This window comes from Acinetobacter sp. BIGb0196 (assembly GCF_011759595.1).
GTDB classification, from domain to species: domain Bacteria; phylum Pseudomonadota; class Gammaproteobacteria; order Pseudomonadales; family Moraxellaceae; genus Acinetobacter; species Acinetobacter guillouiae.
On record NZ_JAAOZA010000002.1, the window covers coordinates 1,095,755 to 1,153,425 of the forward strand.

48 protein-coding genes (2 of these 48 running past the window's edge) are annotated in these 57,671 nt (G+C 39.8%); 35 read left to right on the top strand and 13 right to left on the bottom strand.

The window, feature by feature from the left end:
• The 3 genes from bfmS to FHR28_RS17870 all read left to right on the top strand — a co-directional run.
• Window positions 1-1,228, top strand: the 3' portion of a protein-coding gene (gene bfmS, locus FHR28_RS17860; RefSeq protein ID WP_004722852.1) for a sensor histidine kinase BfmS. Its footprint begins 401 nt before the window's first position; the window shows 1,228 of its 1,629 coding nt (coding positions 402-1,629); its start codon lies off the left edge, out of view; the stop codon is at window positions 1,226-1,228.
• A gap of 234 nt (window positions 1,229-1,462) precedes the next feature.
• On the top strand, window positions 1,463-1,837 hold the full coding sequence (locus FHR28_RS17865) for a DUF7668 domain-containing protein (protein ID WP_166783204.1): 375 nt from the start codon (window positions 1,463-1,465) through the stop codon (window positions 1,835-1,837).
• 123 nt (window positions 1,838-1,960) lie between these two features.
• On the top strand, window positions 1,961-2,290 hold the full coding sequence (locus FHR28_RS17870; protein WP_166783205.1) for a hypothetical protein: 330 nt from the start codon (window positions 1,961-1,963) through the stop codon (window positions 2,288-2,290).
• Window positions 2,291-2,618: 328 nt separating this feature from the next.
• Here FHR28_RS17870 and FHR28_RS17875 read toward each other — a convergent pair whose 3' ends face one another.
• The gene (locus FHR28_RS17875; protein ID WP_004722847.1) at window positions 2,619-2,969 is read right to left on the bottom strand and encodes a hypothetical protein; all 351 of its coding nucleotides are present in this window, start codon (window positions 2,967-2,969) and stop codon (window positions 2,619-2,621) included.
• 888 nt (window positions 2,970-3,857) lie between these two features.
• Between FHR28_RS17875 and FHR28_RS17880 the strand changes: the two genes are divergently transcribed.
• From FHR28_RS17880 to FHR28_RS17955, 16 genes are all read left to right on the top strand, one after another.
• Window positions 3,858-4,406 carry an NADH-quinone oxidoreductase subunit A gene (locus FHR28_RS17880; protein ID WP_004722844.1) on the top strand — a complete coding sequence of 183 codons (549 nt, stop codon included), beginning with the start codon at window positions 3,858-3,860 and terminating at the stop codon, window positions 4,404-4,406.
• Window positions 4,407-4,413: 7 nt separating this feature from the next.
• A complete protein-coding gene (locus FHR28_RS17885) occupies window positions 4,414-5,091 on the top strand; it encodes a NuoB/complex I 20 kDa subunit family protein (RefSeq protein ID WP_004722842.1) in 678 nt (225 codons plus the stop codon).
• A gap of 86 nt (window positions 5,092-5,177) precedes the next feature.
• Complete coding sequence (gene nuoC / locus FHR28_RS17890; protein WP_166783206.1) at window positions 5,178-6,965, top strand: NADH-quinone oxidoreductase subunit C/D; 1,788 nt, start codon at window positions 5,178-5,180, stop codon at window positions 6,963-6,965.
• A 14-nt stretch (window positions 6,966-6,979) separates the two neighbouring features.
• Window positions 6,980-7,489, top strand: a complete 510-nt coding sequence (gene nuoE, locus FHR28_RS17895) for an NADH-quinone oxidoreductase subunit NuoE (protein WP_004722839.1) — start codon at window positions 6,980-6,982, stop codon at window positions 7,487-7,489.
• Window positions 7,486-8,817, top strand: coding sequence for an NADH-quinone oxidoreductase subunit NuoF (gene nuoF / locus FHR28_RS17900; RefSeq protein ID WP_034611088.1), 1,332 nt, complete (start codon window positions 7,486-7,488; stop codon window positions 8,815-8,817). Before nuoE ends, nuoF begins: the two co-directional genes overlap by 4 nt.
• Window positions 8,818-8,828: 11 nt before the next feature.
• Window positions 8,829-11,513, top strand: a complete 2,685-nt coding sequence (gene nuoG / locus FHR28_RS17905; protein ID WP_004819329.1) for an NADH-quinone oxidoreductase subunit NuoG — start codon at window positions 8,829-8,831, stop codon at window positions 11,511-11,513.
• Between the two features lie 2 nt (window positions 11,514-11,515).
• Window positions 11,516-12,529: an NADH-quinone oxidoreductase subunit NuoH gene (gene nuoH / locus FHR28_RS17910; RefSeq protein WP_004819331.1), complete on the top strand. Its 1,014-nt coding sequence runs from the start codon at window positions 11,516-11,518 to the stop codon at window positions 12,527-12,529.
• A gap of 18 nt (window positions 12,530-12,547) precedes the next feature.
• Window positions 12,548-13,090: an NADH-quinone oxidoreductase subunit NuoI gene (nuoI, locus tag FHR28_RS17915; protein WP_004722835.1), complete on the top strand. Its 543-nt coding sequence runs from the start codon at window positions 12,548-12,550 to the stop codon at window positions 13,088-13,090.
• Window positions 13,090-13,608: an NADH-quinone oxidoreductase subunit J gene (gene nuoJ / locus FHR28_RS17920; RefSeq protein ID WP_171066894.1), complete on the top strand. Its 519-nt coding sequence runs from the start codon at window positions 13,090-13,092 to the stop codon at window positions 13,606-13,608. The genes nuoI and nuoJ overlap by 1 nt, the downstream gene beginning before the upstream one ends.
• Window positions 13,608-13,916 carry an NADH-quinone oxidoreductase subunit NuoK gene (gene nuoK, locus FHR28_RS17925; RefSeq protein ID WP_004722831.1) on the top strand — a complete coding sequence of 103 codons (309 nt, stop codon included), beginning with the start codon at window positions 13,608-13,610 and terminating at the stop codon, window positions 13,914-13,916. Before nuoJ ends, nuoK begins: the two co-directional genes overlap by 1 nt.
• Window positions 13,913-15,802 carry an NADH-quinone oxidoreductase subunit L gene (gene nuoL, locus FHR28_RS17930; protein WP_004722828.1) on the top strand — a complete coding sequence of 630 codons (1,890 nt, stop codon included), beginning with the start codon at window positions 13,913-13,915 and terminating at the stop codon, window positions 15,800-15,802. The genes nuoK and nuoL overlap by 4 nt, the downstream gene beginning before the upstream one ends.
• Before the next feature lie 7 nt (window positions 15,803-15,809).
• On the top strand, window positions 15,810-17,414 hold the full coding sequence (nuoM, locus tag FHR28_RS17935) for an NADH-quinone oxidoreductase subunit M (protein WP_171066895.1): 1,605 nt from the start codon (window positions 15,810-15,812) through the stop codon (window positions 17,412-17,414).
• A 2-nt stretch (window positions 17,415-17,416) separates the two neighbouring features.
• Window positions 17,417-18,973 carry an NADH-quinone oxidoreductase subunit NuoN gene (gene nuoN, locus FHR28_RS17940; protein WP_105713242.1) on the top strand — a complete coding sequence of 519 codons (1,557 nt, stop codon included), beginning with the start codon at window positions 17,417-17,419 and terminating at the stop codon, window positions 18,971-18,973.
• A 121-nt stretch (window positions 18,974-19,094) separates the two neighbouring features.
• Window positions 19,095-19,730, top strand: a complete 636-nt coding sequence (gene upp, locus FHR28_RS17945) for a uracil phosphoribosyltransferase (RefSeq protein ID WP_004722821.1) — start codon at window positions 19,095-19,097, stop codon at window positions 19,728-19,730.
• A gap of 61 nt (window positions 19,731-19,791) precedes the next feature.
• Window positions 19,792-20,865, top strand: coding sequence for a hypothetical protein (locus FHR28_RS17950; protein WP_166783207.1), 1,074 nt, complete (start codon window positions 19,792-19,794; stop codon window positions 20,863-20,865).
• A 59-nt stretch (window positions 20,866-20,924) separates the two neighbouring features.
• Window positions 20,925-21,671 (top strand): excalibur calcium-binding domain-containing protein, encoded by a 747-nt coding sequence (locus tag FHR28_RS17955; protein WP_166783208.1) that lies wholly within the window; start codon window positions 20,925-20,927, stop codon window positions 21,669-21,671.
• Between the two features lie 364 nt (window positions 21,672-22,035).
• Here FHR28_RS17955 and gigC read toward each other — a convergent pair whose 3' ends face one another.
• Window positions 22,036-22,917 (bottom strand): LysR family transcriptional regulator GigC, encoded by an 882-nt coding sequence (gene gigC, locus FHR28_RS17960; RefSeq protein WP_004722815.1) that lies wholly within the window; start codon window positions 22,915-22,917, stop codon window positions 22,036-22,038.
• Between the two features lie 82 nt (window positions 22,918-22,999).
• Between gigC and FHR28_RS17965 the strand changes: the two genes are divergently transcribed.
• Window positions 23,000-23,761 (top strand): ferredoxin--NADP reductase, encoded by a 762-nt coding sequence (locus FHR28_RS17965; protein ID WP_004722813.1) that lies wholly within the window; start codon window positions 23,000-23,002, stop codon window positions 23,759-23,761.
• 99 nt (window positions 23,762-23,860) lie between these two features.
• Here FHR28_RS17965 and thiO read toward each other — a convergent pair whose 3' ends face one another.
• Window positions 23,861-24,997: a glycine oxidase ThiO gene (thiO, locus tag FHR28_RS17970; protein WP_166783209.1), complete on the bottom strand. Its 1,137-nt coding sequence runs from the start codon at window positions 24,995-24,997 to the stop codon at window positions 23,861-23,863.
• A 158-nt stretch (window positions 24,998-25,155) separates the two neighbouring features.
• Window positions 25,156-26,169, bottom strand: a complete 1,014-nt coding sequence (gene hemB, locus FHR28_RS17975; RefSeq protein WP_016539219.1) for a porphobilinogen synthase — start codon at window positions 26,167-26,169, stop codon at window positions 25,156-25,158.
• Window positions 26,170-26,268: 99 nt separating this feature from the next.
• Between hemB and FHR28_RS17980 the strand changes: the two genes are divergently transcribed.
• From FHR28_RS17980 to FHR28_RS17995, 4 genes are all read left to right on the top strand, one after another.
• Entirely contained in the window at window positions 26,269-26,802 is a 534-nt protein-coding gene (locus FHR28_RS17980) for a thioesterase family protein (protein ID WP_004722808.1), read from the top strand.
• A 326-nt stretch (window positions 26,803-27,128) separates the two neighbouring features.
• Window positions 27,129-28,286, top strand: a complete 1,158-nt coding sequence (locus FHR28_RS17985; protein ID WP_004819348.1) for an HlyD family efflux transporter periplasmic adaptor subunit — start codon at window positions 27,129-27,131, stop codon at window positions 28,284-28,286.
• Between the two features lie 6 nt (window positions 28,287-28,292).
• Window positions 28,293-29,819 (top strand): DHA2 family efflux MFS transporter permease subunit, encoded by a 1,527-nt coding sequence (locus tag FHR28_RS17990; protein ID WP_166783210.1) that lies wholly within the window; start codon window positions 28,293-28,295, stop codon window positions 29,817-29,819.
• Window positions 29,820-29,963: 144 nt separating this feature from the next.
• The gene (locus FHR28_RS17995; RefSeq protein WP_004819352.1) at window positions 29,964-30,257 is read left to right on the top strand and encodes a cold-shock protein; all 294 of its coding nucleotides are present in this window, start codon (window positions 29,964-29,966) and stop codon (window positions 30,255-30,257) included.
• A gap of 177 nt (window positions 30,258-30,434) precedes the next feature.
• Here FHR28_RS17995 and FHR28_RS18000 read toward each other — a convergent pair whose 3' ends face one another.
• Both FHR28_RS18000 and metH read right to left on the bottom strand, forming a co-directional pair.
• On the bottom strand, window positions 30,435-31,166 hold the full coding sequence (locus FHR28_RS18000; protein WP_004722801.1) for a Fic family protein: 732 nt from the start codon (window positions 31,164-31,166) through the stop codon (window positions 30,435-30,437).
• A 309-nt stretch (window positions 31,167-31,475) separates the two neighbouring features.
• Window positions 31,476-35,165: a methionine synthase gene (gene metH, locus FHR28_RS18005; RefSeq protein WP_166783211.1), complete on the bottom strand. Its 3,690-nt coding sequence runs from the start codon at window positions 35,163-35,165 to the stop codon at window positions 31,476-31,478.
• A 259-nt stretch (window positions 35,166-35,424) separates the two neighbouring features.
• Between metH and FHR28_RS18010 the strand changes: the two genes are divergently transcribed.
• The 3 genes from FHR28_RS18010 to FHR28_RS18020 all read left to right on the top strand — a co-directional run bounded on the left by FHR28_RS18010 (window position 35,425) and on the right by FHR28_RS18020 (window position 43,698).
• Window positions 35,425-39,747, top strand: coding sequence for a YadA-like family protein (locus FHR28_RS18010; protein ID WP_166783212.1), 4,323 nt, complete (start codon window positions 35,425-35,427; stop codon window positions 39,745-39,747).
• Window positions 39,748-40,401: 654 nt separating this feature from the next.
• Window positions 40,402-42,024 carry an inorganic phosphate transporter gene (locus FHR28_RS18015; RefSeq protein WP_166783213.1) on the top strand — a complete coding sequence of 541 codons (1,623 nt, stop codon included), beginning with the start codon at window positions 40,402-40,404 and terminating at the stop codon, window positions 42,022-42,024.
• Window positions 42,025-42,225: 201 nt separating this feature from the next.
• Window positions 42,226-43,698 (top strand): capsule assembly Wzi family protein, encoded by a 1,473-nt coding sequence (locus FHR28_RS18020; protein WP_166783214.1) that lies wholly within the window; start codon window positions 42,226-42,228, stop codon window positions 43,696-43,698.
• 187 nt (window positions 43,699-43,885) lie between these two features.
• Here FHR28_RS18020 and FHR28_RS18025 read toward each other — a convergent pair whose 3' ends face one another.
• The gene (locus tag FHR28_RS18025) at window positions 43,886-44,332 is read right to left on the bottom strand and encodes a GNAT family N-acetyltransferase (protein ID WP_151956528.1); all 447 of its coding nucleotides are present in this window, start codon (window positions 44,330-44,332) and stop codon (window positions 43,886-43,888) included.
• 147 nt (window positions 44,333-44,479) lie between these two features.
• Between FHR28_RS18025 and cysD the strand changes: the two genes are divergently transcribed.
• The 6 genes from cysD to FHR28_RS18055 all read left to right on the top strand — a co-directional run bounded on the left by cysD (window position 44,480) and on the right by FHR28_RS18055 (window position 49,291).
• The gene (gene cysD, locus FHR28_RS18030) at window positions 44,480-45,388 is read left to right on the top strand and encodes a sulfate adenylyltransferase subunit CysD (RefSeq protein ID WP_171066897.1); all 909 of its coding nucleotides are present in this window, start codon (window positions 44,480-44,482) and stop codon (window positions 45,386-45,388) included.
• Between the two features lie 128 nt (window positions 45,389-45,516).
• Window positions 45,517-47,130: a sulfate adenylyltransferase subunit CysN gene (gene cysN / locus FHR28_RS18035; RefSeq protein WP_166783215.1), complete on the top strand. Its 1,614-nt coding sequence runs from the start codon at window positions 45,517-45,519 to the stop codon at window positions 47,128-47,130.
• 125 nt (window positions 47,131-47,255) lie between these two features.
• Window positions 47,256-47,789, top strand: coding sequence for a dCTP deaminase domain-containing protein (locus tag FHR28_RS18040; RefSeq protein WP_166783216.1), 534 nt, complete (start codon window positions 47,256-47,258; stop codon window positions 47,787-47,789).
• Complete coding sequence (locus FHR28_RS18045) at window positions 47,789-48,418, top strand: dCTP deaminase domain-containing protein (RefSeq protein ID WP_166783217.1); 630 nt, start codon at window positions 47,789-47,791, stop codon at window positions 48,416-48,418. Before FHR28_RS18040 ends, FHR28_RS18045 begins: the two co-directional genes overlap by 1 nt.
• Before the next feature lie 21 nt (window positions 48,419-48,439).
• Entirely contained in the window at window positions 48,440-48,991 is a 552-nt protein-coding gene (locus FHR28_RS18050; RefSeq protein ID WP_166783218.1) for a dCTP deaminase domain-containing protein, read from the top strand.
• 117 nt (window positions 48,992-49,108) lie between these two features.
• Window positions 49,109-49,291: a hypothetical protein gene (locus tag FHR28_RS18055; RefSeq protein WP_166783219.1), complete on the top strand. Its 183-nt coding sequence runs from the start codon at window positions 49,109-49,111 to the stop codon at window positions 49,289-49,291.
• Between the two features lie 93 nt (window positions 49,292-49,384).
• Here FHR28_RS18055 and FHR28_RS18060 read toward each other — a convergent pair whose 3' ends face one another.
• Window positions 49,385-49,933 carry a DUF2239 family protein gene (locus tag FHR28_RS18060; RefSeq protein ID WP_166783220.1) on the bottom strand — a complete coding sequence of 183 codons (549 nt, stop codon included), beginning with the start codon at window positions 49,931-49,933 and terminating at the stop codon, window positions 49,385-49,387.
• A 436-nt stretch (window positions 49,934-50,369) separates the two neighbouring features.
• Here FHR28_RS18060 and FHR28_RS18065 point away from each other — a divergent pair, with 436 nt between their 5' ends.
• A complete protein-coding gene (locus FHR28_RS18065) occupies window positions 50,370-51,362 on the top strand; it encodes an NAD(P)H-quinone oxidoreductase (protein ID WP_166783221.1) in 993 nt (330 codons plus the stop codon).
• A 361-nt stretch (window positions 51,363-51,723) separates the two neighbouring features.
• Here the strand turns inward: FHR28_RS18065 and FHR28_RS18070 are convergent, their stop codons facing one another.
• A complete protein-coding gene (locus FHR28_RS18070) occupies window positions 51,724-52,734 on the bottom strand; it encodes a zinc-binding alcohol dehydrogenase family protein (RefSeq protein WP_166783222.1) in 1,011 nt (336 codons plus the stop codon).
• 107 nt (window positions 52,735-52,841) lie between these two features.
• A complete protein-coding gene (locus tag FHR28_RS18075) occupies window positions 52,842-53,117 on the bottom strand; it encodes a hypothetical protein (RefSeq protein ID WP_166783223.1) in 276 nt (91 codons plus the stop codon).
• 127 nt (window positions 53,118-53,244) lie between these two features.
• On the opposite strand from FHR28_RS18075, the gene FHR28_RS18080 reads away from it, so the two are divergent.
• Window positions 53,245-53,745 carry a hypothetical protein gene (locus FHR28_RS18080; protein ID WP_004722775.1) on the top strand — a complete coding sequence of 167 codons (501 nt, stop codon included), beginning with the start codon at window positions 53,245-53,247 and terminating at the stop codon, window positions 53,743-53,745.
• A 98-nt stretch (window positions 53,746-53,843) separates the two neighbouring features.
• On the opposite strand, the gene FHR28_RS18085 is transcribed toward FHR28_RS18080, so the two are convergent.
• The 3 genes from FHR28_RS18085 to FHR28_RS18095 form a co-directional block, all read right to left on the bottom strand.
• The gene (locus FHR28_RS18085; protein ID WP_004722773.1) at window positions 53,844-55,184 is read right to left on the bottom strand and encodes a CitMHS family transporter; all 1,341 of its coding nucleotides are present in this window, start codon (window positions 55,182-55,184) and stop codon (window positions 53,844-53,846) included.
• Between the two features lie 395 nt (window positions 55,185-55,579).
• Window positions 55,580-56,908, bottom strand: coding sequence for a hemolysin family protein (locus tag FHR28_RS18090; protein WP_056514641.1), 1,329 nt, complete (start codon window positions 56,906-56,908; stop codon window positions 55,580-55,582).
• A 128-nt stretch (window positions 56,909-57,036) separates the two neighbouring features.
• Window positions 57,037-57,671: the 3' portion of a LysR family transcriptional regulator gene (locus FHR28_RS18095; protein WP_004722769.1), read on the bottom strand. It continues 355 nt past the right edge of the window; the window shows 635 of its 990 coding nt (coding positions 356-990); the start codon falls outside the window, past its right edge; its stop codon occupies window positions 57,037-57,039.

The following is a 57,671-nucleotide window of genomic DNA, read 5'->3' on the forward strand; positions in this document are numbered from 1 at the left end:
AATTGGCGAACGCCAAATGAAGGCGCTTCCAGTATTTATTCTGGATTATTTGGTCTATTATCCCGGTCAAGAACAAGAATATCTTAAGAAAATTCAACAACATTTCTCTTATCATGTTGGTGTGGAAAAGATTTCTCAGCTCAATCTCGATTCCGAGCAAATTGGTCGTTTAAGGTCAGATCAAAGTGTGATTTTATGGCGTGACAGTGCAACTGTACGCGGTACCACCATTTCGATTGTTTCACCCTTACCAAACTCACCTACAGATGTGTTGGTGCTTGGCCCCGTTCCAATGTTTAACTGGATGCCCGTCAAATTGGCAGCCGGAATTACATTGCTGAGTATGTTCTTACTCTGTTTGGGGGTGTATGGCTTGATTGTGCCGATGCAACGCAAGTTGAAACAGGTGAATGAAGCCTTGGATGTGATGAGAACAGGGGATATGTCGCAACGTGTACCTGTTGAGGGTTATGACGAAATGGCCAGTCTAGCCACCAGTTATAACAGCATGTCTGACCATATACAGCGTTTGATTGAAGCACAGCGTGAGTTAATGCGTGCGGTATCACATGAGTTACGTACACCTGTGGCGCGAATCCGTTTTGGTATGGAAATGCTGGCAGACGAAGATGACCATGAATATCGTTTGCAACAAGTCGAGATGATTGATAAAGACATCGAAGCGTTAAATACGCTGATTGATGAAATCATGACCTATGCGAAATTAGAGCAAGGTACACCTTCATTAGATTTTGAAAAAATTGTATTGATTGATGTATTAAAGCAAGTTGCGGTAGAAACCGAAGCATTAAAAACGCAAAAGATTATCCATCTCAACCCACTTTCATCTGATGTCATTGTTGATGCAGAACGTCGTTATTTACATCGAGTTGTACAAAACTTAGTAGGGAATGCGATACGTTACTGTGATCATCAGGTCAATATCAGTGGTGGTGTCAATCACCAGACCAATATGGCTTATGTCTGTGTAGAAGATGATGGCCCCGGAATTCCAGAGGAAGACCGTAAACGTGTGTTTGAGGCATTTGCACGTTTAGATGATAGCCGTACCCGTGCTTCGGGTGGTTATGGTTTAGGACTTTCAATTGTTAGTCGTATTGCGTATTGGTTTGGCGGGACGATTGAAGTCGATCAAAGCTCAGATTTGGGTGGTGCAAGATTTACTATGTCTTGGCCTGTAGAGCGTTTTAAAAAGAAAAAAGCTTAATTGTTAAATCATGCTGTTAAATATTATCAATTAAGCGCTATTTGACTTGGTTCATCAGTCAGCTTTAAAGTCATTATTTAAGATAAAACCACCCTCATCCTAACCTTCTCCCAACAGGAGAAGGGACTTTCAATACAAAAAAATCACTCAAAAATGTTGGATGCCTTTTGATCTATATTTTTAGAAGATTGGAATTACTCCATCCACGGCAATGCGAAAAGTTGGGAACAGAAAATGACAAATGAAAATATTTTTCTAAGAGAATTTCCAATATATAAAGAATCAATGATAAAAATATTGAATCTTATGATTTCTGATGACTATGAAGAATTGGTAAAAAATAAACTGGCCTATCCATCAACGGCAAATGAATATAGAGTTGCTGTAAATGAATTTGCGCATTTAAGTGGATTTGTGAAAATGACACAAATCCCTGACGATGTACTGGAGGATACAGAGGTTTTCTCTCTCAAAGGAGATCGTGTTAATAAATATATAATCGATGTCCAATTATGGTTTGATGATTCTGAATCAGATTTATATGCTGTTTTTTGTGCGCCAATAAATGCAGGTAAACTACTACATTTGTATGATATTCGCGTTATGTAAAAATAACGATATCTATCGGAACATCAAAACGTACTCTTTGTCAGACCTTTCTAAGCATAATTATGTAGACCAAACTAAATAGCTTGAGCATTGATGTTGATAATATTTATTAAGGGAATTTGAATGGTGAACGCTAATTTTGATACTACTATTGATCATGCATTTAATGGAAATGGGCATCCTGCATTTATAATAAAAATTGCCAACCAATTTATTGAGATTAATATTTATATTTCAATTGACCAAGTGGGAGAATTGAAAAAAATAACAACTGATTCTGTTGCTTATATACAGGCAGGAGAATCTGCCAACAGCCCAGTTCATTGGAAAAAAGGTGATGATGGTGAGATTTATATTTTGATCGGCGAGGATTGTGAATCTTGGGATATCGTATTAACCATCAGTATTGATTTAATTGCAGACATTATCACAGGTATTAATGATCTTGTATAAAATTGAGTTTTTCAGAAGATTTTGAAGTCACTACGAATGATCAAGGTTTATTTTTGCGTCTTCGTTTTCAACGGTCATTGGCAGTGTTGGTCTATACTGTAGTCAGTAAACTGATCCATGCCATCAACCTAGCATGCGATACTGGGTTTGACAAAGACATCAGCTTCGAGCACGATGCCATAGGACAGCGATCCTTGGGTTTCGTGTAGTGTGGAATACTGGATGAATAAGAAGAATGCGATTGTGGACTGAAGGCTTGGTTTCAAATAAAAAAACCACCGAAAATTTCGGTGGTTTTTTTATGTCTGGATGTTGCTTAGTTTAGATCTTATTGTTGAAGCGTTGCATCAGGCGCAATGATTGGCTTGCTGTCTCGTAATGCTTGTAATGCATCATGATTAAAGTCAATCAATAAGCTATTTTGTTCAGCGTCAATTTTATAACTGCTAATGATTTTTTGGTCACCTTGAATAGTATCAATACGATATTCATCCGCGATATTTAAAATCCCTTCTAGATTTGTCGTGGTTGCGGCAAGATCTTGACGGAAAAGTTCATAAACATCTCTTAGATCAAAAATTGCATTTTGTGCATCAGCGTGTTTTTTGACGTAATTTTCAATATGACGAATCAGTAATTGTGCAAATAAAAAATAGTTTGGCTTGCTGCTGAATTCCATCTTGTTTTACCCCTAAATTATTGATTTAAAGTTGTTCATATTGAATAGCATATACATAAAAGTAGTTCAATGTGTATAGGCTCTGTAGACAATTCGTCTAAGTTTGCGACAACGAACACCTTTTATTGCAATTGGGTGTTAAATATACAATTTGCTGATTTAAGTGGCGATATGTTACTCACCTTTCAAACGGCTTTAGCTTGGGTGAGCTTAAGTAGGTGGTGTGTGCGAAAAATGACATCATTGACAGTGCTGACTATTTCGAAAATTTAAATCAGAAAATCACAGGAGGGCACAAGGTAGGTCAAAAGTAGGCATTGAACATTTGGCGCTGGATGGTTTAAAGCGGGTTATTTCACAAAAACAAGTTAGTTTTGATAATAGTAAAGTATAAAAAATTATAAATAACTTTGTAATATTTAAAAATTATCACAATAAGATAATTTTTATTATTTAATTGATCTAATGTGACTATTTTACCACATAGAATGTAACAAAATATTTTAGATGGTAAATCCTTATATTTGTAGAAATTAGCCAATTAAATCGCAGAAAAGCATGGATAAATCGAAGCTTTTACTTGGACTGAATCGGATTAAGCTACTGATTTGTCATTTTTAATTCATGATTAAAAAATAAACTTCGGAAAAACTAATAAGAATAGGGATAGAAATTTGATAAAACGATAAGTCAGCGCTGTATCGCTGTGAATCAGGAAAAATTATGGCTTTTGTCTAAAAAATCATCCGAAAGACTTAGAGCTATTAACTAGCAACAGATGACATCAATCGGGTACAATTGACCAGATTTATTTTGTGTTTGGTGTATTTGCAAGGCCAATACATACATTCTTTGTTAAATAATAGGCCTGCCAGGAGTTATCCCCGCATGAGTGCCATTACTCCATACGATTGGGCAATCATTGCCTTCGTGATCGGCGTGACATTTTTATGTGTCTTTATGCTCACCGTTCCTTTGCTCCTTGGGGGTAAATCATGGGGACGTGCGAAGCAAGAGCAATTTGAATCAGGTGTGGTTAGTGCTGGTGGTGCACGTATCCGCTTGTCTGCGAAGTTCTACCTTGTTGCAATCTTCTTTGTTGTATTCGATTTGGAAGCCCTCTATTTATATGCATGGGCGACATCTGTACGTGAAGTAGGTTGGGTTGGGTTTTCAGCTGCAGCTGTATTTATTTTAGTTTTACTCGTTGGTTTGATTTATGAATTATCTACAGGTGCATTGAACTGGTCACCTTCAGATAAACGTAAAATCGCAGGGATTAAACCTAAAATTGGTTCACCAAATATGGACCTTGCAGAAATTACTCGCTTCAATTCAATTGAAGAGTTGGTGATGGATCCTACTGGAACTATTCCAGCTCAATCTTCTGGTCGTGTGAAAGATAAAACACCGACTATGTCTCTGAACAAGGAGTAACTCGGGAATGAAATATACTTTAACCCGTGCGAATCCAGAAGCTGAACAATATCCGCTTCAAGATCGTCAAATTGTGACAGATCCACTTGAAGAAGAAGTGAATAAAAATGTGTTCATGACTCGCTTAGAGGATGTGGTACACACAGCTGTAAACTGGGGCCGTAAAAACTCAATATGGCCTTTTAACTTTGGTACATCTTGCTGCTACGTTGAATATGCAACCACGTTAACCGGTGTGCATGACTTGTCGCGCTTTGGTGCCGAGGTTATTCGTGCTTCGCCACGTCAGGCAGATTTGATGATCGTTGCAGGAACTTGCTTTGTTAAAATGGCACCTGTAATTCAACGTTTGTATGAACAAATGCTTGAGCCTAAATGGGTGATTTCAATGGGTGCTTGTGCAAACTCTGGTGGTATGTACGACATCTATTCTGTTGTACAAGGTGTGGATAAAATCATTCCTGTTGACGTGTACGTTCCAGGTTGTCCACCACGTCCAGAAGCATTGATTCAAGCCTTGATGTTATTGCAAGACCAAATTCAATTAGAACGTCGTCCGCTCTCTGCGGTAATCGGTGATGATCTTCAGCCAGTGTATAAGCCAAAGATGATGCCAGAACGCGACCGTAAGAACGCTGAACGTATTGCAGTGAAAAACTTACGCTCTATGGATGAAATTGAGTAATTTTTTCTGATGAGTATTTGACATATCTGATGGATATGGTCATCAGGGAATTTGACAGAATTTGTATTAAATAGGAAGCCAAGCCAATGGCTGAAACTGAAATTGCTATGCCAGAATCGACTCCAGTTGATTCCCGCCCAGCATTTGCAATTGTAGAAGATCTCAAAGCCAAATTTGGCGAGAACTTTTACGTGCAACCGACGTTTGAAGATTTTCCGACGGTCTGGGTTGAGCGCGCACGTGTACAAGAAGTTCTAATGTACTTGCGTACAGTACCACGTCCTTATGTGATGCTGTTTGACTTATCTGCGGTCGATGAACGTTTGCGTAACAACCGTGATGGTTTACCTGCATCTGATTTCACAGTGTTCTATCACTTACTTTCATTAGAACGTAATAGTGATATTCGTATCAAAGTGGCGTTGAGTGAGAACGATATTAACGTTCCAACAGCGACCAATATTTGGCCAAATGCCAATTGGTACGAGCGTGAAGCTTACGATATGTTTGGGATCAATTTCGAAGGGCATCCAATGCTTCGTCGTATCTTGTTGCCAACTTATTGGGAAGGTCATCCACTACGTAAAGAATATTCTGCACGTGCGACTGAATATACACCGTACATGCAAGACAAGGCTAAACAAGATTTCGAACAAGAACATCTTCGTTTTGTTCCAGAAGATTGGGGTCTAACACGCGGTAACGCCGATGAAGACTTTATGTTCTTGAACTTAGGACCTAACCATCCATCTGCGCATGGTGCATTCCGTGTGATTTTGCAGCTTGATGGCGAAGAAGTGAAAGATTGTGTGCCTGATATTGGCTATCACCACCGTGGTGTGGAAAAGATGGCTGAACGTCAAACTTGGCATTCATTTATTCCATATACAGACCGTGTTGACTACTTAGGTGGTTGTGCGCAAAACATGCCTTATGTCATGGGTGTGGAGCAACTTGCAGGGATTACCATTCCTGATCGTGCACAATGTATCCGTGTCATGATGTCTGAATTATTCCGTATCAATAACCACTTGTTGTATATCGGTACTGCGATTCAGGATGCCGGTGGTATGACACCAGTATTCTATATGTTTGCGGATCGTCAAAAAATCTATGACGCAATTGAAGCGATCACAGGTTTCCGTATGCACCCAGCATGGTTCCGTATCGGCGGGACAGCACATGACCTTCCAAACAACTGGCAAAAACTGATTCGTGAAATTCTCGAATGGATGCCAAAACGTTTGAAGGAATATCATACTGCTGCATTGAAAAACTCAGTATTTGTGGGTCGTACCCGTAATGTTGCGCAATACGATGCTAAATCGGCATTGGCTTGGGGTGTAACAGGTACAGGTTTACGCGCGACAGGTATTGATTTTGATGTTCGTAAATATCGTCCATACAGTGGTTATGAAAATTACGACTTTGAAGTGCCGTTAGAGTATGAAGGCGATGCTTACGCGCGTGTGATGGTTCACTATCGCGAAATCGAAGAGTCGTTAAAAATCGTCAAACAGTGTTTGGATAATATGCCTTCTGGTCCTTATAAAGCGGATCATCCATTGGCAGTTCCACCACCAAAAGATAAGACTTTACAAGATATTGAAACTTTGATTACGCACTTCTTGAGCGTGTCATGGGGTCCTGTAATGCCAGCTGGTGAAGCCTCTGTAATGGCAGAAGTGGTGAAAGGTGCGTCTAACTATTACTTGACTTCAGATAAGTCAACCATGAGTTACCGTACCCGTATTCGTACGCCTACTTTCACCCACTTGCAGCAAATTCCTTCCGTGATTAACGGCAGTCTTGTATCTGACTTGATCATTTATTTAGCGACAATTGACGTCGTTATGGCTGACGTGGATCGCTAAGGGGTAAACGCATTATGATGATTTTGACTGATAAAAAGCCACGTGTGAATGTTGAAGGGATTCTGACCAGCGAAGAAATCCATGAAATTGAACATCACATGGGTCACTACCCATACCCACGCGCAGCGTCTTTGGATGCTTTAAAGTGTGTACAACGCCGTAATGGTTGGGTGGATGACGCGCAGTTACATGCAATTGCTCAATTATTGACAATTACAACTGCGGATTTAGAAGGTGTTGCAACATTCTATAACCGTATATACCGTCAGCCTGTAGGTCGTCACGTAATTTTATTATGTGATTCGATTGCATGTTTCTTGATGGGTGCGGAAACTTTAGCAGAAGCTTTCCAACGTGAACTGGGTATCCAATTTGGTCAAACGACAGCTGATGGTCGTTTTACTTTATTGCCGATCTGCTGTTTAGGGAACTGTGACAAAGGTCCAACCCTAATGATTGATGAAGATACACACGGTTTGGTTGAAGTGACTTCTGTGAAACAGTTATTGGAGAAGTATGTATGAATACCGAACCAAGACCAATTTATGGCGAAGGAAACCCTGAAACTCACCCATTAACATGGCGTTTGAGTAAGCAGGAATTTGTTCGTAGTGCTGATGACTATGAAGCTTTAGAAGGCTATGCAGGCTTTAAAAAAGCGCTTTCAATGCCACCTAAAGATGTTCTTGAAGTCATCAAAGCAGCGACTGTAAAAGGTCGTGGTGGTGCAGGTTTCCCAGCAGGGATTAAATGGTCATTGATGGCACCCAATGATGGTGGTCCTCGTTACCTAATCTGTAATGCCGATGAAATGGAACCGGGAACATTCAAAGACCGTTTGTTGATGGAAAAACTTCCACATCAATTGATCGAAGGGATGTTGATTGCAGGTTATACCCTCGAAGCGACTCAGGGTTATATCTTCATTCGCGGTGAATACATTGAAGCTGCACAATACTTAAATGAAGCTTTAGAACAAGTGCGTGCTAAAGGTTATTTGGGTGACAACATCTTAGATACAGGTTGGAATTTTGACCTGCATGTGCATACCGGCGCGGGGCGTTATATCTGTGGTGAAGAAACTGCATTGATTAACTCACTCGAAGGTCGTCGTGCAAACCCACGTACTAAGCCTCCATTCCCGCAAGTTGCAGGTGCATGGGGCCGTCCGACCATCGTAAACAACGTAGAAACCTATAACAACTTGCCAGCAATTATGTTGCGTGGGCCTGAGTGGTATATCGGTTTGTCTGCGGGTAAATCTAAAGATCCAGGCACTAAAATTTATGGTGCATCAGGTAAAGTGACTTTCCCTGGTCTTTGGGAATTACCGTTTGGTACGACTGCACGTGAAGTGATTGAAGACTATGCCGGCGGTATGCGCGATGGTCTTAAACTGAAAGCATGGTTACCGGGTGGGGCATCGACTGACTTCTTGGCTGCTGAACACATTGATCTTCCAATGGATTCAGAAAGCATTATGAAAGCAGGTTCTCGTCTAGGTACATGTTTGTTAATGGTCGTTGATGAAACCCAGTGTATGGTTTCTGCAACGCGTAACTTAGAAGAATTCTTTGCACGTGAATCATGTGGATTCTGTACGCCATGCCGTGATGGTTTACCTTGGGCGGTCAAAGCACTTGTCGCAATTGAGAAAGGTGAAGGGAAGATGGAAGACATTCAACATCTTCAAGAACTGACTCGCAAATTGTGGATTGGTAAAACATTCTGTGCTCACGCACCAGGTGCGATGGAACCATTGATGGGTGCACTCAAATATTTCCGTAGCGAGTTTGAAGCTAAAGTGACAGATCGTCCTGTAGCCCAAGCCAGCCACGTAGAACAAGTTTAAGGAATTCGACTATGGCTACAATTCATGTCGATGGAAAATCGTATGAAGTCAATGGCTCGGAAAACTTGCTACAAGCATGTTTGAGTCTTGGCATCGACATCCCATATTTTTGTTGGCATCCAGCTTTAGGTTCTGTCGGTTCTTGCCGTCAATGTGCTGTTACTCAATATGCGAATCCAGAAGATACTCGTGGTCGCTTAGTAATGTCATGTATGACTCCTGCATCTGACAATACCTTTATTTCGATTGAAGACAAAGAAGCAAAAGATTTCCGTGAATCGATTGTGGAATTCTTAATGACTAACCACCCACACGACTGTCCAGTCTGTGAAGAGGGTGGTCACTGTCATTTACAAGATATGACGGTAATGACGCAACATGATCGTCGTCGTTATCGTTTTACCAAACGTACGCATCACAACCAAGAGTTGGGTTCTTTCATTGCACATGAGATGAACCGTTGTATCGCATGTTACCGTTGTGTTCGTTACTACAACGATTATGCGGGTGGTACAGACTTTGGTGTTTATGCCAATGCATCACGTGTCTACTTCGGTCGTCCAGAATCAGGCACTTTAGAGTCTGAATTCTCTGGTAACTTGACTGAAGTGTGCCCAACAGGTGTATTTACCGATAAAACCCATTCGGCACGTTATAACCGTAAGTGGGACATGCAGTATGCGCCTAGCGTATGCCAAGGCTGTTCTTCTGGTTGTAACATCTCTCCGGGTGAGCGTTATGGCGAATTACGTCGTGTAGAAAACCGTTTCAATGGTGACGTTAACCAATATTTCCTTTGCGATAAAGGTCGTTTTGGTACGGGTTATGTGAACCGTGAAGATCGTCCACGTCAGCCGCAATTCCGTGCTGCAACAGAAGTTAAAACTGTTTCTGTTGATGTGGCACTGGATTCAGTGATTGAAAATGTTCAAGGCAAAAAAGTCTTGGGTATTGGTTCTCCACGTGCATCATTAGAATCAAACTATGCGTTGCGTGAGTTGGTTGGCCAAGAAAATTATTCAACTGGTCTTTCTCAAAAAGAACAGAACTTGGTTGAACTTGCTGCATCGATTATGCAAGCTGAGGGTGTTTATAACCCAAGTATGCGCGAAATCGAAAGCTATGATGCAGTCTTGATCTTGGGTGAAGATTTAACGCAAACTGCACCACGTATGGCACTGTCTGTTCGCCAAGCTGCGAAAAACAAAGCCAAACAAATGGCTGCAGACCGCCGTACCCAAGATTGGTTAGCTGAACCTGTAAAACGTATTGGTCAGGATGCAAATTCTCCAATCTATATCTTGGCTGCAACACAAACACGTTTGGCTGATATTGCTGAGGGTGAAGTTGTTGCTTCTCCAAACGATATTGCACGTTTAGGTTTTGCGATTGCTGCGGGTGTAAACGGTGATGCGATTCTTGGTTTAGATGATGATGCTAAAGCATTTGCACAAACCATTGCGGATACGTTAAAAGCTGCGAAAAAACCATTAATCATCTCGGGTACTAGCTTACAAGATGCTGCCATCATGGAAGCTGCTGCACAAGTTGCACAAAACCTAGGTGGAAATGCAGGCTTAACATTGACAGTTCCAGAAGTGAACTCAATGGGTATGGCTTTGTTTGGTGGTTTAAGCTTAGAACAAGCATTTGCTCAAGATTATGAGTCAATCATTATTGTTGAAAATGATTTGTTCCGCCGTTTACCTGCTGTACAAGTTCAGGCTGCTCTAGACAAAGCGCAAAGCGTGATTGTGCTTGATCACTCTGAAACTGAAACCGTAAAAGCAGCTGATGTTGTCTTGTCTGCTGCAAGCTTTGCAGAAGGCGATGGAACAGTGGTCAGCCAAGAAGGTCGTGCGCAACGCTTCTATCAAGTTTATGACCCAAGCTATTACAAACCAGAATATGCCATCAAAGAATCTTGGCGCTGGTTACATGCGATTGAAACGGGTGTGAAAGGTAAAGCGATCTCGTGGACATTGCTGGATGACGTAATTGAGTCTGTGGTCAAAAATGTTCCAGTTCTTGAAGCAATTCAAGATGTTGCACCTGATGCGGGTTACCGTGTTCATGGCTTGAAAATTGCCCGTGAACCACGTCGTTACTCTGGTCGTACTGCAATGCGTGCACCATTAAACGTACATGAGCCGAAACAACCTGTCGATGTCGATTCCGCATTAACATTCTCTATGGAAGGTTATGTTGGACCGCAAAATGCATCGTCATTGGTTCCATTTGCATGGGCACCGGGTTGGAACTCACCACAAGCTTGGAATAAATACCAAGATGAAGTGGGTGGTCATCTTAAAGGTGGTGATTCAGGCGTTCGTTTATTTGATCGCTTAGTAAAACGTCCTGCACGTAGCTATGTGGCGCCAACTGCGGTTGTGGCAAATCCAGAGAGTTTCCGTCTGGTTCCAATGCATCATATTTTCGCTTCAGGTGAATTTACGATTAAAACGCCGGTGATGGAATCGCGTATTCCAGAAGCGACTTTTGCCGTGGGCGAGCAAGATGCAGCACGTTTAAATGTTCAAGATGGGCAACAACTGACAGTTAAAGCAGGCGAAACGACGATTAGTCTTCCTGTGCATGTGATTGAATATTTACCAACAGGTTATATCGGTTATCCAGTCGGCCAAGCACCAACAGTTTCACTTGCTGAACCTGTATCTGTAACGGTAGGAGTGTAATCATGAATGAATCTTTACGCGCACTACCGACATGGGCACAAGACTGGCCAATCGCTTATTCAGTGATTCAAGCCATCGTAATTTTGTTGGTTGTGGTTTTACTGGCCGCTTTGATGTCATTTATTGAACGTCGTTTGCTGGGCTTATGGCAAGACCGTTATGGACCAAACCGTGTTGGTCCTGGCGGGATGTTCCAGATCGTTGCCGACATGTTGAAAATCATGTTCAAAGAAGACTGGACACCAAAGTTTGTAGATAAGTTAACCTTCCGTTTAGCACCAGCAGTGGCAATGGCGACTGCAGTACTGTCATTCATGGTTATTCCTGTTTCACCTTACTTAGGTGTTTCAGACATGAGTATCGGGCTATTGTTCTTTATGGCAATGGCAGGTATTGCAGTATATGCGGTGTTATTTGGTGGTTGGGCATCCAACAACAAATATGCGTTACTAGGTGGTCTACGTTCAGCAGCACAAACCATTTCTTATGAAGTCTTTTTAGGGATTTCATTGATGGGTGTGGTGGCAATTGCAGGTTCATTTAACTTGCGTGACATCGTAGAAGCACAACGTGATGTATGGTTTGTGATTCCGCAATTCATTGGTTTCATGATCTTCGTGGTTGCGGGTGTTGCGGTAACGCATCGTCATCCATTTGACCAACCAGAAGCTGAACAAGAATTGGCAGAAGGTTACCATGTCGAATATGGTGGTATGAAATGGGGGATGTTCTTCGTTGCTGAATACGTCAACATCATTTTAATTTCAGCACTGATCGTGACTTTATTCTTTGGCGGTTGGTTAGCACCATTTAATTTAAATATTCCATTCATTCCAGATGCATTCTGGTTCATTGCGAAAACAGCATTCTTTGTAATGATGTTTGTCTTGGCACGTGGTTCTTTAATGCGTCCACGTTATGACCAAGTCATGAATTTTGGTTGGAAAGTGTGTTTACCACTTGCATTGGTCAACCTTTTGGTGACTGGTGCTGTGATTCTGATGAATCAGGCCTAGGACAGCAGGGAGTACAAAATGTATAAAATTCTAGCTGGCGTAGGATCAATTGTTCGTTCGTTGTGGATGGTGTTTAGCCATGTCACACGCAAACGTGATACGATTTTATATCCAGAAGTGCCAGCCGAACAAATCGTACCTCCACGCTACCGTGGTCGTATCGTGTTAACACGTGACCCAGACGGTGAAGAGCGTTGTGTTGCGTGTAACTTATGTGCGGTTGCATGTCCTGTTGGTTGTATTTCATTGCAGAAAGCTGAAAAAGATGATGGACGTTGGTATCCAGAATTTTTCCGCATTAACTTCTCACGCTGCATTTTCTGCGGTATGTGTGAAGAAGCATGTCCAACAACTGCTATTCAGTTAACACCAGATTTTGAGTTAGGCGAATATGTCCGTCAGGATCTTGTTTATGAGAAAGAAAACTTACTCATTTCAGGACCAGGTAAATACCCAGACTACAATTTCTACCGTGTAAGTGGTATGGCAATTGATGGTAAAGAAAAAGGTCAAGCGCAACGTGAAAGTGCGCCTGTAGATGTACGGAGCTTATTACCATGATGTGGCCATTTTATTTAATGGCTCTCGTGGCCATTGTTTCGACGATTCGTGTTGTGACCAACACCAATCCAGTACATGCTTTATTAAGTTTGATCGTTTCTCTACTTGCTGTTGCAGGGATCTTCTTGATCATTGGTGCACCATTTGCAGCTGCGCTTGAAGTGATTGTTTATGCGGGTGCGATCATGGTGTTGTTCGTATTCGTGGTCATGATGCTCAACCTTGGTCAACATACAGTTGATCAAGAACGTAAATGGTTGACTTCAGATGCTTGGGCTTATCCAGCACTCATGAGCTTCTTAGTTGGCTTATGTTTGGTTTGGGTATTAGGTTCAGACTATACCCAACATGGTGCAGTACTTGGAACTCAAGTGATTGGACCTAAAGCAATTGGTCAAGCACTCTTTACCCACTATTTATTATTGGTTGAAGTTGCCGCAATGTTATTGCTTGCAGCATTGGTTGCAGCATTCCACTTAGGCAAACGTGAACCGAGTGCAGCAGAGGATAAACAGTAATGGGCAACATTCCTTTAGAACATGGTTTGATCGTCGCAACTATCCTTTTTGCACTGGGTTTTTACGGTGTAATGGTGCGACGCAACCTATTATTTATGTTAATGAGCCTTGAGATCATGATGAATGCAGCAGCATTGGCATTCGTTGTGGCAGGAAGTGCATGGGCACAACCTGATGGTCAAATTATGTTTATTTTGATCCTCACACTTGCTGCGGCAGAGGCTTGTATCGGTCTAGCGATCGTCCTCCAGTTCTATCATCGCTTCCATCATCTGGATGTAGATGCTGCTAGTGAGATGCGCGGATGAGTTATTTATATTTAACGATTTTATTTCCGCTGATTGGCTTTGTGCTTTTAGCGGCAGGACGTAATAAACTTCCTGAAAATGTAGCAGCAATTATTGGTGCGGGTTCTGTTGGCCTTTCTGCTTTATTTGCATTGATTGCAGGCATGGACTTTGTTAAGCAGGGTTCAGTTGCGCAAGCACAGCATTTATGGACTTGGTTCAATGTAGGCGGTTTTGCACCGGGTGTAAGTTTGCATCTTGACGGCTTGTCATTGTTAATGATGGGCATGGTGACAGGTGTAGGTTTCCTGATTCACATCTTTGCAACTTGGTACATGCGTGGTGAAGAAGACTTCGCACGTTTCTTCTCATATTTCAACTTATTCGTTGCAAGCATGTTGGTGCTTGTATTGGGTGACAACTTAGCGTTGTTATTCTTAGGTTGGGAAGGCGTAGGTCTGTGTTCTTACCTGTTGATTGGTTATTACTACCAAAACCCTGCAAATGGTTTTGCGGCAATTAAAGCATTTACAGTAACGCGTGTTGGTGATGTATTCTTACTGATCGCATTGTTCTTGCTTTACCAACAATTTGGTACTTTACACATCGGCACGATTGTTGCCAATGCTTCACAAGTTCTCGCACTTGATCATAACTTGGCATTGATCACGTCATTGATGTTGTTCTTGGGTGCAGCAGGTAAATCTGCGCAAATCCCATTACAAACATGGTTGGCAGATGCAATGGCTGGTCCGACACCAGTATCTGCATTGATCCATGCTGCAACAATGGTTACCGCTGGTATCTACTTATGTTGCCGTATGTTCTCTGTGTTTGAAATGACACCAGAAGTGATGCAGTTCATTTCGATTACGGGTGCTGTAACATTGTTGGTTGCTGGCTTTGCGGCTTTGGTTCAAACAGATATCAAACGTATTCTGGCTTACTCTACTATGAGTCAGCTCGGTTATATGTTTATGGCTGTAGGTGCAGAAGCGTATCAAGCAGGTCTGTTCCATATGCTTGCACATGCATTCTTTAAGGCATTATTGTTCTTGTCTTCTGGTGCGGTGATCTTGGCTTACCATCATGAACAAAACATCTTTAAAATGGGTGGTTTGTTCTACAAAAACAAATTCTTATTTGCTTGCTTCGCGATTGGTGGTGGTGCACTTGCTGCAATCCCATTTATTACGATCGGCTTCTTCTCAAAAGATGCAATCTTGGGTGCTGTTTGGGCGCAAGGTCAATCTGTCGCATTGTATAACTCATTGTATTGGGTTGGTGTTGCGGGTGCATTCTTAACTTCGATTTATACATTCCGTTTAATTTGGGTTGTATTCTTCGGTGAAGAAAAAACACATTATCACGAAATCAAAGGTGCAACGTATTGGGCGCCTTTAGGTATCTTGGCTGTTCTTTCAACAGGTTTGGCTTACTTCTTAAAAGCGCCAGTGATGAACATTTTAAATGCAGCACATATCCCTGCATTTGAAGTTTCTCAAGCGATTGAAGAAGGAATGCATGGTGCAGAACACCTTGCAGTCGGTATCGCATTGGTCGGTTTAGCTGTAGGCGTGGTGTTATTTGCTTTCGCTTATAAAGCGGTGCAAGGTTTTGCAGCGACTTCATTTGGTGCTGGACTTGCAAATATCTGCCGTAATGCATTTGGTTTCGATTCTTTATACAACCTTGTATTTGTTCAACCTTATTTACTCATTGCGAAAATTTTAGGTCGTGACCCAATTGATGGTTTATGGCTGGTATTACCTGCAATCGTAAATAGTGGGAATAAATTTACAAGTACCCGTCAAACAGGTTCATTACGTGAATATGCATCAAGTATGTCACTCGGTGTAGTGGTATTGCTGATGATCTTGATCGTGATTCAGGTAGTGGGGAAATAAGATGGAAATCACAAACAATTGGATTTTACCCGCACTGATTCTTGTACCTTTTATTGCAGGTTTCGCGTGTTGGTTGGTCGATAAACTTGATAAACATTTGCCACGTTATATCGCATTAGTCGGTATGCTCGTTACATTGGGCTTAACACTGATTTTGTGGAAACAAGGTGGCTTTAGCTATGAGTTGGGGGCGAAGACTCCAACTTGGGCAGCAGAATTTTATTTACCTTGGATTAAAACACTTGGTATTAACATTCATTTGGCTGTAGATGGTCTTTCATTGCTGATGGTGGGATTGACTGCATTACTGGGTGTACTTGCAGTTGGTTGTTCATGGGGTGAAATTCAAAAGAATGTCGGCTTCTTCCACTTAAACCTGTTATGGTCTTTGGGTGGGGTAATCGGGGTTTTCCTTGCAATTGATATGTTCTTGTTCTTCTTCTTCTGGGAGATGATGTTAGTACCTATCTACTTCTTGATCGCACTTTGGGGTCATAAAGGCGCAGACGGTAAATCACGTGTTTATGCTGCAACCAAGTTCTTTATCTATACCCAAGTCGCAGGCTTGATCATGCTCATCGGGATCTTAGGCTTAGTGGTCTACGGTTCTCAGATGTCAGGTACGATTAGCTTCGACTATAACTACTTACTTGCAGTTGCAAACACTTTAGATGCTCAGGCACCACATATTGCCTATGCATTGATGATCTGTTTCTTTATTGGTTTTGCGGTCAAGCTTCCAGTATTTCCATTACACGGTTGGTTACCAGATGCCCATGCACAAGCACCTACAGCAGGTTCTGTAGACTTAGCGGGTATCTTGATTAAAACTGCTGCGTACGGTTTACTGCGCTTTGTATTGCCATTCTTCCCAGCAGCATCTGCACAATTTGCCGATATTGCGATTATTTTAGGTTTGATTGGTATTTTCTACGGCGCTTGGTGTGCTTTCCAGCAAACAGATATGAAACGCCTGCTTGCTTATACTTCTATTTCGCATATGGGTTTCGTATTACTTGCACTTTATGCCGGTAATATTCTGACGTTCCAAGGCTTAATGATCATGATGTTGGCACATGGCTTGTCATCTGCTGCATTGTTCATTATGTGTGGTCAAGTGTATGAACGCTTACATACCCGTGACTTACGTTTGATGGGTGGTATTCGTGGTCAATTCCAGTATTTACCATTCTTCTTGATGTTCTTTGTCTCTGCGCTTGTGGGTATTCCAGGTCTAGGTAACTTTATTGGTGAATTCCTGATCTTGATGGGTTCATTTGCTAAGTTCCCAACATTTACCATCATTGCGGCGATTAGCTTGGTCTTTGCTGGTCTTTATGGTCTGATCCTGATCCACAAAGCTTTATTTGGTACGCCAAATGAAGAACAGAAAAAGCATTATGAAAGTCCATTAAAAGACTTGAATGTACGTGAAACAGTAATTCTATTGATCTGTGCATTTGGCTTATTATGGTTAGGTGTGTATCCACAAAGCTTCCTTGATATTTCTCACTCAAGTATGGCGTGGTTATCAAATAGCTATATTCCAGTTCAAGAAGTTGTTGATGCGGCACAACAAGTCGTATCTCAACAAAATGTGGAGATCCAATAGTCATGAACTTCACTATGTCATTTTCGGGTCTCATGCCTTTAGCACCAGTTTTTATTGTTGCTTTAACCGCTGTAGTGGTGATGATCCTAACCTCGATCAAGCGTAATCATAATTTGATTGCGACTGCATCGGTGGTGGGTCTAAACCTTGCTGCAATTGATATTTTATTCATGATGTTTGGTGGTTCATTTGCACCATCAAATGTGATGAACATGTTTGTGGTTGATCCATTTACATTGTTTTATCAATTTATTGCAGTAGTTGCTGCACTCGCATGCTGTACGTTATCTCACGCTTATATTGAAACGTATAAAGATAATCGTGAAGAGCTTTATATCTTGATGTTGATCTCTGTAACAGGGGCAATGTTGATGGTGGCAAGTTCTCATTATGCATCGTTCTTTATTAGCTTAGAGCTTTTGTCAATTCCTGTGTATGGTTTATTGGCATATACGCATCAGCGTGGAAAATCGCTAGAAGCAGGCGTAAAGTATTTGGTACTTTCTGCAACAGCTTCAGCAATCTTGTTGATGGGTATGGCATACGTCTATGCTTATACAGGGACATTGTCATTTACTGACTTCCCAGGTTTGTATGGAAATCAGTTAGCACAAGCGCAACAAATTGCGTCTCTGGCTGACTTTATTGAACAGTTAAAAGGTTTCCTTGCTCAACCAATGATTTTGTTGGGTTCAGGATTAATCGTGATTGCGATTGCGTTTAAATTATCGTTGGCGCCATTTCATAAATGGACCCCAGATGTTTATCAAGGTGCGCCTGCGCCAATCGCGACCTATCTTGCAACTGTTGCTAAAGTTGCAACCATTGGTTTATTGGTACGCTTTATTTTAAGTTCAGGTTTCATTCTTGTACCGTCTATCGTGACTGTATTAACTGTGATTGCTGTACTTTCGATTTTAGTCGGGAACTTCCTTGCATTACGTCAAGTCAACTTAAAACGAATTTTGGGTTATTCATCGATCGCCCATTTTGGTTATTTATTGATTGCTTTGATTAGTTTAGGTTATGCAAGTTTAGGCAGTGTAAGTGTATATGTGGTGACTTATACCTTAACTACGATCGGTGCTTTTGGTGCTGTCGCGTTAATGTCGAGCCCATATAACAATGTTGATGAAGCTGAGTCGCTTGCGGATTACCGTGGTTTATTCTGGCGTCGTCCAGTACTGACTGCGACGTTAACAGTGATGATGCTTTCTCTTGCAGGCATTCCATTAACCGCTGGTTTTATCGGTAAGTTTATGGTGGTGATTGCTGCTGTAACCACAGAACATTGGTTCTTGGCTGCTATGGTAGTGGTGGGTAGTGGTATTGGTTTGTATTACTACTTACGTGTGATGATCGTGATGTATATGACTCCACCAGATAATCCTCGTATTGATGCGGTTGATCATTGGGGACAAAAAGTGGGTGGTTTGATGGTGCTCGGCGCTGCTGCTTTGGTATTGATCATTGGTGTTTATCCAGATCCAATCATCAACTTGGCGTTGAAATCAGAAATTTTATCTCCTTTACATTTCTTGATGAGCCAACAACACTAATCGCAATAAAATCCTGCTATTAACAAAAAAAGCCCTCATTCGTTGAGGGCTTTTCTTATCTCTGATATAAAAAACATTTATAATAATGGAAATTTACTTTTATCCTTTTAGGTGTCCTCCCGTGTCTATTCAAGAAATTCGTCATCCACTTATTCGTCATAAATTAGGTTTATTACGCCGTGCTGACATTAGTACTAAGAATTTCCGTGAACTCGCTCAAGAAGTAACCATGCTTTTAACTTATGAAGCAACCAAAGATTTACCTGTGTGTGATCATGAGATTGATGGCTGGAACGGTAAAGTCACAGTAGACAGAATTGCGGGTAAAAAAATCACTGTAGTGCCGATTTTACGTGCTGGTATTGGCATGTTAGAAGGTTTTTTAAATCTCATCCCAAGTGCTAAAGTTTCAGTTCTCGGTTTAGAACGTGATGAAGAAACCTTGGAAGCACGTACCTATTATAAAAAATTGGTTCCAGATGTACAAAATCGTTTAGCCATGATTATTGACCCGATGTTGGCGACAGGGTCTTCTTTAGTTGCTGCAATTGATGTATTGAAAGCAAGTGGCTGTAAAGATATCCGTGTTATGGTTTTGGTTGCAGCACCTGAAGGGATTAAACGTGTTGAAGCCGCACATCCAGATGTAACGATTTTTACCGCTTCAATTGATCAAGGTTTAAATGAACAAGGTTATATCGTGCCAGGTTTAGGTGATGCTGGAGATAAAATTTTTGGTAGTGTGCAAAAAGATTAAAATTTAGTATGATCAAAGGAGGCTATAGGGGGCCTCCTTTTTAATGATAAGAGAATAAAAAATGTTTAGGAAAGGGACTGTTACCTTTTTCGATAATGATTTAGGGCAAGGTCTAATTGAATTAAGTGATCATCATCAACAAGTTGTTTTTAAATTAGAAGATTTCTCAAATCAATTGCTTCTTCCTCAAATTGGTGAGCGGATTAAATGTGTCGTTTTAGAGCAGAGTGATGGTTTATTTGCTAAATTTATCGTGCGTTTAGATCATAAAAATTATGTGAATGATAAAAATAAGTCCTCTATTCCATATCTTTATTCAGAAAATGCCTATGAACATATTAGAAATGTTCGCAAAGCGCTGAAAAAGAGAAGGGGATTGGCTGATGAAGGCTTATTGAACCCCCAAACGAAAACTCAGGCTGAGCAAGCCGTTTTACCTGACACTATTCTAGATATTAACTTAGTTGTAGCAGATCAAAAAGTAACAGTTATTGAACCCATTCAAACAATAATCAATAATCCAGCGATTGAACAAAGGGACGGAGACTTAAATCAAGCCAAAGAGATTGAACCTGTAACGCAAACACAAGTTGACCTTTCCGTTAAAGTTATCCAGAATACTGAATTGAAAGACGAAACTCATACATTTGATAACATTAAACCCGTTGAAGAAATTCATGCAATTGCTGTTGTCGATGTGGGTGAGGCGAATCAAAACATTGAAATTGTGGAGGGGGATCAGAGCCCCACGTTGCTGAGCTCACTAGATGTGGTGGAGAATGGTCAAAATTTTAAAGGGGATAATTTATATTTTAACAGCCAGATTGATCGGCAGTTGCTTGAAAAGCATATGGATTTAACTGCATTTCAACGTTTAATTCAAAAGTTGAAAGTTAAATTTCTATATTCCAAACGCAAACAAGCTGTAAAGAAAATTCGATCTGAAAAACGCATGACATTGAATCCTTGGGTGGTGATCGTCGCTGTGGTGATATTCATTGCGGTAAGTTCTGTAATGTATGCAATGGATCGTTATAAGCAGTACAAAGTTGAGGCTGAAATGAGACTTCAACAATATCAACAAGAACAAAAGGACAAGATCAAACAGCAGAAACGAAAGGCATATTCACACTAAACATCTGAAACGAGTTGAATATATTTTACGATTCATACTTATTTTAAAAGAGAAGTTATATGTTTTATTTGGGGCAAATCATTGAATATCATCATGATAAAGGTTACGGACTTTTATTGGATCATAATTCAGCGCAATCTGTAATATTTTACATCGCTGATTTTCCAAAAGAAGGTGGTCAGCCGAAAAAAGGGGAAACCATAAAATATGTAATCATCAATGCACATGGAACATTGAAAGCACATCAAATGATTCGTTTAGATGTTGCGATGAGTAATGATTTAAAAAATAAGAAGATCAATATTGATAAGCAAAAAAATATTTTAAGACGAAGCAAAAATGAAGGGCAGAAATTCGGTTTTATGTCTGTGGTGATTTTGGTGATTGTTTTTGGTTTCGTTTATTTTAGCTTTGCCACATGGAATCAATACCAAACCTATCAGGAAGAACAACATGCTAAATTTGCGCTGTTAGAACAACAACAGAAGCAAATCGTTGAGCAACAGCGTAAAGAGATTGGTTATGTCAAACCGGTAAAGTTTAGTGAAAAATCTCAAAATGCTTTAACTTTAAATAGTCATCACCATTCAGTGCAAAAAGAGGATGAAGCAGAATCCGTACAAAGCAACACAACTGTATCGACAACAGCATCAACGGCAAAATCACCTTATCAATGCGATGGTCGTACCCATTGCAGTCAAATGACATCTTATGATGAAGCGGTATTTTTTATTAAAAATTGCCCCAATACACAAATGGATGGTAACCATGATGGTCGACCATGTGAACGGCAATTTGGTAAATAGCTTTTAAGTTAAGAATGAGGGTCTGATGATAATTCGTATACGTTTGCGACTGGGTGTGTTTTTTAGGCGATACTAGGCGCGAAGTATGAAATTTAGTCATTCTAAATGAATAGTTCGCAACAACGTAGCGGCAAAAAATACGCTAGTCCCCCGCTGCGCCTTGCGCTGCAAACAAAGCAGTGCTTTGTTCTTGCTCAGGGTTGTGGCTAAAATTATCTCAGCCTAAATTGAAACTCGAGAATAGCCTCACTATTTTCATTCATGCATTACGACGTATACATCTCCTACTTAATTTTAATCTACAACCTAAACGATTTATGAAATGTCAGCAGACCCTATAAAAGCTCCAAGAGGAGCTTTCGTTTTAACCATTTTCACAAAATTTTAGGAAGGCTCTTAGGCCCGGTCCTTGGTACTTTTGACGATGTACCAGCATATATAGCGGGCGAGCAAGTTGCCAGAATGGTGTATTTAAAATCACCAATTGTCCTTTGTCGAGCAAAGGCTGAATTGCCAATTTAGAAATACAGGACATTCCTAGACCACCAGCAACAATTTTTAAAATCGCTTCATTATGACCTAGGGTTAAGCGGATATTGGCATCTTCAAGATCTTTTAGAATGGCATTGTCAAAGACTTCACGTGTTCCAGAACCTTCTTCACGTAATATCCATTCAACATGCTGAAAGTCAGACTGTTTTAATTCACGATGTAAATTTGCCAGTGGATGATTAGGCGAACAACATACCGCGAGTTCGTCATCGCGCCAGTGAATACATTGAAGTTGTGGTAGGAAGCATGAACCTTCAATCAATGCCAAATCGAGTTGGAATTGGTTGACTGCTTCAATCATTTGGCGGGTATTGCCGACTTGGAGCTGTAAATGCGCTTGAGGTTGAACTTGTAAAAAGTTTGCCATTAAGTCGGGCATTAAATAATCACTGATGGTCAGTGTTGCACCAATCCGTAAATCAATACTTTGTAGTTCACCTTTGGCTGCTTGTTCAAAAGCCTCACAGCGACCTAAAATTTCTAAAGCTTGAGGAAGTAAGAAGCGACCAAGATCATTAAGCTGTAAGCGCTTACCAAGACGATCGAAAAGCGGAGCACCCAGTCCATCTTCTAAATCTGCCAAAGCCATACTTGCCGCACTTTGAGTCAACCGAACCGCATCACTTGCTTTGGTCACGGTACCTTCTTGAGCGACAGCAACAAAAACCGCCAACTGGCGTAAAGTCATTCGCATAAGTAGAGCCTTAACATTTTAATATTCATAGATTATATAGTCATGCTACCATGAGGACTATGTTTCATGCCACGAAGAAATCATGTCAATTGAAAAATTTAGCATAGAAAAGGTTTTGTCTGTTCAGCGTTGGACCAATACACTTTTCAGTTTCACCATGACTCGACCTGCCCATTTTAAGTTTACCGCAGGGCAATTTGCTCGCATTGGTTTAAAAGTGGGTGATGATTTGGTGGTAAGAGCATATTCCGTGGTTTCATCCCCATTTGATGAAACACTCGAATTTTTTTCAATCGTTGTTCCTGACGGTGCATTTACCTCCAATTTACAGCATCTACAAGTCGGTGATGCGCTTTATTTGGAAAAAATCCCCTATGGATTCTTAACTTTAGCACGTTATCAATTGCCACTGCCTAAAGATTTGTGGTTATTGGCAACGGGCACAGGTCTAGCGCCTTTTATTTCGATGCTACAAGATTTTGAAACTTGGTCAAAGTACGAAAAAATCAACTTGGTGTATAGCGTAAGAACTGAATCTGAATTGGCTTATGTCGATCGGATCGAAGAGATTGCCCAGCTTTTTGGTGAGGGGCATACAGGTTTTAAATTTATCCCGATTGTTACGCGTGATCCCAATGCAGCCTTGCATGATCGCTTACCAATTTTGATTGAAAATGGTGAATTGGAAAAAGCCGCTGATTTAAAATTCAATGCAGATACCACTCATGTCATGCTATGTGGAAACCCACAAATGGTAGATGACACCAAAGCCGCATTAAAAGCCCGTGGTTTAACGATGAATCGTCGTGGTGAAGGCAATATTGCTGTAGAGAATTATTGGTAAATCACTGGATAGGCATCAGCAATTGTATCAATCGTTTTAGATGAGAGAAGCGGCTAAGCGTCTTCTCTTTAATTCTTTCATGCCAAAACCAAACACTTTTTAGCTAAAAGATGATTGCTGAGTGAGTGGTGCGTATGCTGTTAATCGCTCGGTTGAATAAGCTTTTGCATCAACACGTGTATCTTGATTGAGCATCAATTGTCTTAATAGCTGTGCTGAAGCCGGTCCCATACATAAGCCATTACGATAATGTCCAAAATTTGCCCATAAATTATTCAGTTCAGGCATTTTTCCAATATATGGAATGCCTGTCGGTGAACTTGGACGTAATCCTGCCCATTGCTTGACGATGGGGAAGTTTGCCAATTCAGGGACCATTTCGATACAGGCTTTATAAATATTTTGTTGTGTTTGTACATTTGGACGCTTATCAAATCCGATATGGTCCATGCTTGAACCGCATACGATATGACCATCTAGGCGTGGGATCAAATACATGACATTGTTCATACACATGGTGGGTAACCAGTTTTCAGGGGTTTTAAATAACATCATTTGTCCCTGAACAGGCTCTACTGGGATCGAAAGCTGTAATTGATCTGCCCAGCAATTTGACCATGCACCCGTTGCAATCACAAATTGGTCTGCGACAAAATGTTGTCCATTGGCACTTTCAACAGACTGAATTTTTTGATTTTGAATATTAAATTTTTCGATCCATGTATTTTCATACACTTCAACTTGAGGGTGTTGTTTGAGATAGCTGATCAGTGATTTAAGAAGTCGCGGATTTCTAACATTGGCTAAATGTGGAAAATAAATTGCATGTTGAAACTGTGCTGAAATATGGGGATTGACGGTTTCAAGCTGCTCTCTTTGCAGGTATTCACAATGCTGCATGGGGTCTTGATGTTGGTCTTTATAATTCAGTCCAATCTCAAAATCTGCTTCGTCAAAAATTAACATTCCCGTGTCATGGATTTGAAAGTCTATCCCTGTTTTAGGTTGTAGTTTCTCATTCCATTGTTGGTAAAGTTGTTTGCCGTGTTGTGCCAGATGATTGACTTCATTGGGATATCTCCACGGATACATGGGTGACAGAATACCGCCACCCGCCCATGAAGCAGCATGTCCAGCATGTTGTTGATCGAACAGGGTGATGGTGCAGCCTTGTTCAACAAGCTCAAGCGCGCTGAGTAAGCCACTTACTCCAGCACCGATAATGGCGATATGCATTGTGTATTCTGTACCAATTTAGAATTTTAATCCCCACCTACAAAAGCAATACTACTTATCTTTTGAAAGAGGGGACTTTCCGTCCACGGCTGAATCAGTAATGGACGCTTCCTTTTTTTAAAGGTGAGGAACCATAAGTTCTGCAAGGGAGGAATGATTTACTTCATCTCTTTTAACTGACGTGCTGCATCTTCCGCATAATAGGTCCAAATACCATCTGCACCTGCACGACGGAAGCACATCAATGATTCCATAATCACGCTTTCAGATAACCAACCATTTTGAATGGCTGCTGCAAGCATGGCATATTCACCACTGACTTGATAAACAAAGGTCGGGACACCAAAGGTATCTTTAACTTCACGTACCACATCCAAATATGGCATACCTGGTTTGACAATCACCATATCCGCACCTTCTTGAATATCGAGGGCGATTTCATGCAGTGCTTCAGCACGATTACCGACATCCATTTGGTAGTTATACTTATTACCACCTTTTAGGTTGGATGATGAGCCAACTGCATCGCGGAAAGGGCCGTAGAAACTAGATGCGTATTTTGCAGAGTACGCCATGATGCTGGTATAAATAAAATCGTTACTTTCTAAAGCTTGGCGGATTGCACCAATACGGCCGTCCATCATGTCACTTGGCGCGATCACATCTGCACCTGCTTCAGCATGGCTTAAGGCTTGTTTGATCAGGCATTGAACTGTTTCATCATTTAATACATAGCCTGTATCATCAATAATGCCGTCCTGACCATGTGTGGTATAAGGATCTAATGCACCATCCGTGATGAGTACCATCTCAGGTAGTTCTTTTTTTAACAACCGTAAAGTATTTTGAACTAAACCGTCTTCATGCCACGCAGCTTCAGCTGTTAAACTTTTGTCTTGTTGTGGTGTAACGGGGAATAAGGCAAGTTTTGATACACCAAGTTCTAATAGGGTTTCTGCTTTTTTCAACAATAAGTCTGCTGACAATCGTTGAACATTTGGCATACTTGGTACATCTTGGCTTTGGTTTTGTCCCGGAAGTACAAATACTGGATAAATGAGATGATCTGCCGTGAGTTGAGTCTCTCTTACCATTGCTCGAAGCTTATCGTTTTTACGGATACGGCGCATACGAGTAGCTGGAAAAGCAGGACGATTGAACGTATAAGTCATAACAATCTCGATGTTCAGTATTAAACTAGGCATATATTGTAGCCCTTTCATATATTTTTTGGGAAAAAGCTGAAAATTTTTCTCAATATTGGTTTCGAAATGATGATGAGTGATTCTTCTAAAACTGATTCTGCGCCTAGCGAATCGCAAAAAAAGTGGACTGGTAATTTACATTTAGGTGCGAAAGCAGATTTAAATGTGGTGCTTAACCAACTCACTAAAGCGTTTAATGGTTCGCCTTATTTTTCACATAACAATATGCAAATGCGTGTTGTCAATGATGAGATTGAAGGCTATATCGAAATGAAACCGTATTTGATTGGCAATGTCGCATTTCAAATTTTACATGGTGGTGTGGCCGCGACATTGCTGGATAGTATTGGTGGAATTGTGGCAATGGGGGAGCTGTATAAACGTGCAGAACCAGACCAATTGCCAGACACATTAAAGAAAGTTTCTCGTTTAGCGACAGTCGATATGCGTGTGGATTATCTTGCACCTGGGCGCGGTGAATACTTTATTGCCAAAGCTGAAACCTTGAGAATGGGGCGTAAAGGTTGCACCATGCGTATGACCATGTTCAACAATGAAGGTAAGGCGATTGCAACAGCCATTGCTTCTTATGCCTATTGATCAAGCTGACTAAGTGTACTAATCAGTACACTTTTGTATTCATTGTGTCAATATAAGCCAGTAAAATACATATTTTGCTGGCTTATTTTTTTTCAAAAAAATATGAATATCAATAAGATTGACCTCTTTTATAAAGATAAACTATAGAGTAATATTTTTATTCTCATAATATGATTTTTACCTGTAAAATTGGGCACCACAATTTTAAGAAGTTGACTTATTCAACCATCAAGCAACGTCATATAGATATGATTAAGCAGTTTTTCAGTTTATATCTCCAAAATGCAAAGATGTTTTGACAAGTCCAAGTAAGCTAGGAACATGCGATGACTGACGCGCAAACGACGAATGCCTCTCCAAATGATGAAAATCAAGCGCAAGCGGATTTGGAAGCCAAACAAAAACGTAAAAAAATGCTGAAGATTTTTGCCATTATTGTTGTTGTAGCTGCAATTCTATATGCAATTTGGGCTTTTATTTTTGGCAATATTGTTGAAACGGACAATGCCTATGTCGGTGCTGAAACTGCTGAAATCACCTCAATGGTCAGCGGACAAGTTGCTGAGGTTTTGGTCAGTGATACTCAACAAGTGAAAAAAGGCGATGTACTTGCGATTATTGATAATCGTGATGCAAAAATCGCTGTTGCAGAAGCTGAAGCGGCGTTGACCAAAGCCAAGCGTCAATATACACAAAGCTCGGCAAATAGCAGTTCATTGTCCTCACAGATTTTAGTCAGTGCAGATGATATTAACAGTGCCAAAGCACAAGTGGCACAAGCCGATGTGGCATATCAACAAGCACAGCAAGAGTTTGCCCGCCGTCAGCAGTTAAGTGCGACAGGTGCAATCTCTAAAGAAGAATTTAGCAAAGCACAAAGTGCTTTAAACAATGCCAAAGCAAATGTCGATGTGGCAAAAGCAGCATTGGCGCAAACAGAATCTAAGCGTAAAGCTGCACAAAGTAATTTAGATGCCAATGAAGCTTTAATTCGGGGGACCTCACAAAGTTCAACCCCTGATGTATTGGTGGCTCAAGCTAAACTTGATCAAGCACTTTTAGATTTACAACGTACAGAAATTAAAGCGCCGTTAGATGGTGTGATTGCCCGTCGTAGTATTCAAGTGGGGCAACGTATTGCACCTGGGACAAGTTTGATGAAAGTGGTGCCTTTGGCTGAACTTTATGTGGATGCAAACTTTAAAGAAAGTCAGTTGCAAAATGTGAAAGTTGGTCAGAAGGCAACCCTCACTTCAGACCTCTATGGCAAGAAAGTAGAGTATCACGGTACGGTGATCGGCTTTTCTGGTGGTACAGGTTCAGCATTTGCGTTGATTCCTGCACAAAATGCGACAGGTAACTGGATTAAAGTGGTTCAACGTCTACCTGTACGTATCAAACTCGATCCTAAAGAGTTGGCTGAGCATCCATTACGTGTGGGTTTATCCATGAATGCTGAGGTTGATACCTCTTCAGCGAAGTAATCACTTATGAATACAGCAACGTTTCAAAGTGAGCTTAAAGGTGGGCGTTTACTTCTTGCCGCCTTCTTTTTAGCACTTGCCAATTTTATGGTCGTACTGGATATGACCATTGCCAATGTTTCTGTGCCCCATATTACCGGAAGTTTAGCAGTATCAAGTTCTCAAGGGACTTGGGTGATCACCTCCTATGCCGTTGCTGAAGCCATCTGTGTACCTTTAACCGGTTGGCTTGCAGGACGTTTTGGTGCTGTTCGGGTATTTACCATCAGTTTAATTGGATTTACCACATTTTCAATTCTTTGTGGCTTATCCAATAGTTTGGCGATGTTAGTGATCTGCCGTATCGGACAGGGTTTATTTGGTGGTCCAATCATGCCACTTAGTCAAACTTTGTTGATGCGTATTTTCCCACCCGAAAAGCATTCCCAAGCAATGGGGATGTGGGCAATGACGACGGTTGTTGGACCGATTCTAGGCCCTATTTTAGGTGGTACGATCAGTGATAACTGGTCATGGCATTGGATTTTCTTTATCAATATTCCAGTGGGTGTGATCTGCGCTGTTGGGGTGATGCGTCTATTAAAAGTTGCTGAAACACCGATTGCTAAACTCCCGATTGATACCATTGGCTTAACGCTGCTGATCGTTTGGATTGGCGCATTACAGTTAATGCTCGATTTGGGGCATGAGCGGGATTGGTTTAATAACAGCTTTATTTGTATTTTGGCTGTGATTTTGGTGGTTGGATTTATTGCCTTTTTCATCTGGGAATATTATGAAAAACATCCCATCGTCAATATACAAATTTTCCGATACCGTGGTTTTACCATCGCAACAATCTCATTGGCTTTTGCCTTTGCTGCATTCTTTGGCAGTATTGTGCTTATTCCACAATGGTTACAGCTTAACTTGGGCTATACCGCATCTTGGGCAGGTTATCTGACTGCGACAATGGGTTTTGGTAGCTTGATGATGTCGCCTGTGGTTGCCAAACTTGCGACTAAATACGACCCGAGAGCCTTGTCCAGTTTTGGGCTGATGATTTTGGGTGGCGTGACATTAATGCGTTCATTTTGGACCAGTGATGCTGACTTTATGGCGCTGGCATTACCACAGATTATTCAAGGTTTTGCGGTACCGTTTTTCTTTATCCCACTGTCTAATATTGCTTTAGGTGTGGTACGTCCAGATGAAGTGGCTTCTGCTGCGGGTTTGATGAACTTTATGCGAACCATGGCAGGGGCAATTGGTGCATCTATTGCGGTGACCATTTGGGATGATCATACCAAGCTGGCACGCAGTGAAATCGTGTCGACCATGCATGTTGAGGAAACTCAACGTAATTTGGTCAACAGTGGTTTTAGTCCTGAAATGGCGTTGGGTACCATTTCCAACTTGGTGGATAAAGAGGCTTTAACGCTTTCGGTTAATCATGTGTTTTTGATCTTTGCGATGATCTTTATTTTCGCAGGATTGATTATTTGGTTATGTCCAAAACCAAAAGGTAATGTTGGCGCAGGGCATGCACATTAGAATTTAAGTTGTATAGAAGCCTACTGAAAAGTGGGCTTTTTTATGGCTGCAATGACAACAGATCAAGACAAATTTTTGCTATTTTATCTATTGATCAAGATCAGGGTATAATACACCGATTGTGTACCGCGATGAGTAATATGTATGAAGCCTGAATTCCAGCAAGGAAAAATTAAACAATACGATGCCGATAGAGGGTTTGGCTTTATTGGTGGACTTGAGCAAGATATTTTCTTTCATATTTCGGATTTCCCGCTTGCAGAGGGTGAGCCAAAGCGAAATGAAAGAGTTAAATTTATCGTTGTTGAAAATAACGGCAAGTTAAAAGCAACCAAAATTGAGCGTGTTGAAGATCAATCAGCAAAGGCTAAAAAGACCAGAATTGTTGAAAACAATAAGTCGATTACCAATAATTTGTTGTCTAATTTTAGAAAGTAATAGGTATTTGGATTCAAGGGGCATTTGATTTAAATGCCTTGTATCTCTAAAAGACCAATTAAAATTAATGTCTTGCTATCTATCTATTGGCATTTGTGTCTGAACAGGATCAGGGTAAATAATTGGGTCATTCCATCCTGAATGATCCTAGCGATTATAGTGGATAAGGTTTCCCTCTTAAATTCCTAAAATCATCTGATAGGGTTTAAACCCATCCAATACGACATCAGCAATCAAATGAATAAATGGTCCAGTATTATCATTCGCCATCCATTGATCTAAAGCTTCATAGTAAGCTAATCGATTTTCTACAGTAATTACACTTGGTGGATAACCCGCTTTAAGCAATTCAAGGTTCATCAATAAGCGAGATGTGCGACCATTTCCATCAACAAAGGGATGGATCGCTACAAAGTCTGCATGAACTTTGGCTGCTCGTTCAACCGGATGTAATTTATGAGCATCACGATTATACCAATCAATAAACTGAGCCATTTTATCATTGAGCAATGTGTGGTCTGGTGGGGTAGTCGTAGCACCTGAGATTAAGACATTTTGTTGACGGTATCGCCCAGCATTTTCATCATCAATATTTTTTAAGATGAATTGATGAATATTACGAATTTGCCATTCTGAAAAGGGTTCTTGTCTTTTGATAATATCTTCAACATACAAAATTGCATCACGATGATTGATCGCTTCAAAATGCTCTCTTAATGCCTTACCACCTATCGTAATTCCTTCAAGGACAACCTTGGTTTCTAACAAGGTTAAAGTATTACCTTCAATGGCATTGGAGTGGTAAGTCCAACGTAATATGAGATCTTCGTGTAGATTTTTGACAATTGTAGATGAAAGAGGTCGATGCTGATCTAATTTAGCTTTTAAATCATCAATGATCTCAAACATGTTTTATCTCTACAGACCAAATAAAATGATCATACATGAAAAAATGATTGCAATAAAATCTAACCGCTACCTCTATCATTCGCTGTATGGCGAGCAGATCTATTGTAGGCATTAGAGTCGTTAATTAAAGTATTCTTTGGGTTCTTTAATCATTATAAAATTCAATTATTTAAAAATTTTTTAATAAATTGTTAAGGATTTAAAATCAACTTTTTCTTGAAGGGAGGAATCTATCAAGCCTCCCAATTTATGTACAAGTCCCTCTTTAATAAAAAGGGACTTGCTCTTATTTTATAAAAGGGTTTCGAATTAAGAAACTGAATCATCCAAATTCGGTGCTAACCAACGCTTCGCTTCATCCAAAGTCCAATTCTTACGCTTTGCATAATCTTCTAGCTGATCCAACGCAATTTTACCCACGTTAAAGTATTCAGATTGTGGGTTGGCATAGTAGAAACCACTGACACTTGATGGTGGCCACATTGCAAAACTGCTGGTCAATTGGGTACCAATCTTATCCGTGGTGCCTAACCAATCAAACAAAGACGCCTTTTCAGAATGCTCAGGGCAAGCTGGGTAGCCCGGTGCAGGACGAATACCGACATACTTCTCTTTGATTAATTCTTCATTAGAGAGTTGTTCATCTGCTTGATATCCCCAGAACTCTTTACGAATACGTTCATGCAAATGTTCTGCAAACGCTTCAGCAAAACGATCACCCAATGACTGAGCAAGGATGGCCGAGTAATCATCCCCTTTGGCCTTATACTCATGCGCCATTTCTTCCGCACCAAAAATTGAAACGGTGAAACCACCCAAGTAGTCTTCGGCTTGTGCTTTGGTTGCAACAAAATCAGCCAAAGACAAATTCGGTTTACCTGTGACTTTATCCGATTGCTGACGAATATGCTGGAAGGTATGGGTTACAGATTGACCATCTTCGCTAAACACTTCAACAGAGTCTGCGGCTGAACGGTTTGCAGGATAAATCCCAAAAACGGCACGCGCATCGAAACGTTTATTGTCAATAATGTCTTTTAGCATTGCCTGAGCTTGATTATATAAATCAGTTGCAGCTTCACCGACAATCTCATCGTGTAAAATTTTCGGGAATTTACCTGCCAGACTCCAAGAAATAAAGAATGGCGTCCAGTCAAAATATTCCACCAATGTATCAAGTGGATAATGGGTCAAGGTTTGCAAACCAATGAAGTTAGGTTTTACGGGTGGATTGGCGGCAAAGTCAATTTTTAGACCATTTTCAATGGAATCTGTATACGACAATTTAGCTGCTTTCGGTTGCTTATTGGCAATACGTTCACGTACTTTTTCGTATTCAGCACGATGTTCATCGACAAATTTAGGTTTCATTTCAGGAGACAGTAGGGTGGTTGCAACACCGACTGCACGAGAAGCATCGGCAACATAGATCACTGCATCATTTGAGTATTGCGGATCAATTTTTACTGCGGTATGTGCTTTCGAAGTGGTTGCGCCACCAATCAACAGTGGGATTTTAAAACCCTTGCGTTGCATTTCTTTTGCAACAAATACCATTTCATCAAGTGATGGGGTAATCAAACCTGATAAGCCGATAATATCGACTTTCTCATCAATCGCAGTCTGTAAAATTTTCTCGCAAGACACCATGACACCAAGGTCAACAATGTCATAACCATTACACCCAAGCACAACACCAACAATGTTTTTACCAATATCGTGTACATCGCCTTTTACAGTCGCCATTAACACTTTACCTTTGGATTGGCTTCCTGTTTTTTCAGCTTCAATGTACGGGTTTAACCATGCTACGGCTTGTTTCATCACGCGTGCAGATTTGACCACTTGAGGTAAGAACATTTTACCTGAGCCGAATAAGTCACCGACCACATTCATACCGTCCATCAATGGACCTTCAATCACATCAAGTGGACGTTTAGACTTTAAACGGGCTTCTTCAGTATCTTCATCGATAAAGCTAGTAATCCCTTTGACTAGCGCATATTCAAGACGCTTTTCAACAGGTTCATTACGCCATTCAAGGTTTTCAACCTGTTTTTGGGCAGCACTTTGACCACGGTACTGTTCAGCAACTTCAAGCAATTTTTCAGTTGCATCTTGACCACTTTCGCCTTGGTTTTGGTTAAGAATGACATCTTCAACAGCGGCTTTCAGCTCTTTAGGAATATCATCATAGATGGCCATTTGACCCGCATTGACAATCCCCATGGTCATGCCTTGTTTGATGGCATAGTAAAGGAATACAGAGTGAATGGCTTCACGAACAGGTTCATTGCCACGGAAAGAGAAAGACACGTTAGACACACCACCAGAAATCATGGCATGTGGTAAGTTTTGTTTAATCCAGCCTGTTGCTTCAATAAAGTCCACAGCATAGTTATTGTGTTCTTCAATCCCCGTTGCGACAGCAAAAACGTTCGGGTCAAAAATAATGTCTTCCGCAGGAAAACCGATTTCATTCACGAGCACATCATAAGAACGCTTACAGATTTCACGTTTACGTGCGGCAGTATCTGCCTGACCGGTTTCATCAAATGCCATCACAATGACAGCTGCACCATATTGACGGCATAAACGTGCTTTATGGACAAACTCGTCATAACCTTCTTTTAAGGAAATCGAGTTAACAACAGGTTTACCTTGTACACATTTTAAACCTGCTTCAATGATTTCCCATTTAGAGGAGTCAATCATGATTGGCACTTTAGAAATTTCAGGCTCAGATGCAACCAGATTTAAGAAATGTACCATCGCATTTTGCGAATCGAGCATTCCTTCATCCATATTGATGTCGATGATTTGCGCGCCTGAAACCACTTGTTGTAATGCAACATCAAGTGCTTCGGCAAAGTTTTCTTCACGGATTAAACGGAGGAATTTTTTAGAACCCGTGACATTGGTACGTTCACCGACATTGACGAACAATGAGTCGTCATAAATATTAAATGGCTCTAAACCACTGAGGCGACATGCAGGCTTGATGTCAGGAATTTTACGCGGTGGTATGTCTTTGACCGCATTATAAATGGCACGAATATGGTCAGGTGTTGTACCACAACAGCCACCAGTGATATTGATCAAACCACTTTCAGCAAATTCTTTTAAGAAGGCTGCTGTTTCTTCTGGTGTTTCATCATAGCCACCAAATGCGTTCGGTAAGCCAGCGTTTGGATGCGCTGAAACAAAAACATCGGCAACATCTGATACAGTTTTGACATGTGGACGCATGGCATCTGCACCCAAGGCGCAGTTAAATCCAATCGACAATAAATCGCCGTGACGCACAGAGTTCCAGAATGCTTCTGCAGTTTGTCCTGTTAAGGTACGACCAGAAGCATCAGTAATTGTGCCGGAAATCATCAGTGGTAATTCACGACCAAGCTGTTTAAAGACTTCTTTTACCGCAAAAATTGCTGCTTTACAGTTTAAGGTGTCAAACACCGTTTCAATGAGAAGGATGTCTGCGCCACCTTCAATTAAAGCATGCGTGGCTTCAATATAATTTTCTTTGAGTTCATCAAAGGTAATGTTACGAAATGCTGGATCATTCACATTTGGTGAGATAGAACAGGTACGTGATGTTGGCCCCAATACTCCAGCAACAAAACGTGGTTTGTCAGGGGTTGAGTATTTTTCACAAGCAGCTTTGGCAAGACGGGCAGCTTCAAAGTTAATCTCATGGACTAAATCTTCCATGTGATAGTCAGACATTGAAACCCGTGTGCCGTTAAAGCTATTGGTTTCAATAATATCAGCACCAGCATCTAGGTAAGCTTCATGGATGCCTTGAATAATTTGTGGCTGAGTTAACACCAAAAGGTCATTGTTGCCTTTTAAATCAGATGCCCAGTCAGCAAAACGCTCACCACGGTAATCAGCTTCTTCCAGTTTATGGCGTTGGATCATAGTTCCCATTGCACCATCAATAATTAGGATGCGTTTGGCAAGAAGCTCTTTTAACGTGGTAAGCGTGGACATTAAAACTCTCAATAAAATCGGATTTTAAAAATAGCCGATATGTTATCAGAATGTAGACTTTCAAGGTACCAATCTTGACACACTTCCTGATGACAGATTTTTGATCTAGACAATTTAAAAAAATTCAAATAATTCATTCTAAAAAATCATGCATTTAGGGGAATACATGATTTTTTTGCACAAGCGTAAAAAAATGTTGAAACCCTAAGCTTAAGTGTTAACTTAATCACATAATTTATTATAAATGTGAGATAAAACTATGAATAAGGTCTATAAAATTGTTTGGAATGAATCTTTGGGCACTTGGTGTGCTATTTCTGAGGTATCTAAGACACGGGGTAAACGATCTTCTGCTAAAACAACTGTTGCAGGTGCGTTATTGGCAATTTCAGCATTGACTATGTCGAGTATGGCTGCTGCGGCTGATCACTATGTCAGTATCAATGATGGTGGTACTCAAGGGGGGAATTATAATAATGATGGAGCAACAGGTCTAAATGCGATTGCTGTGGGTGTGGGTGCGAGTGCAACTGGTGAGAGTGCGATTGCTATTGGTAATGTCACCAGCGATGCTGCAAATAGTATTGCGATTGGTAACAATAATTCGCTAAGTAATAGCGCAAGTTCTAGTACTGCAATTGGGCACAATAACAATGTTACAGGTAATGAAGCTTTAGCTTTAGGTGCTAACAATACTGTAAAAGATTTCTCTGGTGTTGCAGTAGGCAGTTATAACAATGCCGAGGGATATCGTTCTATTGCAGTCGGTGCGGAAAATAAAACTAAAGGTCAATGGTCTTCTGCATTTGGTGTTTGGAATATCGCAGAAGGAGAGCGAGCTACAGTTTTAGGTGCCAATAATACAATCCAAGGTCGTCGTGCTTTAGGTATGGGTGTCGCCAACGAGATTTCAAGTGCAAGTGAATATAGTTCAGCTGTTGGTGCATTTAATAAAATTACAGACAGTATTAAGTCCTTGACTGCGGGTTTTGGTAATACAGTTATTGGCGGTGAGAAAAATAATGTTCTTGGGAACGAAAATACACTGAATAACGCCAAGAATACGACTGTATTAGGCAATAAAAACACGGTTGCTCAAGAGAATACTCAAGTCCTTGGTAACAATGTCACAACGACTCAAGCCAACAGTGTTGTGTTAGGTAACGCATCCACAGATCGTGCAGCGAGTGTTGTAGATAAAGTGACAATTAATGGTGAGGATTATGCCTTTGCAGGTGTGGGTGCTGCTGCCAATGGCGTCGTCAGTGTGGGTAAAGTGGGCGGTGAACGTCAAATTATCAACGTTGCTGCAGGTGAAATTAGTGCAACCAGTACAGATGCTATTAACGGTTCACAATTGTATGCGACAAACCAAGCAGTTGAAAAACTTTATGCTGGTGCAGGGGATACAACTCATTATGTCAGTGTCAATGATGGTGGTACTCAAGGCAATAATTACAACAATGATGGGGCAACAGGTAAAAATGCTGTAGCAGTAGGTGTAGGCGCGAGTGCAACGGGTGAGAACGCGATTGCCATTGGTCTAAGTGCAGGCACCAACAATGATGGGGGCTGGAATACCAGTGTTGGATCGAATAGTGGAAAAAATACCAAAGGTCAAAAAAATACAGCTTTAGGTGATGACGCCAGTCGTGATGTCACGGGAAACAACAACACAGGATTGGGGGTGAATGCGGGTGTAAACGTTGTTGGTGATAGTAACCTTGCTGTGGGGGACTCTGCTGGTGGTAATGTGGAGGGAAGTGGTAACACTGCTTTGGGTAGAATGTCGGGTATTAATGTGATTGGTACCTCAAATACTGCGACTGGCAAAGGAGCAGGTAATAATGTCAAAGGGCGTAACAATTCAGCTTTTGGTGTAGGGTCTGGTGTTGATATCATTGGTGAAGGAAACACAGCCATGGGTTTAGGATCAGGTCAGCGTATTTTGGGGGGCTTTAATGCTTCAGTAGGGTATTCAGCAGGCAATGGCACCAAGGGAAGTGCTAACACTGCTTTGGGCTTTATGACGGGACAGTACGTTAGCGGAGATATGAATAGTGCTGTGGGTCCTTATGCAGGTCAGGATGTTGTAGGTAATAAGAATACAGCTGAAGGTCATTCTGCGGGTATAAACGTCAAGGGTGACAGTAATATTGCTCTTGGTGATACTGCGGGTAATAACGTTACAGGTAGCCGTAATGTCGCCTTGGGGCGAGCAGCGGGTCAAGGGTTGAGCAATGTAGATGATGCCACCAGCTTAGGCAGTGGGGCAAAGGCAGCTGTTAGTAACAGTGTTGCTTTAGGTGCAAATAGTGAGGCGATTCGTGATGTAAACAGTGAAGTTGCCTATGTACCCTTAGGTACTACGATTGTCGCAGCCAAGGCGGCGGGTGGTGAAGTGTCAGTGGGGACGGTTGGAAAAGAACGCCGTATTAGCAATGTTGCAGCGGCGAGCTTAGACACCGATGCTGTAAACCTATCACAACTTAAAGCGGTTCAGGCTGCGACAACTACACATTATTTCAGTGTTAATGATGAGGGTATTCAAGGTAACAATTATAACAATGATGGGGCGACTGGTAAAAATGCTTTAGCTGCAGGTCGTGCTTTAGCGGGTGGTGAATCCTCAGTTGCTATTGGTGAAGGTGCATCTGCAAAAGCCGATTTTTCTACCGCAGTGGGCTTTTTGAATACTGTAACTGGTAAAAACTCTACAGCGATTGGTGCAAGTAATAACGTTGCTCAAGAGAATACTCAAGTCCTCGGTAATAATGTCACAACGACTCAAGCCAACAGTGTGGTCTTAGGTAACGCATCCACAGATCGTGCAGCAACTGCTGTAGATAAAGTCAGCATTAATGGCGAGGACTATAACTTTGCTGGTGTAGGATCAACAGCCAATGGCGTTGTCAGTGTCGGTAAAGTCGGTGATGAACGTCAAATCATCAATGTAGCTGCAGGTGAAATTAGTGCAAGCAGTACAGATGCCATTAACGGTTCACAATTACATGCGACAAACCAAGCGGTTGAAAAGCTATATGCAGGTGCCGGGGATACGACCCACTATGTAAGTGTCAATGATAAGGGTATAAAACAAGGTAATTATAACAATGATGGTGCAAGTGGTGCGCTTGCTGTAGCCGTAGGTGTTAGTGCGAGTGCAAAAGGAGATGGTGCTACTGCGCTTGGCCTTAATTCATCAGCCAAGAGTAAAGATGCGGTTGCGATTGGAACGGATACGCGTGCCGAGCTGGAAGGTAGTGTTGCTCTTGGTAAAGGCTCAGTTGCAGATACTGCGGCGGGTATCGCTGGCTTTGATCCATTGACAGGGTTTGGTTCTAGCAATACTGGCAGTACATGGCGAAGTAGTGCAGCGGCATTTTCCGTGGGAGATGTCTCAAGGGGTATCACTCGTCAAATTACTGGTGTAGCAGCGGGTACAGCAGATACAGATGCGGTCAATGTTGCACAATTAAAGGCTGCAATATCTAAAACCAATGAAGCTAAAGGTTCTACAGAAACTGTAAGTGCAGGTAAAAATACTGAAGTAACAAAAACCACTCAGGCTGATGGCTCAACTGATTATCAAGTTGCAACCAAAGATGATGTAAGTTTTGATTCGGTCACGGTGGGTAATATTAAAGCTGATTCACAAAGCAATACCATCAGTGGTTTGGCTGATGGTAAGGTGAGTGCTGATTCTGATCAAGCCATTAATGGTAGTCAATTGCATGACACCGCTGAAAGTGTTGCAAATGCATTGGGTGGAAATGCAAAAGTTAATCCAGATGGAACGATCAAAACCAGTAATATTGGAAATACAGGTAAAGACAATGTACATGATGCAATTGCTTCAATACATGGACAGGTTGCTGGCGCTAAAACCAGCGTGTCTGCAGGTAAGAACACTGTTGTAAACAGTAGTACCAATACGGATGGTTCAAATAACTATCAAGTGGCTTTGGCAGAGGATATTCAGTTAAATTCTGTTACTGCGAATCAAGTCACAGCAAAGCAAGTTACAGCGAATAAGGTAAATGTGGGTAAAGTCACGATTGATGGGACAACAAATAAAGTTAGCGGTTTAGCAAATGGTGAAATTACCTCAAGCTCTACTGACGCCATTAACGGTTCACAATTACACCAAACCAATAGCAGTGTGGCGCAACATCTAGGTGGCGGTTCCACACTGAACAAAGATGGTTCGATTGGTGCACCTACCTACAATGTCGCAGGCGGAACCTTCCATAATGTAGGGGATGCCTTGGGCGCTATAGATACTCGGGTAAGTAATCTGGAACAAGCTTTCTATGACACCAATAAAAACATGGATGACTTGCGTAACGATACTTATGCAGGTATCGCAGGTGCGATGGCGGTAGGTAACTTACCACAACCTACTGAAGCGGGTATGAGTATGGTTAGTGCAGGTGTCTCGGGTTACCGAGGGGAAACTGCTGTGGCGATCGGGGTGAGTGCGATTACAGACAGTAATAAGATCGTTTGGAAAATGGGTGCTTCTGCTGACAGCCGTAGTAATATTGGTGGTGCAGTGTCTATGGGCTATCAGTGGAAATAGTTTTAATTAAACATAAGTATTAATTTTATATTCAAGATCGACTTTCAGGATAATCTTCAACAAAAAACTCAGTGTTTACAGAATGCTGAGTTTTTTTATGCACATTAGAAATTGAAAAGTAAACGATTGCTTGATCTGTTAGAGCAAGCTGTTAAAAAGTGTGTAAAACATTGCTTGGATGACCTCTTTATTTTTTGCACATTATTTGTCTAACATATGCAATTCAAGATGATTTATTGATGAGGCAGAGTACTTTAGTGAAAGGAAAATTGTTGGCCTTAAACTTGCATAGATTCGGTAAACGGAATTTATTGGAACATATATAAAAATAAACTTAAAAGCATGTTTGTTTTTTCATCAATTTGTCATAAATTTCATGAAAAATAGGCATACCAAATGATAAATAGTTCAAATTGGTCTGAAATATTACAAATATTATTTCAGCCTGAAATATAATATTTTGCTTAATTTGCATTGAATTTGTTGGTGTAAGATACTAATTATAAATAATAAAAATATTAATTTTGTCGCTTATGTAGCGAAACACTGAGGTGAAATAATTATAAATTTCACTTCATATGACCTCTATTTGTCATATAATTGTCACAATTTAATTGAACAATAAGCGCATTCTAATATTCGCTAACTTTCTGCATGAATTCGAATTTACCTCCCGTCTCAGATTCTGCACAATCGTCTCAAGCTACTAAATCGACGAATGTCCATGTACCTACACCGAAATTTTTTATGCCGGTGTTTCTGACGATCATTATTGCTACCTTGATTTATATTGGGGTGCAAGTTAGTGCAGATTTAGCACATGTTCCACCGTTAAGTCTTTATTCAGTGATCCTTTTAGCGACAGCGTTATTTATCGCTTTGGGTTTTGAGTTTGTAAATGGTTTTCATGATACAGCCAATGCTGTAGCAACCGTGATCTATACCAATGCATTGCCTGCACCTGTAGCTGTCATGTGGGCAGGCTTTTGTAACTTCCTTGGGGTAATGGTTGCCAGTGGTGCAGTTGCGTATGGAATTATTGCATTACTTCCTGTTGAACTGATCATGAATGTAGGCAGTGGCGCTGGTTTTGCTATGGTTTTTGCCATGCTGATTGCGGCGATTCTGTGGAATTTAGGGACTTGGTTCTTAGGGATTCCGGCATCAAGCTCTCACACTTTGATTGGCTCAATTTTGGGTGTAGGCATCATGAACTACATTTTGCACGCTTCAACGGGTGCAAGTGGTGTAGACATGGATCAAGTGCTTAAAGTGGGTAAAGCATTACTGTTTTCTCCTTTGATTGGTTTTGCATTTGCAGCAGTTGTATTTTTGATTGTTAAAAAAATATTTAAGAAACAACTTGAGTTGTTCCAACCCCCTGAAGGCAATAAACCACCACCACCTTTGATTCGTGCGATTCTGATTTTCACCTGTACCGGTGTAAGCTTTGCGCATGGTTCAAATGACGGGCAAAAAGGTATGGGCTTAATCATGCTGATTTTGATCGGTATTGTGCCTTTGGCTTATTCGTTGAATAGAGGATTAGACCAACAGCATTTACAGTCATTCTCACAATTGTCTGGTCAAACTGCGACGGCAATTTATGCACAACATGCTGATATTCCAGATGAACAAGCGCGTGTAACCATTACTAAATTTATCCAAACCAAAGAAATGAATCCCGAAGTTGTTCCTGCGTTGGCCAGTTTGACTGATCATTTGGGAGAGCGCGTTGGAAAATTTGGTGATCTCAAAGATATCCCAGAAGCTGAAGTATCGTCATTACGCAATGATATGTACTTAAGCACCACGGCTTTTAAACGCTTGGATAAAGCGGATCAGCTTCCAAAAATGGATGAAGCTCAGGGCAAAGTGGTAAAAGAATATCGCAAAAACTTAGATTCTTTCCTCCAATATATTCCAAACTGGGTAAAAGTTGCTGTGGCATTGGCACTGGGTTTAGGAACAATGGTAGGCTGGAAACGTATTGTCGTGACAGTAGGTGAGCGTATTGGTAAACATCATATGACCTATGGTCAAGGGATGTCGGCTGAACTTGTGGCAATGACTACAATTGCTGCCGCAGATGGTTTTGGTTTACCCGTTTCAACCACACATGTACTCAACAGCGCGGTTGCGGGAACCATGGTTGCCAATAAAACGGGATTGAACTTTGCAACAGTCAAAACGATTCTTTCCGCATGGATTTTTACCTTACCAGCAACGATTTGTTTATCAGGTGGTTTATTCTGGTTATTTTTAAAAGTATTTTAATTTAAAAGCTAGAGATGGCGATTGTTTTAAAAGTTGAATGATCGCTGTTGCTTGAATTAAAAAGAAATTGAGTGCACTCCGGTGCACTTTTTTTGATTTGGATAATGGAATTATAAATTATGAATAACACAATTTCACCATTGAAAAAAACTTATAAAAAAATTAAGGTGTGGTTGTAAATCAAACTTGAGAAAAATGAGCATGTATTTAAGAAAATCACTTTGTGCTGCTGTATTACTTGGAATGTCTTTACCTGTATTTGCACAGGGAATTGTATTAAATAATGAAGATCTTCGGACAGATTTGAACTGGTTAAATCAGCAAGGTGTGATTCAAATCAGTACATCGACTTGGCCAATGAGTGGGGATGAAATTCAACGTGCCTTATCTCAAGCAAAAGTTTTAAACAATACTCAACAAAAAGTTATTGATTCAATTCAAAATGTACTAAAAGCAGATAATCAAACCGCAAAATTAGGTTTATTTGCCGAAACTGATCAAAAAAATATTCCTCAAGCTTTTGGGGATAGTGCAAAAGCACAATATGTGGGTTCATTAGAATTTAATGCAGGCGGTGAAAACTGGGATGCAAAGCTTCGTGTGAATGGTGAAAAAGATCCGCAAATTGATAACGGCCAAGATGTCAATGTGGAAGGTTCATACATTGCAGGAAAACTATGGAATCAGTGGGTTATTGCGGGTCAAATCCCAACATATTGGGGGCCAGGACATGATGGTAGTTTGATTCGTGGTGATGCCAGCCGTCCAGTTTATGGTTTTACTGTACAACGTGCTGAACAAAAAGCTTTTGAATCTAAATGGTTGTCTTGGATTGGCCCTTGGCAATATCAAGCATTTGCTGGGCAGTTAAATGATTATACGGCTGTGCCTGATACACGTTTAATGGGATTGCGCTTAACTGCACAACCATTGCCATATTTAGAAATCGGGGCATCACGGGCTTTCCAAATTGATGGAGAAGGTCAACCAGGAAGTGCAAAAGCTTACTGGAATGCTTTTATTGGAAAAGACAATGAGTGTGCGGATAGCACTTGTACGGGGGTGGGCAATCCATCCAACCAGCTTGCTGGATTTGATGCGCGTTTAAATCTTCAATCTTTGTTGAATGTTCCTATGAGTTTCTATGGGCAATATATTGGGGAAGATGAAGCGGGTTTACTACCCTCTAAAAAAATGTATTTAGCTGGTGCTGACTATTCCTCAAGTTTTAAAAATTTGCCGTACCAGCTTTATGTTGAATGGGCGAATACAGAAACAAATGGTGATCCATTAGGTGTTTCTTATAGTCATCATGTTTATAAAGATGGTTATTACCAACAAGGTTTCCCATTGGGGCATGCAATGGGTGGTGATGGTGAAATGATTTCTGTGGGTGGTGATATTCGTTTTGATGTGATGAATCGTTTATCTGGTCGTGCACTGTATGCCAAAGTCAACCAATCTGCTGCTCTCTTTGGTGATAAGCAAATCAACTTAGCCTTCCCAGAAAAAGACAAAATTAAAGCTTTAGATTTAACTTGGACACATTATATTAAACCAACCATGCCATTAAAAATTAATGGTTGGGTCAGTGATTCTGATGTACATGGCAATGATGCAGGTGCTTCTGTAGGGATTGAAATTCCTTTAGACAAAGCATTGTTCGGTCATTAAGTCCATAGTTTTCGGCTGTATATATCCAAGTTTCGGCATATACAGTTTGATAAGTTGGGACTAAGCTAAAATCGCTTCTTTAAAATTTTTACAAAAGAAGCGATTTTTCGTTTTTGATTGTTGGTTGAATTATTTGATATGCAGATCTTCAATTTTTTAAAGGCTGACTTGAAAAAGGTGAGCTTTTTTATGCTAATGCTTTTTTATATTGGATAAATCCTGTTTTACTCGCAATACGATCATATAGATGTTGGGCAGTAATATTGGATTCTTGAGTGAGCCAATAAACACGGTCAAACTTTGTTGCGCAGACCAGATAACAATGCTCAATTAATTGTCGTGCTAAACCTTGGTTCCTAAAAGCTTCATCCACAAATAAATCTTGTAGATAACAATAGGGTAAATCTGTCCACATGCTCATATGTGCAATCAAATGTACAAAGCCAACCACCTGACCATTTACTTTGATGGCAAAACCAAACATATCAGCTTGTTCAGGATTTGTGATTCGCTTCCAAGATAATCTTATTTGTTCATCACTGAGTTGTGATTTATAAAATGTTAAATAGCCGCGCCAAAGTGGAAGCCATTGCTTAAAATCAATTTGTTCTAGTGCAATAATTTGTGTGGTCATGCCGATCTCTTGTTGTTGCTTATGATGTTTTTATATATGAATATAAAAAAACAAGCAAAAGGGTTGAGGTGTAAATCACTATAATGAATATAAATTTTAATATGTGTAATAAGTACACGTTTTTGTGAGCTGGTGCTGTCAATGCCTATATCTGAGGAAAGACTTACTCATCTAAAACAGCTTGAAGCTGAGAGTATTCATATCATCCGTGAAGTTGCTGCTGAGTTTGAAAATCCAGTGATGCTTTACTCAATCGGGAAAGACTCAGCTGTCATGCTGCATCTTGCTTTAAAAGCATTTTATCCTGCTAAACTTCCTTTCCCATTGTTGCATGTCGACACAGGCTGGAAGTTTAAGGACATGATTAAATTCCGTGACAACATGGCAAAAGAACACGGTTTTGATCTGATCGTGCATCAAAACAAAGAAGGTAAAGATGCTGGTGTAAATCCATTTGATTATGGTAGCTCAAAATATACCGATATTATGAAAACCCAAGGCTTAAAACAGGCATTGGATAAATATCAGTTTGATGCTGCATTTGGTGGTGCACGCCGTGATGAAGAAAAGTCACGTGCAAAAGAACGTGTTTATTCTTTCCGTGATGCTAAACATCGTTGGGATCCTAAAAACCAACGTCCAGAGCTTTGGAATCTTTATAACGGTAAAGTTAATAAAGGCGAGAGTATCCGCGTATTCCCATTGTCAAACTGGACTGAGTTAGACATTTGGCAATATATCTACCAAGAAAGTATTCCTTTGGTACCTTTGTATTTAGCAGCTGAACGTCCAGTTGTTGAACGTAGTGGTACGTTGATCATGGTGGATGATGAACGTATGCGTTTAAAAGAAGGTGAAGTTCCACAAATGAAATCGGTACGTTTCCGTACTTTGGGCTGTTACCCGTTGACAGGTGCAGTTGAATCAACGGCAACAACATTGCCTGAAATTATCCAAGAAATGCTTTTAGCCACCAGCTCTGAACGTCAAGGTCGTATGATTGACCACGATGAAGCAGGTTCGATGGAAAAGAAAAAGCAAGAAGGCTATTTCTAAGTATTTTTTATATGAATCTTCCCCTAACCCCTCTTTATAAAAGGGGGGAACTCCAGCAAGAAAACGGAGGACTTAGGAGGATTTAAAGATATAGCAACCGATTTCAAAATATTGTGGAGCTTTGAGCAATGTCTCATCAATCAGAATTAATTAGCCAAGATATCTTGGCATATTTAAAACAGCACGAAAATAAAGACCTGTTAAGATTTTTGACTTGCGGTAATGTGGATGATGGTAAATCAACATTAATTGGTCGTTTACTTTATGATTCAAAATTGATTTATGAAGATCAATTACAAGCAGTAACCCGTGATTCTAAAAAAGTGGGCACCACAGGTGATGCACCTGACTTGGCCTTGCTTGTCGATGGTTTACAAGCTGAGCGTGAGCAAGGTATTACCATTGATGTGGCTTATCGTTATTTCTCCACTGAAAAGCGTAAATTTATCATTGCCGATACACCAGGGCATGAGCAATATACCCGTAACATGGCCACAGGTGCATCTACCGCAGATCTTGCAATCATCTTGATTGATGCTCGTTATGGCGTACAAACACAAACTCGTCGTCATACCTTTATTGCGAGCCTATTGGGTATTCGTAATATCGTAGTTGCGATTAACAAAATGGACTTGGTTGAATTCTCTGAAACACGTTTCAATGAAATTCAAGTTGAGTACAAAAATTTTGTCAATCAATTGGGTGAGCGTAAACCTGCCAATATCATCTTCTCGCCAATTTCTGCATTGAATGGCGATAACGTTGTAAATAAATCTGAAAATACACCGTGGTATCAGGGTAAAACCTTGATGGAAACATTGGAAACTGTTGAAATTACACATGATGTAAGCAAACATGAATTCCGCTTCCCTGTGCAATATGTGAACCGTCCTAACCTCGATTTCCGTGGTTTCTGCGGTACGATTGCTTTAGGTGAAGTGAAAGTTGGCGATGAAATTGTGGCTTTACCGTCTGGTAAGAAATCAACAGTGAAAGAAATAGTCACTTTTGATGGCAATTTAGCACATGCAATTGCTGGTCAAGCAGTGACTTTGACCTTGAATGATGAAATTGATATTTCGCGTGGTAACGTACTGGTTAAAGCGGGTGAGCAACCGCTCATTTCACGTTCTGCTCGTGCAACAGTCGTATGGATGACTGATCAGCCTTTAGTGTTGGGCAAACTTTATAATGTGAAGTTTGGTACACAAACCATTCCGGCTAAGGTTGCAAAGATTAACTATCGTACCAATGTCAACACATTGGAAAAAATGCAAGTTGAACAGCTTGATTTAAATGCGATTGCAGATGTAACGATTGAGTTTGATGCGCCAGTGGTATTTGACCGTTATCATGACAGTCGTTATACGGGTTCTTTTATCTTCATTGACCGTTTAAGTAATGTGACTGTTGGTGCGGGTATGGTTGAAGCTGCGGTTGAATGGACTGCACACAATGAACCTGTCACTGCTGAAGCTCGTGCTGCACGTTTAGGTCAAAAACCGGCTGTAGTTGCTGTATCTGCTCAAGTACTTAAACATGCACAATCTCTTGAAAGCTTGTTGATTCAACAAGGTGTTGTTGCGATTGCAAAAGCAGGTTTATCAAGCGACCAAGTTGCATTACTTCGTCAAACTGGTGTTGTGGTGGTGACGGATGTTGAACATGGTGCTGATGTAGCATTTGCTCAAGAAGCGGTTGAAGAATTGGCTGAAAAAATTGTGGAATTGGTTCGTCTTTAACAGATTGAATTGGTTGATAAACCCGCGTAAGCGGGTTTTATTTTTAATCGAATAATGATGCAATTAGTGTTATGAGTGAAATAATAATTTATCATATGTATAACTAATGGCTTTTGTTATTAAAAATGATTTTATCTTCAGCAGAATTTCTTGAATTTTTTATTGAAAAAGAATATATCACTAATGTAAATCAACGTGATTTGATTGCTACTGAGGGAGTTGGCTTAGATTTATCTTTATCAGAATTATTTCAAATTAACGAAGAAAGTGGTGAGTTATTAATTGATGTTAGACGTACACCATCATCGAAGCCAGTAGAGTTAAATAAAGAAAACATTTATGTTTTGGAACCAGGTTGTGCATATCTAGCTAGGACTATTGAGGAATTTAATCTACCTCAGAATTTAGCATGTAGTTTTTTCCCAAGAAGTACTTTGTTTCGAAGTGGAATATTATTTGAATCAGCTGTTCTTTCTACAGGTTATAATGGACCAATGGTTTTTGGGTTGTATAATATGAACTCAAAACCATTCTACATCCAGAAAAATGCACGTTTTGCACAAGTGATTTTTCAAGAGGTAATGGGTAATGTAAATGGTTATAAAGGACAATGGCAATTAGGCCGAATATCACAATCCATCTATGAAAAGCAAATTTAATGAGTATAATTTTTTTAGAAGATAAGTTAGCTGAAAATAAAGAAGATTTTGAAAAATTTAAAAAATCTTATGACAGTAAAATATTTATAGAGAAAAGCGAGAAAAGTAAGAAAGTACTTTTAGATGCTTTTTCTATGGACTTAACTTTAGGGAAAGCTTGGAATAGTAATTATTCTTATAATGATAAAAGCCTTTTTCAAATTGAAAAAGATGAAATTGTAATTAGATCCCGTCAATCAGTTGTAGTATTGGTAGATGAATATATAAAGGTCCCAAATAATAAGTTTGGTATTGTACTTTCTACAGGTAGTTTATTCCTACAAAAAGGCGTTTTGATACCTTCTGCTAAAGTAGAGCCGGGTTACAGTGGACGTCTTAAGCTAAGAATTGTAAATACTTCATCTTCAAAGATTACTATTCGAGTAGGCGAAAAATTAGCTTCAGTAGTTTTTTTTGCTACAGATAATACTCCAAGTCATATTGAAGCTATAGAAAGCGAAGCTACTAATATTCCAAAAATAAATTTTTGGAATAAAACAAAGTTTTGGTTTGCATCAATTTCACTCGCCACATGGATTAGTTTTTGTTCGCTACTTGTAGCAATAATTATTCCTTTTTTTTCTAAGTAATTATTGCGGGAAATTTAACAAATGTTAATTATTGATCAAAACTTGAAGTCATTGGTTAAGCAGCACCAGATTTGTGAAGATTTTAGTCTTATAGATCACAACTGTTTACATTTAAAGCTGCATTATAAGCATTATAAGTTGAAGAGGGGCGGCGCAAATCAGATTATCAAATATGGTTATCCTATAGAGAAGATTAAAGACTTTTATATCAAAAAAGAGTCTGAATGTGCATTTATCCAATTAAAGCCAATGGAACAAGTACTAGCTTGTAGTTTTGATAAATATAATTTACCAAATAATGTCTTTGGTTTAGTACAAACAAAAGGATCATTGGCTCGTCTGTTTGTACAAATTACTTGTAATGATGGACAGGTCGATCCTGGTTTTAAGGGACATATTACTTTTGAAATTGTTAACTTGTCACCAATGACTATTGAGATACCAGTTTATAGCAAAGTAGGGCAGTTATATTTATTTAGTACTTCGATGAAATCGACTAATCCTTATAATGGCCGTTATGCTGCTAAATCATTAGAAGGCCCAACCCTACCAATTTTTAATGGTCAAAATTAATAAAAAATGCTAAATAATTTTTTATTTAAAAATGTTTTAATCCTAAATCGAGTTGTCATAATTTATACAATAAAGTTTAGCTTTAATTCAAGTTAAGATTTAATAGTAGGTCATGTAATGAAAACATTTTTCCTGATAGGAATTACAAGCATATTGGCCGCTTGTGCCTCAAACCAACCAAGAATACAGGAACCGACCAAAGAATGCCGAAACTATCATGCAATGATGACGGTACCTATGGATCCGATGGCAATGCAACGTTTAAAACAAGCTTGTGATGAGTCCGAACAACAAAAATAATTTAATGATCAATCGTGTCCCGATCATTATAAAAAATGCGCTAATCCCAAAGGCTTAGCGCATTTTATTTTTATATAGTTGCGAATATTGTAGTTAAAAAGCATGTTGCGTTTTTAAAATCAAATACGCCCGTAAATCGTTTGGATAGTCGTGAATCAATTCTAAAAACAGCGCTTGATTACCTTGATATAAAGCACGGGTGGCTTCCTCATAATTGGGCATATTGCCTGACATTGCTGACATAAAACGATCAGTTGCCTGTTTTGCCAACATTTTATTGCTTGTTGAATCGGGGTTATTTAACTCTTGGTCAATCAATTTTCGCATCACGGCAGATGCACTTGAGCTTTGTTGATCTAACCAATCCCAATGTTTTTGCTGCAAAGTGATTTCACGAGAAATTACCCCTAATTTAGGACGTCCAACTTTTTTAACCGCTTCAGGTTCAGCATAACGTTGTTGAATATCTGCTGTAGATCCGATGGTATTAACATCAATGGCTTGGCCCGTTTGATCATTAAAAATCAACACAGGTGTGGAGGTATTTTGTTGAGTCTTAATGGTTAATGCCACGTTTAACAAAGAATCAGTGATTAAACGGTCATTGCCAATAAAGGCAGTGTAGGTATTTTCAGTATTCATTTTAAAACCTTTAGATATTTTTATCTGGGTAAAACTAATTTGTGTTTGAATATTACCAGGGTAAAATTAAATTAGCAAACAAAAAAAGATCAATATGATTTTTTGATGTTTAAAAAAGGCAATAAAAAAGCATGTAAATCGTTAAGAATTACATGCTTACTTATCAAAAATATAATCAATTAAAAGCGATAACCTATTTTTAAACCATAAGCGAGTGCATGGTTATCTGTAAAATCAGCAACATCGTTTGTTTTTGATCTTTGTTCTTATTGTCTTTATCCGTGTGATGCCATTTGTATAAATAACTGAAAATTATATTTTTGTAAGGATACCCACGCTATTTTGTAGACATTGGTGGCGAAATATTTGCACATGCACTGGTTTATGTTCAAATACAGAAAACATGAAAAGCAATGAATGGAATAGGAAAGAAAGTATGTCTACAAAGAATATGCAACAGGTCATTATTACAGAACCCGGTGGTATAGAAAAACTGGCTTATGAAACGGTAGAAATTCCTCAACCCAAAGCAGATGAAGTTTTGGTTAAAGTCCATGCATTTGGGATTAATCGGCCTGATATTTTACAGCGTCAAGGCTTATATCCTATGCCAAAAGGGGTGACACCTGTTCCCGGTTTGGAAGTTGCTGGAGAAGTGATTGCAGTAGGTGAAAATGTCACTTTATTCACAGTGGGGGATAAGGTTTGTGGATTGACCAACGGTGGTGGTTATGCAGAATATTGTGTCGTGCCAGAATCTCAAACTATTAATATTCCAGAAGCTGTAAGTTTTGTTCAAGCTGCAGCAATACCTGAAACCTTCTTTACTGTATGGGCCAATGTTTTCCAAATGGCGCATGCCAAAGCAGGTGAAACACTATTGGTACATGGTGGCTCAAGTGGTATTGGTACAACCGCGTTAATGTTAGCGCAATCATTCGGTTTGAAAAGCTTTGCAACTGTAGGTTCTGATGAGAAGATTCAAGCCATTCGCCATTTGACCGATGCGATTAATTATAAGACTCAAGACTTTGAACAGGTCATTCATGAAAAGAACCAAAATGAGGGTGTCGATATTATTCTTGATATGGTTGGGGCGCCTTATCTAGATCAAAATCTAAACCTACTTCGTAGAGATGGTCGTTTGGTTTATATCGCATTTTTGGGTGGTGCAAAGGCCAAAGAAGTAAAATTAGGGCAGATTATGATGAAGCGTCTTACTATTACTGGTTCAACCATGCGTGCGCGTACAACTGCTGAAAAAGCTGAAATTGCCAAAGGTTTGATGGAAAAAGTCGTTCCACTGTGGGCAAAAGGTGAATGTTTACCCATGATTTATAAAACATTTAAATTTGATCAGATCCAAGCTGCACATGCCTGTATGGATACAGGTGAGCATATTGGTAAAGTTGTGGTGGAAGTGATTTAAGATAAGTTTTTTCTATTTAACTTTGTAATTATACTATTTCTCTAAAACTTGATTCATATTATTAAAGAATTAGCACTGCCTCATCTTAGGTCGAAAAGTTTAAATTAATTTGTGTAGGCTATGCCTCACTTTTCAAGGATGAAAAGTGACAAAAATCCTTTGTTGAGCGAGGGGTACGTCCTGTACCCCCGCTCAACCGCGACATCCATGTCGCCACGCGATAGATACACCATGTATGATTGAATGATACAAAAAGGTTCAATTTATATTTAGTTCATTACATTGATTAGTATTCACAGGGCCGTTTAAATCCTCTTATAAAAATTTAAGCGACTTCTAAAATTAAATTTTATTCGGGTGGTTAAAAACCTGCTAATACGATCTTACCAATGCTTTTACCTGACTCAATTAGTGTATGAGCTTGGGTTATATGCTCAACATTGATTTGACCTAGGTTTTGCCCCAAAGTGGTTTTGATTCTTTGGTCATCAACTAATTTTGAAACTTTATTTAAAATATCACCTTGTCGGCTGAGATCTTTGGTTTGGAATGTGGAACGGGTAAACATCGACTCCCAATGAACAGAAACAGACTTAACTTTAAACGGGTTAATGATAAAGTTTTCAGGATCATCAATTAAACCAAAATGACCTTGGGGTGCAATCAAATTGGCAATGGCTTGTGTATATGGCCCTGTACCATTAATTGAAAAAATATAATGAGGTAGCCCAATATTCAAGTCTAGGATTTGCTGTTCTAAAGGTTGGCTATGATCCACAATATAATCTGCGCCAATTTCAGCCAGCCATGCTTTAGATTCTGGACGGGAAGCTGTGGCAATAACAGTAAACTCAGTCAGTACTTTTAACAATTGAACCGTAATTGACCCTACACCGCCTGCAGCGCCAATGACTAAAATCACAGGTTTTTCAACTTTGGTGTCTTGGATTTTTAAACGGTCAAATAACATTTCATATGCGGTGAGCGACGTTAATGGTAAGGCTGCGGCTTCTGCATCACTCAATGATTTAGGTTTTAGTCCAACGATACGTTCATCGACCAATTGGAATTCAGCATAAGAACCTTGTCTTTGGTTTGAACCCGCATAAAAAACTTCATCACCCACTTTAAAATTTTGAACTTTTTCTCCGACTGCTTTCACGATCCCAACCGCATCATGACCCAAAATTTTCCAAGTATCATTGTCTGGCGAAGTACGCTGTCGCATTTTGATATCGACTGGATTGATTGAAATGGCTTTGACCTCAATCAGTAAGTCATGACCTGTTGCAACTGGCTGTTCGATTTCGATTTCGGAAAAAACATTGGCTTCTGAAATTGCGAATGGTTTTTTATAAGCAACAGCTTTCATAAGGTTTCACTTTTTATTGGCATATCAAATCAATAGCAAAAAAATCTCAATTAAGAAAGCAAAAAATTGTCAGTTTATGCTTATTGATAGGATTTTATCGAATGGTCTTAATCAAAAAATTTGGACAGTAGTAAGCGTATAGGCAAGATAAACAATTGCCAGCATGTGTAAAGCGGCAAGGTCAGCCAATTTTCATGATTCAAGGTGCGATTAAATGTTTGTCGTTCCTTTTGATCAGCCGCAGGGGTAATTCGGTAAGCAAATACGAATAAAATCACTGCCAGCACAAGGAACAGAGGTCGTGGTTGTTGAGCAAAATAAAAATAGATGAGATACAAGGCGGAATAAAAACTGGTACAAGCGAGTAGGGCTAAAACAGACATTGAAATATCATCCTTTATTGTTATTTGATCAGGTCGAGATACATCGCAGCAGATTAACATTATCTCTGACTTAATTTTAAAATTGTGCGAAAATAGAGTTTCTATTTATTTTTGTTTTAGGACTCCCATGACAGATTCTTCTGCTTCATTAAGTGATATTGAAATTTTAGACATTCTTCAGTCGATGAAATCGGATGAACTGGATGTTGAAGCACAAAAAATCATTCGTGATGGCGGAAAAGCAGGGCGTCAAGAAGCACATAAACAGGCACTGGTTGCTTTACATCAAAGCTTTGAAGACAAACTTGTTGAAGCTGTGACTTTGGCTTTAAATTTAAATGAAGCACAAGCTAAAAAAATTCGTTATAAGAAAGATCGTGTCCGTATTTTAAAAGCAAAAGGTATCGATTATTTAGCCATTGATGGTGCAGAAACCGCTCAAGTGCTATCGCAAGTTGCTCAAGCGATTATTCGTGAAGATGCCACCGTGACGCGTGACCTGCATAATATTTTCCCTTTCTGGAAAGAAGGCTGGCCAATGGTGCAGTTCGATAGTGCCTATAAAATTTTAGAAGATGACATTTCAATTCATTATCAAGCATTGCTCGATGTCTTGATTCATCCTTAATTGGATTTGATTCTAAATAACTCATCTTTTAAATAGATGATGATGAAAAAATCTATTTAAAATGAAAAAAAGCCGATATAAATATCGGCTTTTGTCTATTAGTGTAGAGTTGAATAGAGTGGGAATACACCGAGCAACATGGCTGCAACCAGCATCACTAAACAGGTCAGAATCGCCCATTTAATGGTGAACTTTTGATGCTGTCCAAATTCGATACCAGCCAATCCACATAATAAATAGGTAGAAGGAACTAATGGTGAGAGTAAGTGTACAGGTTGGCCGACAATTGAAGCACGCGCCATTTCTACAGGTGTAATACCATAATGACTTGCCGCTTCTGAAAGAATCGGTAACACTCCATAATAGAAAGCATCATTCGACATAAAGAAGGTCAAAGGCATACTAATCACAGCAGTAATTGGTGCTAAGAAAGGCCCCATACTTTGTGGAATAATCGCCACCAATTCTTTAGACATCGCATCAACCATGCCTGTCCCTGAAAGAATCCCAGTAAAAATCCCTGCAGCAAAAATAATACCCACAACGTTTAAGGCACTACCTGCATGATGAGCAACCAAAGATTTTTGCATATCGACATCTTTATAGTTCACAACCAATGCAATACAAAGCGCTATCATAAATAAGATCGGTAAAGGCAAGACACCTTTCACCAAACAGATCATCAGTACAACGGTTAATAAACCATTGAACCATCTTAAATGTGCACGATTCGCTTCTGGGTTACTTGAAATTTGAATGTCATCACCATGACTAACATCAAGTTCAATAATACCTAAGCGTTTACGTTCCATACGGCCATACATAAAACCGACAAAGTAGAGCCAAAGAATAGCAGCCAGCATTGGTAGAACCATAGGTACAAAGATTTCACTCGCCTCTACATGCAGCGCACTTGCAGCACGTGCTGTTGGCCCACCCCACGGGGTAAGGTTCATGATTCCGCTTGCCAGCATCATTAAACATGCCATGATCAACGGACTCATACCTAATTTTTTATAGAGTGGGAGCATCGCTGCCACACAAATCATGTAGGTGGTTGAACCATCACCATCAAGAGAGACGATGAGTGTCAGAGTAATGGTACCAATTACGACTTTAAGTGGATCACCTTTGACCAGCTTTAAGATAAATTTTACAGAAGGATCAAACAATCCCGTGTCAATCATGATGGCAAAATAGAGAATTGCAAAAAGTAGCATTACGCCTGTTGGTGCAAGTTTTTTCACACCGTCAAGCATCATTTCACCGAGCTGTTTGATTTCTAAATGCCCAAGGCTATCGAAATAGAAGCTAAGACCGTAAGCGATTAATGCAAATAAAATTGGAATAAGTGTGAGTGCTGCAAGTGCAGTCATTCGTCTAGACATGATTAAGTACATAAAGCACAAAATCATGCCCAAACCTAATACGGTTAGCATAGTTCGATCCTTGAATGAGACTTTTTTAACAGAAGTCTTTTAGTTTTTTAAGCAGAAGCATGCTAATAGTTATTTGATTAAATTAAAATATCCTTGTAGAAATACTGAATTCAGTACTATTTTTTAAATAAATAGAGTATTCAAAACAGATATTTAAAAATGAATATTATTTTTGCACCAAAATGGTTATAAAATATAAATTATTGATTTTTAAATTTATTATTTTTTTTGATTTTATAAATTGTGTTCATGTTAATTTTCATATTTTTAAAATTTATAAATCAAAAGCCCATAATCTAATCAATAACCTTCTGGAAGTTTTAATCTTAAAGCGCCACTTTTCATAAAAAAAGCTTAGTAAGGTAATTGCTAAGCTTTAAATACGCTAAAGAAACTTATTGTGAAGAATCTTCTGATGTTGATGGTTCTGCTTTTTCAAGTAATCGTGTGACAAGTAGCTGGTCAATTTTAAAATGATCAACATCGACCACTTCAAATTTATAACCACCAAAAATCACTGTGTCAGCTGGTTTAGGAATTTTTCTTAACTGATACATCATAAAGCCTGCCAGTGTTTCGTAGTTCTCTTCATCTGGCATCTCATCAATGGCTAAAGCATGCTTCATGTCTTCAATTGGGGTACTCCCATCAATCAACCATGAGTTGTTATCCCGTTTAATGATTTGTAGCTCTTCATCCATTGGTGTAACCCAGTCGCCCATCACTGTGATCATGATATCTGACAGGGTAATAACACCAACCACAAGTGCATATTCATTAAATACCACCGCAAATTTTTCTTTGCTTGAGCGGAAGCGGTCAAGAAGTTCAGAAAGGGTCAATGAGTCAGGAATGGTTAATACTGTACGAATAGTTGATTCATGTAATTGATTAATTTTCTGGTTATTCAGAATACGCACCAAAATATCTTTGGCATCTACATAGCCAATCACTTGATCAATGGTTTCGTTACAAACCAAAAACTTAGAATAAGGGTATTCAGCTAGCTTTTGGCGGATACTTTCTTCAGGCTCTTTTAAAGTGAAAAACACCACATTTTCACGTGGGGTCATACTGGATGGAACATTACGTTCTTCAAGCTCAAATACATTTTCAATAAAGTGATGTTCTTGCTTTTGTAAAACACCTGCCTGAGCACCAGCATCCATTACCGCTGAAATATCATCAAAGGTAATGTTGTCTTCACGTGTTGTATTGACTTTAAACAAGCGGAACAACAAATTAGCCACCGCATTGATAAACCATGCTAAGGGTTTACAGACCACGATAAAGATCTGGATGGGATTAATGACTGAAACCGCAATTTTTTCTGGTGCAATCATTGCCATACGTTTTGGCATTAAATCGGCAAAAAGAATAAACAGTGAAGTGACTAAAGTAAATGAGAGGACAAAGCTAATGGTTTCTGTCCAATTTCCAACATAGAAACGCGAGACAAATTCAAGAAAATAAGGGCGAAAGGCACCTTCACCTAAAATACCGCCAAGAATAGCAACAGCATTTAAACCGATTTGGGATGCGGCAAAGAAATCGGCAGAGTTTTGCTGTAAGTCTAGGACTTTTTGTGCTCGCTCATCGCCAGATTCGGCAAGAATTTTGAGTTTAACTTTACGCGCACCTGCAAGGGCGATTTCAGTTAAAGATAAAAAACCAGCTCCTGCGATGAGGACAGCGATGATTAGGATATTCTGGAACAGGCTCACGAATCCACCTATGGATCATCATTATTATGAGATATTTTTAACACATAAAAGGGGGTGGTAGTGAGTAACACACTACCGATCTGGAATTAGTATAAGCTTGAAATGATAAGAATTTAAGAAAATTCCTATTAATATTGAGAAAAATGCGAATTATTTTGCATAAATTCACGATTTTCTTCTTCAATCATTTGACGTGCAACATAAAGAATCAATTGGCGTAACCAACGATGTGCAGGATGATGATGAAGTAATGGGCACCATGCCATTTTTAATTCAAACTCAGGAATGTAAAAAGGCGGATCTTTAATGAGTAAATTTTGGCTTTTGGCCTGCAAACGTGCGATACGGGTTGGTAACGTCGCAATCAAATCAACATTTGAAGCCAACAATGCTGGCATTTGATAATGACGGGTAAAGACTGAAATTTTACGCTTTTGACCAATTCGCTCTAAAGCTTGATCAATCCAACCCAATCCTGCTTGTTTCTCAGGATTCACACCAAAACCGACCCCCATACCTGTTTTTGATACCCAAATATGTTGTGCATCTAAATAACTTTTAAGATTTAAATTACTCGAAGCGGGATGTTTGTTATTGAGTAAGCAAGAGAAACTGTCACGCCATACTAAAACTTGGTGAAAACTTTGTGGGATTTCATTAAAACGGTTGATGGCTAAATCAACTTTACCTTGTTCCATGTCACGATATGACACGTCACTTGGTGTTAAAAAGTCGAGTACAACATTCGGTGCTTCTGAGCGCA

Bases quoted from the DNA above. Each gene is read 5' to 3' on its own strand.
- thiO (WP_166783209.1), bottom strand. From the start codon at position 24,997: ATGCATATCGCCATTATCGGTGCTGGAGTAAGTGGCTTACTCAGCGCG.
- metH (WP_166783211.1), bottom strand. From the start codon at position 35,165: ATGTCCACGCTTACCACGTTAAAAGAGCTTCTTGCCAAACGCATCCTA.
- FHR28_RS17955 (WP_166783208.1), top strand. From the start codon at position 20,925: ATGTTTTATTTGGGGCAAATCATTGAATATCATCATGATAAAGGTTAC.
- FHR28_RS18020 (WP_166783214.1), top strand. From the start codon at position 42,226: ATGTATTTAAGAAAATCACTTTGTGCTGCTGTATTACTTGGAATGTCT.
- FHR28_RS17950 (WP_166783207.1), top strand. From the start codon at position 19,792: ATGTTTAGGAAAGGGACTGTTACCTTTTTCGATAATGATTTAGGGCAA.
- FHR28_RS18015 (WP_166783213.1), top strand. From the start codon at position 40,402: ATGAATTCGAATTTACCTCCCGTCTCAGATTCTGCACAATCGTCTCAA.
- hemB (WP_016539219.1), bottom strand. From the start codon at position 26,169: ATGACTTATACGTTCAATCGTCCTGCTTTTCCAGCTACTCGTATGCGC.
- FHR28_RS18000 (WP_004722801.1), bottom strand. From the start codon at position 31,166: ATGTTTGAGATCATTGATGATTTAAAAGCTAAATTAGATCAGCATCGA.
- FHR28_RS17985 (WP_004819348.1), top strand. From the start codon at position 27,129: ATGACTGACGCGCAAACGACGAATGCCTCTCCAAATGATGAAAATCAA.
- FHR28_RS17870 (WP_166783205.1), top strand. From the start codon at position 1,961: ATGGTGAACGCTAATTTTGATACTACTATTGATCATGCATTTAATGGA.
- nuoI (WP_004722835.1), top strand. From the start codon at position 12,548: ATGTATAAAATTCTAGCTGGCGTAGGATCAATTGTTCGTTCGTTGTGG.
- FHR28_RS18025 (WP_151956528.1), bottom strand. From the start codon at position 44,332: ATGACCACACAAATTATTGCACTAGAACAAATTGATTTTAAGCAATGG.
- FHR28_RS17995 (WP_004819352.1), top strand. From the start codon at position 29,964: ATGAAGCCTGAATTCCAGCAAGGAAAAATTAAACAATACGATGCCGAT.
- FHR28_RS18060 (WP_166783220.1), bottom strand. From the start codon at position 49,933: ATGAATACTGAAAATACCTACACTGCCTTTATTGGCAATGACCGTTTA.
- FHR28_RS18010 (WP_166783212.1), top strand. From the start codon at position 35,425: ATGAATAAGGTCTATAAAATTGTTTGGAATGAATCTTTGGGCACTTGG.
- FHR28_RS18065 (WP_166783221.1), top strand. From the start codon at position 50,370: ATGTCTACAAAGAATATGCAACAGGTCATTATTACAGAACCCGGTGGT.
- nuoE (WP_004722839.1), top strand. From the start codon at position 6,980: ATGATGATTTTGACTGATAAAAAGCCACGTGTGAATGTTGAAGGGATT.
- FHR28_RS18055 (WP_166783219.1), top strand. From the start codon at position 49,109: ATGAAAACATTTTTCCTGATAGGAATTACAAGCATATTGGCCGCTTGT.
- FHR28_RS17865 (WP_166783204.1), top strand. From the start codon at position 1,463: ATGACAAATGAAAATATTTTTCTAAGAGAATTTCCAATATATAAAGAA.
- FHR28_RS18040 (WP_166783216.1), top strand. From the start codon at position 47,256: ATGATTTTATCTTCAGCAGAATTTCTTGAATTTTTTATTGAAAAAGAA.
- nuoK (WP_004722831.1), top strand. From the start codon at position 13,608: ATGGGCAACATTCCTTTAGAACATGGTTTGATCGTCGCAACTATCCTT.
- gigC (WP_004722815.1), bottom strand. From the start codon at position 22,917: ATGCGAATGACTTTACGCCAGTTGGCGGTTTTTGTTGCTGTCGCTCAA.
- FHR28_RS17980 (WP_004722808.1), top strand. From the start codon at position 26,269: ATGATGATGAGTGATTCTTCTAAAACTGATTCTGCGCCTAGCGAATCG.
- nuoG (WP_004819329.1), top strand. From the start codon at position 8,829: ATGGCTACAATTCATGTCGATGGAAAATCGTATGAAGTCAATGGCTCG.
- FHR28_RS18075 (WP_166783223.1), bottom strand. From the start codon at position 53,117: ATGTCTGTTTTAGCCCTACTCGCTTGTACCAGTTTTTATTCCGCCTTG.
- FHR28_RS17990 (WP_166783210.1), top strand. From the start codon at position 28,293: ATGAATACAGCAACGTTTCAAAGTGAGCTTAAAGGTGGGCGTTTACTT.
- nuoC (WP_166783206.1), top strand. From the start codon at position 5,178: ATGGCTGAAACTGAAATTGCTATGCCAGAATCGACTCCAGTTGATTCC.
- nuoL (WP_004722828.1), top strand. From the start codon at position 13,913: ATGAGTTATTTATATTTAACGATTTTATTTCCGCTGATTGGCTTTGTG.
- nuoH (WP_004819331.1), top strand. From the start codon at position 11,516: ATGAATGAATCTTTACGCGCACTACCGACATGGGCACAAGACTGGCCA.
- FHR28_RS17880 (WP_004722844.1), top strand. From the start codon at position 3,858: ATGAGTGCCATTACTCCATACGATTGGGCAATCATTGCCTTCGTGATC.
- nuoF (WP_034611088.1), top strand. From the start codon at position 7,486: ATGAATACCGAACCAAGACCAATTTATGGCGAAGGAAACCCTGAAACT.
- FHR28_RS18050 (WP_166783218.1), top strand. From the start codon at position 48,440: ATGTTAATTATTGATCAAAACTTGAAGTCATTGGTTAAGCAGCACCAG.
- FHR28_RS18080 (WP_004722775.1), top strand. From the start codon at position 53,245: ATGACAGATTCTTCTGCTTCATTAAGTGATATTGAAATTTTAGACATT.
- nuoJ (WP_171066894.1), top strand. From the start codon at position 13,090: ATGTGGCCATTTTATTTAATGGCTCTCGTGGCCATTGTTTCGACGATT.
- nuoN (WP_105713242.1), top strand. From the start codon at position 17,417: ATGAACTTCACTATGTCATTTTCGGGTCTCATGCCTTTAGCACCAGTT.
- FHR28_RS17885 (WP_004722842.1), top strand. From the start codon at position 4,414: ATGAAATATACTTTAACCCGTGCGAATCCAGAAGCTGAACAATATCCG.
- FHR28_RS18045 (WP_166783217.1), top strand. From the start codon at position 47,789: ATGAGTATAATTTTTTTAGAAGATAAGTTAGCTGAAAATAAAGAAGAT.
- FHR28_RS17875 (WP_004722847.1), bottom strand. From the start codon at position 2,969: ATGGAATTCAGCAGCAAGCCAAACTATTTTTTATTTGCACAATTACTG.
- FHR28_RS18085 (WP_004722773.1), bottom strand. From the start codon at position 55,184: ATGCTAACCGTATTAGGTTTGGGCATGATTTTGTGCTTTATGTACTTA.
- cysN (WP_166783215.1), top strand. From the start codon at position 45,517: ATGTCTCATCAATCAGAATTAATTAGCCAAGATATCTTGGCATATTTA.
- FHR28_RS18070 (WP_166783222.1), bottom strand. From the start codon at position 52,734: ATGAAAGCTGTTGCTTATAAAAAACCATTCGCAATTTCAGAAGCCAAT.
- FHR28_RS17965 (WP_004722813.1), top strand. From the start codon at position 23,000: ATGTCAATTGAAAAATTTAGCATAGAAAAGGTTTTGTCTGTTCAGCGT.